We start from the raw sequence: 45,632 nt of genomic DNA, 5'->3' as shown, positions 1-45,632 counted from the left end.
AAGTAGAGCTATAACAGGTGTAAGGATAAACACCTGTTATAGCTCTACTTTTCCTTCTTTAGTGAAGCACGCTTATTTATTTAAAACACGTTTGATGGCTTCATCATGTGCTGTTACTGTACGATGTACATCTTCTTCAGTGTGCACCACCGACATTGAGTAGCGATTAAGTGGTTTTGTATAAATACCTAACTTCAACAATTCATAATCAATCTGTTTTCGTAATTTTGTATTAGATTTACTCATATCACGATAATTTTTTATATCTCCTTCACCAAGGATAATATTAAAAATACTCCCCATGCCAAGTGTTTGCATCGTTAATCCATAAGATTTATAGATTTCCTCTAACTGTTTTCTTAATAATTGAGTTCTTGCAAATAATTTGTCCATTGTACCTTCTCGTTCTAGTACATTAATCGTTGCTAATCCTGCTGCGAGTATAGTTGGGTGACCATTGTATGTTCCACTATGATATAGAGGGTCTTGTTTATCGGTATTTTCTGTACCTGCTGTTAAAATGTCGCGACCATCTCTAGCAGAACTAATCATCATCATCTCTTTCTTCCCACCAATAGCTCCTATAGGGAAACCACCACCAAGAACTTTTCCTAAAGCTGTAATATCTGGTTTGATTCCATAAATTTTTTGTGCACCACCAAGTGATAATCTAAACTCAGTTTTTACTTCGTCGAAGATTAATACAATGTTCAGCTCTTCTGTAATTTTGCGAAGACCTGTCATAAAATCTTGATTAGCAGGGATAAAACCACCTTGAATTGGTTCTAGAATAACACCTGCTAATTCATGTGCATGATCTCTTAGAATCTTCTCTGTTGCTTCTAAATCATTAAAGGGGAGAATCACTGTATTTTTTAGATAGTAATCTGGTAATCCTCTTGATTCACCTACTGCGCTAGGAGCTGATGCTTCTCCAGCTCTATCCATATCGGGATTAACACTTACAAGCACTTGGTCATAGCCGCCATGATAATGCCCTTCAAATTTTGCGATTTTCTGTTTACCTGTGTAGGCAACAGCCGTACGAATAGCTAAAAGTGTTGCTTCTAAGCCTGAGTTTGTATAGCGAACCATTTCAATACCTGGATATAATTCAACTAATTTTTCGGCCATTATTGTTTCCGTTTTGTGTGGTGTACCGAAGATAGTTGTACCAGATTCCATCATTTGCTTTGTTACAGCTTCAAATACTTTATGATGACCATGGCCTAAAATAAGAGCACCATAGCATAATAAGTAATCAATATATTCATTTCCATCTACATCAAAGAGTTTACTTCCTTTTCCTTTTTCCATCATTATTGGATGAGGATTAAAATATTTAATATTTGCTGTTACTCCTCCAGGAATTACTTTACATGCTTTTGTAAATAGAGTTGCTGATGTTTGAGTGCTTTCGGATAACAATCCATTTTCTTGACCTGTCATCAAAATAATCTCCACCTTTTTTAAAATAAATATTTCTTTTTGTATTATATAATGAAATATATATTTCATGAAGAGGGATAGAACATTTTTTTTATAACCTTAATATAAACTTGAAAAGGAGAAAAAGCGGTTTTTTATTAATCAAAAGTATAATTTTTATGCTCAATAAAAATTAGAGAAATTCCTTTTCTTATATATCAACAATGTACATAAAAATAGAAGGCACAAATCTCTTATTGCTCAAATGATTTGTACCTTCTTGACGTTTGTGAAGTACATGATGTTAAAAGGGGAGAGTTATATCGTTACGATGAACCTTCTTTTTTATAACGAGGCAGTCGTAATAATAGGATAGAGTTTTCCGTTAAGCGCAAAGGAAACTCTCCCTGTCTCTTCAGATACAACAAGAACAAGCGCGTCACTTTGCTCTGTTAAGCCTAGTGCAGCACGATGGCGGGTACCTAGTTTTTTTCCCCTTATAACGGTCGCTGTAAGAGGAAGAACATTCGCGGCTGAAACGATTTGGTTAGAGCGGATCAGTACAGCACCATCATGGAGAGGGTTTCCAGGGTAAAAGATAGCTTCTAACAATGCAGGAGTTAAAGTGGCTCCTACATCGGTTCCTTTTTGGATGAAAGAATCAAGGGCATCACGACGTTCTACGACGATTAATGCTCCATGACGTCGGTCGGATAGTCGCTGAACACAAAGAGACAGCTCTGCATATTTGTCTGTAAAAGCTGCTAAATAGCAGTTTAAATAAAAAGAAGCAGCGACAGATTCAATATTAATAAACTTTTCTTTAATACCCTCTAGTTTCCCTAAAAGACAATAGCTTTCATTGTCTAGTACACCTAAACTATGTTGAAGTTCATTCGTAATTTGCTGTATTCCTTCTGCCAATTGCTGTTTCATTGGGGAAAAATCGCAATTAGGAGTGTCCACATTTCAACACCTCAATACCTTCTAGAAAATCACAGATTAGAACAAGGAAATTTTCAACTCTTTATTTATTCGGAATAATCCTCGATATCTTTTTTGTCTAAGTCTGTGTTCAATTAATAATCATTATGTTGCCCTTATATTAATTTTCAATTCTTACATAAGAATCTTTTAAACGTCATTTTCTCATTTGTCTGCTTTAAATAAAGTTGATCTTCCTCACCTAAAATCAATATACCTGTTTAAGTGTCATCTTCAACCCGGTGATCTAACAAGAACAGACTTATAATCGTTTAATGAAGGGGGCCAAAGTATGGAGGATCCTTTCCTTGTTCACATTTCAAACTTTAACTACTGCATTTACTCGATGGTTTAGTTAACGATATTTTCACGTTTGACAGCTGTCATTATAGCGTTCGTGTCCAATATAAAAAGTAAACTAGCATTCCTAAAATTCATATCTAGGTATGAATTGTTTCGATTTTTTCACTATACAATTCTAAGTTAAAATAAATTCAACATCTCTTAACCTAAATATAAAGAAATGTAGCTAGAAAAAAGATATTTGATAGAACATTTAGTTTTCACAAAGATAACGTATTTATTGAGGAAAGAGGAGAGATAACAGATGGATATAGAGAATAAATTTCAAGAGGTTCCAACTACCTGTATTTCTGATGCTATGGAAGGTCTTAATAATTTAGATTCATCGATCAAGCCATTACAAGATAAGTATAAAGTTGTGGGAAGAGCTTTTACCGTTAAAATGCCTGTAGGCGACAACCTTATTTTTTTGCGAGCGATTAGAGAAGCTAAACCAGGAGATGTATTAGTTGTTGATGCAAAAGGGGATACATATCGGGCAATTGCCGGTGACTTTATAGTAGGCATGGCCAAAACATTGGGGATTAAAGGAATTGTTGTCGATGGAGTTATCCGTGATCTTGAAGGAATTAAAAGACTAGACTTTCCGGTTTTTTGTAAAGGAACAACAGTAGCGGCGAGTGGAAAAGCAGGGAATGGTGAATTAAATGTGCCTATTTCTTGTGGAGGGGTTACCATTTCTCCTGGTGATCTTATTATTGGTGATGGGGATGGGGTCGTAGTAGTTCCCCAAGCAATGGAGCAAGAAGTTCTTGATAAAGCATTAGATAAATTAGCGTTAGATATAAAAAGAGAAGAGAAAGTTTCTGGGGATAGGGAAGAAGTAATAAAATATCTAGATCACTTTCTTTCAAAGTAAAAGAAAGGGTTAAAACGAAAGATATTAAAAAAAGGGACGGGCTAGTAAAGAAAGAGAGTTGTATTCAACAACGCCTGAATGCTTGATCTTTAGCTTGTCCCTTTTTATTATTTTTTAAGGGGATTAGAGATGATAGACATCTAATTCCTTTATAAAATCTACAAATGCGCTGACAACGTTTAACTCTGTTGATTCGTTATAATAAAACATCCACGTCTTTTGAGTTATCTTTTTTCCTTCTTTATCTTTTAGATGAATTTTATGAATATCCTCTACGTCACGCAGGAAGAGGGAGGGCATAATGGCATAACCTAATCCGTTTAACACCATCTCCTTGCATGTATCTCCTTGGTCAACAGACATCGCAATGTACGGTGGCTCGGAATAGTGTTCTGTCCACCAATTTTCCACTAACTGTTTGTATAGCTGATCTGTTCGGTAGTCAATCCTCGGTAAATGGGGAAGCTCGTCAAGTTGAATGGGATGTTTAGATGCTATACATAACTCTTCTTCAAATAATAAGTGCTTTTGATCTGGCCAGCTGTATTCTCCGCGAATAAACCCAATATGTGAAGATTGAGTGTAAACTAAATTAAAGATATCCTTGCTGTAACCTGTGTCTACTTGAAACTCGACGTCAGGGTAGTGCTTCTTAAACAACTTTAATAGAATGGGAAGTTTGTATTTGCTAATAAAGTTTGATACACCTAATCTTAACGTCCCTGAAACACTATGATTAAAGTTATCAATATCTTCCTTTATCTCACGAAAGATATGAAGCACTTCTTCAGCGCGTTTTGCAATGTATTCTCCTTGAGGCGTAAACTGAACTCCTTTTATCCCTCTGTCAACAATTTTTACTCCTAACTCTGTTTCAATTTGTTTTAAACGCTTTGTTAACGTTGGTTGAGCAATATACAGAATTTTTCCCGTCTTTGTGATGTTTTTCTCATGAAATAACGTATGTAAAATAAGCCAATCACGATTATCCACGCGATGTCCCTCCTTTGCTTAACGGTCCTTATGGCAGCTATTTTATGGATAGCTTACTAGAACAATAGCACACAAAGCCCCGTTAAAAAAGAAGAAGGCCAAACCTTTGTCATGAAAAAGTTGCATACATAACTATGAAATATTGATATTTTTATGACTTCATTATTTACAATACAATAAACCTATGGAAAATAGAGAAAGACCTAAGGGGTTGAAAAGTATGTATGAGAAAAGAGATGTTTTTAAGACACACTCCACTCTTAAAGTAGGTGAAAAAGTTTATAGCTATTACAAAATAAATTCATTAGAGGAAAAGGGGATAGGAAACGTCTCTCGGTTGCCTTATTCAATAAAAGTACTGCTCGAATCTGTCCTAAGGGAATACGACGGAATGAATATTACGAAAGATCATGTAGAAAGGTTAGCCAATTGGGCTGTTGAACGTGATTCCAACCAAGAAGTTCCTTTTAAACCTTCACGTATTCTTCTGCATGACACAACAGGTCTTCCTGCCATTGTTGATTTAGCTGCAATGAGAGAGACGGTAAAACGGATTGGGGAAGATGTTTCAAAAGTCAATCCATTAATTCCTGTTGATCTTGTAGTCGATCATTCCGTAACAGTGGACTACTTCGGAAGACCTGATGCAATGGAATTAAATGAAAAGATTAATTTTGAACGTAACAAGGAGCGGTTTCGCTTTTTCAAGTGGGCTCAAAACTCTTTTAACAACCTTCTAGTCGTTCCACCCGCAACAGGTATTATGCATCAAATTAATATGGAATATTTATCATCAGTTTCAGTTACAAAAGAAAGGGACGGTGATATTGAAATTTATCCTGATTCTCTTGTTGGAACAGATTCTCATACAACAATGATTAATGGACTAGGAGTAGTAGCTTGGGGAGTAGGGGGAATTGAAGCAGAAGCAGCAATGCTAGGGCAACCTTTATATTTTGTTATTCCTGAAGTTGTTGGGTTTAAACTAACAGGGTCTCTTCCTGAAGGAGCAACAGCAACAGACCTAGCATTAACAGTAACAAATCTGTTGCGGAAAAAGGGTGTTGTTGGTAAGTTTATTGAATTTTTCGGTCCTGGTGTAGGGAAGATGAGCACTGCAGACCGAGCAACAATAGCCAATATGGCACCTGAATATGGGGCAACAATGGGTTTCTTTCCTGTAGATCAAGAAACACTAAACTACTTAAAACTCATTGGGCGTAGTGAGGAACAAATAGAGCTTGTGGAATCGTATTACAAAGTTCAAGGGATGTTTTTAGATGAAAACAGTCCTGAAGCTGTTTATTCAGATGTCGTTGAGCTTGATCTATCTACTGTTGTTTCATGTCTTGCTGGTCCTAAACGTCCGCAAGATCGAGTCGAATTAACTCAGATGAAAAAAGAATACCGTAATGTAATGTGTGAAAAGGTTGAAAAAGGAGGATATGGTTTTAGTAAGAGCGATTTAGCAAAAGAAGTGGTCATAAAGCATGAGAATGGAGAAGAGTCCATTATTAAAAATGGTTCTGTCGTTCTTGCGGCGATTACAAGTTGTACAAATACATCAAATCCAAACGTTCTTATTACAGCGGGATTAGTCGCAAAAAAAGCAATTGAAAAAGGTCTTCGTAAAGCCCCTTATGTAAAAAGTACATTAACACCTGGTTCACGTGTCGTGACAGATTATTTAAGAGAGTCTGGATTGCTAAGCTATTTGGAGGAGCTAGCCTTTCATGTTGCGGGATACGGGTGTGCAACCTGTATCGGAAACTCAGGTCCGCTTTCTGATGAGGTAAGTAGGGCTATTAGTGATCACAATTTGGCTGTGGCAGGCGTTTTATCAGGAAATCGAAATTTTGAAGGCCGTGTACATCCTCAAATTCAGGCTAATTACTTAGGGTCTCCTCCGCTTGTTGTTGCTTATGCTCTAGCAGGGACAGTAGATATTAATATGACTAGTGATCCAATTGGCTATGATCAAAACAAAGAGCCTGTTTACTTAAAAGATATTTGGCCATCTTCTAAAGAAATTCAAGAATGGATGGGAAATGCAGTTCGTCCAGAGTTTTTTCGTAAACGTTATCAAAATGTATATACAGCGAATGAAAGCTGGAATTCAATCCATATTCCAGAAGGAGATCTATACGAATGGGATTCATCTTCTACCTATATTCAAGAACCGCCGTTTTTAAAAGATGTACCTGAAAAACTTAGAAACATTGAAGATATCAAAGGAGCTCGTTCTCTTGCTTTACTTGGTGATTCGGTCACAACTGATCATCTTTCTCCATCAGGAGCCATAAAGACTGATAGCCCAGCAGGAATGTATCTCCAACAGCAAGGCGTCAGTCCAAAAGATTTTAATTCTTATCCTTCGCGACGTGGAAATCATGAAGTTATGATTCGAGGTGCTTTGGCCAACATTCGAATACGCAATAAAATGGTGCCAGGTTATGAAGGAGGGATAACTAAGTACTTACCAACAGGGGAGATTATGTCTATTTACGATGCAGCTATGACATATAGAGAAGATAAAACGCCTCTTGTTGTTATTGCTGGTAAAGAATACGGAACAGGAAGCTCTCGTGACTGGGCAGCAAAAGGAACGTATCTACTAGGGATAAAAGCTGTAATAGCACAAAGCTTTGAAAGAATTCATCGCAGCAACTTAGTTGGAATGGGAGTGCTTCCTCTTCAGTTTGTAGAAGGAGAGGATGCGTCAACACTTGGGATTGTTGGTGATGAGACATTTGAAACAATAGGGCTATGCAACAAGATTCAACCAAGGCAAAAAATAAAAGTTAAAGCTATTCGTCAAGATTATACTTCTTTTGAATTTAATGTGATCGTACGTTTGGATAATGCGGTAGACATTGATTATTATCATAACGGTGGGATTATGCAAACAGTCTTACGTCAAATGATAAATCAAAAGGGGAAATCAGCGCAGACATCTCACTAAAAAATGAGTCAATAATAGTTTAAAAGATAATGTTAGAGTAGCATCTTAGTTAAAAGGACGAAGAGTGAAATGAGAATTCAAGAATAAAGATTCGTCTTGAATTCTTATTCTCACTATTGTTATAAAAAAGACTTTTGAGATTTATAGTGATTTATTTTGTAAGCGTATTCAAATAGGGGGGATAAGATGATTTCTTTATTGGGATTTACAATGATGGCCTGCTTCATCTTTTTAATTGTAACAAGGAAAATGTCAGCTTTACTTGCACTAATCGTTGTTCCATTAGTTTTTGCGCTTATTGGAGGGTTTGCCAAAGATTTAGGACCAATGATATTAGAAGGGTTAAGCGGCGTTGCCCCTACAGGGATTATGCTAATGTTTGCCGTTCTGTATTTTGCGATTATGATTGAAGCCGGTTTGTTTGATCCACTCATTTCTAAGATTTTATCTATTGTGAAAGGAGATCCTTTAAAAGTTGTGTTTGGAACGGCGATTCTTGCAGGTCTTGTTGCCTTAGACGGTGACGGAACCACAACCTACATCATTACAGTTTCTGCATTGTTACCACTATATCATCGTTTAGGAATGAACCCTCTTATTCTAACCTGTGTATCCATGATGTCGTTTGGCGTCATGAATATGCTTCCATGGGGAGGGCCAACGGCTAGAGCTGCAAGTGCATTAAAGCTTGATGTAAACGACGTGTTTCTTCCTCTTGTGCCGGTTATGCTAGGAGGTATTGTATGGGTATTATTCACAGCCTATATTTTTGGTAAAAAAGAACGAAAACGACTAGGCGTCATGAATATAGATTTATCTAGAGACTTATCTCAGCATCAACAAGCGGCAGCGCTAGAGTCGAACTTAAGACGACCTCATCTTACATGGTTTAATGCACTATTAACGATTGGGCTAATTGTAGCATTAGTTTTAGGGATACTGCCTTTACCAGTGTTGTTTGTCATCGCTTTTTCTTTAGCTTTATTAATAAATTACCCTAACCTAGATATTCAGAAGAAAGTACTCGGTTCTCATGCAGACAGCGTTGTAATCGTTGTTGCTTTAATCTTTGCTTCTGGTGTGTTCACTGGAATTCTTTCAGGAACACATATGGTAGATGAGATGGCCAACAGTTTGATTGCCGTTATTCCAGAAGAGTTAGGAAGCTATTTTGCTCTTATTACAGCAATTACGAGTCTTCCGCTCACTTACGTAATGGCAAATGATCCATACTATTTTGGCGTAGTCCCAATTATTGCGCAAACCGCAGAAGCTTATGGGATAGACTCAGTTGAAATTGCACGAGCTTCTATCCTCGGGCAACCAATACACGCCATGAGTCCTTTAATTGCCTCTACTCATTTACTAGTCGGAATGGCAAAAGTTGATTTTGGAGATCATCAAAAATTTATAATAAAGTGGGCTTTAGGAACGTGTACAGTTATGATTATTGTTGCTTTAATAACAGGTGCTATTTCTTTATAAGTGTTCATTAAAATAAAAAGAGCGCGAAAACCTTTTTTGAAGGACTTCGCGCTCTTTTTAGTATCTATCATTTTATAAGTCTCTTGTTTGAAATAAGAGAGTACGGTTAGTTTAAAAAAGAGGATAGAAAATAGGAGAACTCATCAATATCAGACTTTTCTTAAAAAACTATTGAAAAGCGCTTACAAAAGTTTTATAATCTAACTAAACCGTTTTACTAAACCGGTTTTCTAAAGAGGATTGTATAATGTAAGGAGCATATCTATGGAAAAATTAATTATTCCTTTAAACGTATTTCCACAAAATGAGCTTGAAGAAAATGGTCAACATTCATTTATTAAACCGTTACACGAAAAGGGCATGTACGGGGTTGAAATTAGACGAGAATTATTTAGAGACAAAGAGAATGATAGGATTCAGACTAAAAAAAGGCTTGAAGAAACTTCCTTATTTATTGTGTACTCTGCACCAATTCAATTATGGTTAGAAGATGGTTCTTTAAATCAACACGAACTAAGAGTGGTTTTTGAAGAAGGAGAAGAGCTTCGCGCACAGTGGATTAAAGTTTCGCTAGGTTTTTATCAAGAAGGGAAATCAAGCTTAGAGGAATTGCAGCACTTTTTAAATGATTATCGGTCTCTTCAACTGTTTGTTGAAAATGATCAAACTTCTTATGGCGGCAATATTAAGCGGTTACAAACATTCTTTGAAGAAGCTTCTAAATCTAGTGTGAAAGTAGCTATGACATTTGATAGTGGGAACTGGCTATATACTGATCAATCTCTTTCAGAAGCTATTAGAAAACTAGGCTCTTACGTTCAGTACATTCATTTAAAACACGTGTACTCATTAAACGGGAAGTTAGTCACTGTGTCGATTTTAGATGATTTGTACGAAAAGTGGAAAGATATTTTGTTAGCGTTTCCACGAGCAACAGTAAAAGCTCTGGAATTTCCTATTGAGTCCATTCACCATATTGATTCACTAACAAAGCATATTAACTCAGTAACCGAAAGTGAGGAACTCGTATGAAAAAGTTAGATGTGATTACATTCGGAGAAGCAATGGCCATGTTTATGGCAAATGAACAAGGACCATTACATGAGATCAATGCATTTACAAAAGAGTTAGCAGGAGCAGAAACAAATGTTGCGATTGGGTTAGCTCGCTTAGGTGTTCAGTCAGCGTGGGTAAGCAAAGTCGGACGTGATCCGTTTGGAACATTTATTATGAATAGACTTCAAGAAGAGAATGTTAATATTGATGGAGTATTGTATGATGAACATCATTCAACAGGATTCCAAATGAAATCAAAAGTAACAGAAGGAGATCCAGAGGTTTTTTATTTTCGAAAGAACTCGGCTGCGAGCCATTTAAATATAGGCGATTTTCATCACACGTATTTTAACTCAGCAGCTCATTTGCATATGACAGGAATTCCGCTTGCACTTTCTCAAGAAACGCATGAATTTGCTCAATATGCTTTAACCTTTATGAAAAAAGCACAAAAAACGGTTTCTTTTGATCCCAACTTACGCCCATCACTTTGGTCATCTCAGGAGGAAATGATTAAAGTGACAAATGAAACAGCTAAACAAGCAAACTACGTTTTACCTGGTATTCATGAAGGAGAGCTGCTTACAGGATACAAACAGCCCGAAGACATTGCGTCGTATTATTTAGATAGCGGGGTTGAAGTAGTTGTAATTAAACTAGGTGAACAAGGGGCATATTTTAAAACTTCTTACGAAGAAGGAACTGTTGCAGGGTTTGAAGTTCCACACGTTGTTGATACGGTTGGAGCAGGAGATGGCTTTGCATGCGGCTTGCTTAGTGGGTTAGTAAAAGGAAAATCAATTTCGGATTCCATCCGAAGAGGAAATGCAATTGGGGCACTTGCTGTTGGTACAAAAGGAGATAACGATGGATACCCAACAGAGAAAGAGCTACAATCTTATTTACAATCTCATGCACAAGGAGTGAAGTAAAGATGAAAAAACAGCTTGCAAAACAAAGATGGCTACGATTAATTCCAGTCGTATTTATTACGTATAGTTTAGCATACTTAGATAGAGCGAATTATGGGTTTGGAGCTGCTTCTGGATTAGCAGAAGATTTGCATATTACACCAGCGATTTCGTCCTTGCTCGGTTCCTTGTTTTTCCTAGGATACTTCTTCTTCCAAATTCCTGGCGCACACTATGCTGAAAAGAAAAGTGCAAAAAAACTCATTTTCTGGTCACTTATTTTATGGGGAGGACTTGCCACTGCAACAGGTTTAGTTAGTCATATTGGCTTCTTATTTGTAATTCGTTTTGCACTAGGTGTTGTTGAAAGCGCTGTTATGCCAGCGATGCTTGTTTTCTTAAGCCACTGGTTTACAAAAGCTGAACGTTCCCGTGCAAACACGTTTCTGATTTTAGGGAATCCTGCTACTGTTTTGTGGATGTCAATTGTATCTGGTTATCTATTAGAATCCTTTGGTTGGAGATGGATGTTTATTTTAGAAGGCTTTCCTGCTGTTATTTGGGCATTTCTATGGTGGAAGCTAGTAAATGATGAACCAAAAGATGCAAAATGGTTATCATCTGACGAAAAGAGGGATCTAGAAGAAGAGTTAGAAAAAGAACAAAGAGGAATCAAACCTGTTAAAGATTATAAGGAAGCTTTTAAAAATCGAACTGTTATTTTATTAAGTATTCAATATGCACTATGGAGCATTGGAGTATACGGATTTGTAATGTGGTTACCGTCTATTATTAAAGCAGCACCAAATATGGACATAGTGAAAACAGGCTGGCTTTCTGCTATTCCATACGTTTTAGCTGTTGTATTAATGTTAGCAGTTTCATATCTTTCTGATAAGTTTCTAAACAGAAGTGCTTTTGTATGGCCATTCTTATTAGTTGGAGCGCTTGCTTTTTCTGGATCATACCTGATTGGGACAAGTAACTTTTGGCTTTCATTTACATTGCTAGTTATTGCAGGGGGAACAATGTATGCACCATACGGGCCGTTCTTTGCAATTATTCCTGAAATTCTACCTCGAAATGTAGCAGGAGGAGCAATGGCATTAATCAATAGTATGGGAGCACTCGGTTCTTTTCTTGGCTCTTACATTGTTGGATATTTGAATGGATTAACAGGTGGATTCGGTGCTTCTTATGTATTTATGGCTGGTTCTTTATTCCTTGCAGCCATCCTGACGATTGTTGCAACAAAAAAGTCAGGCAAGAAAGAAGCTGTAAAACACGTTGAAAAAATGGCTTAAATCATTCAATCAGAGGGGAATCCCTCTGATTGTTCTTTTAATGAGAAAGAAAAGTTGGAAATCCTCGTGAATTTCCGGTGCTGAAAGCTTTTCTTTTTCTGTTCGTTTTGTTTAAACTATTAATAGACAACACCAACTATAGTATAGAAATAGAAAAAGGACGGATGATATGCAGAAAGTAACGATGCTTGACGTTGCAAAAGCAGCAAATGTATCCAAGAGTACAGTATCTCAATATATTAATAAAAGATATCAATATATGGGAGAAGAGACGAAAAAAAGAATTCAACAAGCAATTGAGACATTAGGTTATCAGCCAAACTATTTAGCGCGAAGTTTAAAGCAAAAACGTACATCCATGATTGGTATTATTATCGCAAATATTATGCATCATCTTTCGACTGAAGTGATTCGTGCGATTGAAGACTACTGTCATAAGTATGATATTCATGCCATCATTTGCAATGCAGATGATAACCCGGAAAAAGAGAAGAAATATATTGAAATGTTAAAAGCTAAACAAGTGGATGGACTTGTTTTATTTCCAACAGGAGAAAACACCGAGCTCTATGAACAAATGGTAAGAGAAGAATACCCCATTGTTGTGATAGACCGAAAAGTAGAGGAACTCACAGGGAAAGTTCCATCTATTTTTGTTAATAACCGTGAAGCAACTTGCGAAGCTATTTCTCATTTATTAGATCTTGGTCATGAGAAAATAGCGATTATAACAGAACCTCTTACAATTTCTCCGCGTATCGAACGTGTAGAAGGGTATAAACAAGCTTTACGAGAACGAGATGTTGCTGTAGATGAAAAATTTATTATTAACTGTGAAAAAACGCTCATGCAAGAGAAGTTAGACGAGCTTTTTTCTTATTCTGAACCTCCAACAGCTTTGCTTGCTGGAAATGACTTAGTTTTTATTGAAGTGCAAAAATATATTAAACGTAAGAAGTTATCGATTCCAAACGATTTATCATTAATTGTGTATGATAATATTCCGCATGCAGAGGTATCTACACCTTCTGTTACAACTGTTTCACATCCAGCCTTTGAAATGGGAGAAAAAGCAGCAAGCTTACTCATTCGTCAAATTCAAAAAGAGCCAACACCAATTGAACAAAATGAGTATCAATGCACGCTAATCATCCGGGAAACAATGGGTCCAAAGCCTCATTAAACAAAAAAGTGAGTTATAAAGGCTCACTTTTTTGTTTTAAGGATTGAGAAGCGCTTACATTTGTTTTATACTATTACTAAACCGGTTTATCAAACAGGAGATAAGGGGAGTTTAATATGAAAATACAGCTAGCTTTAGATCGCTTAACAATTCAAGAAGCAATAAATATTGCTAAAAAGGCAGAAGCATTCATTGATTGGATTGAAGTAGGAACTTCTCTTATTAAAGAATTTGGGATGGAAAGTATTTATGAAATCAAAAACGCTTTTCCACACAAGTCCGTTGTCGCTGATATTAAAACAATTGATAATGCAAAATATGAATTTGAGATATGTTATCAAGCAGGAGCGGACATTGCGACCGTAATGGGTGTTTCACCTCAAGCAACACTCCATACGTGCTATGACGTTACACAAAAGTGGGACAAAATGATGATGATTGATTTGTTGAATACAGCACAGGAAACGCAGCAAAAACTAGCAATCTATAACAAAGCCATTTTTTGTCATCATTTAAGTAAAGATGAACAAGAAATAGAAGGAAAGTCATCTCGCTCTTATACAAACTTGCGAGCGCCTTTTTTTGAAGGGGCCAAAGTCGCTGTTGCAGGAGGCGTGAATCTAGAAACAATGTCATCTCTCTCCTTATTAACGCCAGATGTTGTCATTATTGGATCCTCTATTACAAAAGCAAAAGATATTGAAAAAGCAGCGGCAGCATTTAAAAATAAAATAGAAGATAAAGGGGTAGTAAAATGAGAAAATTAAACAATGTTCTAAAAGAGATAGAAAAAGTTATTAATAAAATCGACCAACAACATCTTGATGATATTGCTTTTTCCCTTCATAAGTCAAAACGTATTTTCGTCATTGGTGAAGGGCGTTCAGGGCTAATGGCAAAATCCTTTGCAATGAGACTTATGCACTTAGGAGCAACCGTTTTTGTTGTAGGCGAGACAATCACACCGTCTATTACTAAAAATGATGTATTAATAGCCGTGTCTGGTTCAGGCAAGACACAGCAAGTTGTCACTGTCGCACAAAAATCAAAACAATTAGGTTGCTCTGTTATTGCAGTTACAACAAATCCTGCTTCATCTTTAAGTGAACATGCAACAGAGGTTGTTCATATTCCTGCGGCAACTAAATACCGAAATGAAAATGAAGCACCATCCATTCAACCATTAGGCTCACTTTTTGATCAATGTGCCCATGTTGTGTTTGATACGATTTGTTTAGAATATGGACAGTTGAATCAAGTTAGCCATAGTGATGCATTTCAGCAACATAGTAATTTGGAATAGAAGAATACAATGAAAATGAAAACCTCTAGAGTTATGACTCTAGAGGTTTTTTCTTTTTATTTAATAGAATATTTAAAGCACCAGCTGCCTTAGGCCATCCTGAATAAAAAGCGATATGTGTAACTAAAGCAATAATTTCTTTTTCATTTATCCCATGTTTTTCAGCTAATTGAAGATGAAATGGTAGCTGTTCTGTATTACCCATGCTAATGAGAGCGGCAAGTGTCACTAAACTTCTTTCTTTTGATGTTAATGTCGAATCTTGCCATACTTCTTCAAATAATATTTTTTCTCCGTAAGCTACAAAAATAGGGGCTAGTTCTTTCATCTCTTTTGACGTTTTGGCTTCAATAGGGTGATTCATTTTTCTTTTTCCTCCTTAATAGAAATCATCTGTGCTTTTCCTTGACCAAACGACCAATTTTCACGATGTGTTTCATTTAGTATGATAAAAATATTTTCAATAGGAATATTTAAATGTTCATTAAAAGCATCAGCAATAACTTGGTATAAGCTTGTTTTCTGCTCGCCAGTTCTTCCTGGAGCACAAGTAATTGAAACAAGTATCATTCTATCTGTTCTCTTTGCCTCATGTTCTAAAAGATAATTAAAATGATAATAAAATTGCCCTAACTTATAAGGAGAAAAGAGCTGAAAATAATCTTCTGCTGGAATGTTAAAATAGGTCATTAAAGATTTGTGGATTTCCTCACTCACTTTCTGCAGTTCTTTTTCTTCCCACTGTGACTTTGGATGATAAACATGCACAAATGGCATATGAACACTTCCTTTCGGTATGAATTTATTTTACTGCGCTCTTTTCTATTTGTATAATTGAAAATATATTAAATAATTATCAAAAAAATCGATGAAGAGGAGAGTAAATGGAAATAAAAGAATTACATACGTTTAAAAAAATTGTAGAAGAAGGAACATTTTCACGTGCCGCTCAAAAATTGAACTATGCACAATCTACTGTAACAACCCATATCAAAAAATTGGAGAATGAACTTGGTTTTTTATTATTTGAGCGAGGATGGGATGCACGGTTAACAAATGAAGGGATTTTATTTGCAGAAGAAGTAGAAAGCTTGTTAGCTCATTGGGACTATTCTATTTCTCAAGCACAGCGGATTAGTAATGAAGAAAAAGGAACAATAAAAATTGGCATTGTAGAATCGCTCTCTACAAAGCTAGTATCGTTAATATTAGCCTATTTAAACAAAGAGAAACCATATATTCACTGTCATTTTGTAGTAGGAAACACCGCTCTTTTATCACAGCTATTAAATCAAAATAAAATTGATTTTGCGGTCTGTGGCTATAATCAAACCATGTCTAACGTAACATTTAATCCTCTATGGAAAGAAGAAGTTCAGTTCATTGTTAACTCTTCTGAACATCCGATTTTGAAAAGGGAGAATGTTAGGATTTCAGATATTGTCGATTATCCTGTCCTAATGGGAGAAAACAGCTGTTATTACACTCAATCTGTTCGTGCCTTCTTGGCAGAGAACAATCTAGCATTCAAACGAGTCTATAATTGCAGTGCCCTTCATCTCATTCCCGACATGCTGTTCGAAGATGCAATAGGAATTATTCCTAAAGGAACGGCTCTAAAACAAGATCATGTCGTTTTTAATATCAACGAATTTCAACTAAAATTGCTTATAGGGACCCTTATCTCAACCAAGACAAATGAATACTTGAGCGAGACAAAACAAGAAGTTATAAAGTTGATTGAATCAGCATTTATTTAGCTTTTTGGAAAAAAGCTTATGATAGAAAAAAAGGGAGTAGGGATTGAACTACTCTAAACTTATAAGAAGCCTAAAGAAGCAATACTTCTTTAGGCCTCTTATATAGCACATAATCAATGGTACAGGACAATTAGATATGAAAAATTGGAAGAAATGTATAGAAGTGAAGAGGGGGTAACTTTTCTTTCATCACAAAAACGAGGTCAGCTTGAGAAGGAATGGAGAACGCTCTCTCAAACAGAAGAAGTATTAAGAATATAGGAAAACAATCGCATACATAGTATTGTAGATTACTATTATGATCATTATATTCTTAAATACATGCCTCTCTTTACATAAAGAACAACAGAACAGAGATTTCCTTCCCTCGGCACGAGTGATTGGTGAGCTTGTTGGTCATATTCCTGATTATCACAGTGATGATTATTATGAATAGCGACTGCGTCATTTGATTACAAATGAAATTTTAGAAATAAAAGGAATGCCAAAAGCAATACGGCTTTATAGTGTAAGGCTTCCATAAAGCTTTAAATTGAGAAAAGATTTTCACATCGAAACTGAAGCAACAAAGGTTTGCTCTTTACTAATAGTAATAAGGATACCAATGATGTACTTGCATCGGCTGATGGTAACTTGGGATAGATGGATAGGTGAAGCGGGCATGTTTGCTTTTCTTTTTAGATTTCTTTGAGATGCACTCATTAGTCGGTCCGATTACAATTGTTTCGTCTTTCAAAGGAGCCAACGTTTCTTTTAATTTTTCAGCATCCAAACAATACGTATGAGCAAGAACTTCTATCGGTGTTTTTGTAAGAATATCTGATCCAAAAATATACTCTGGATACGGAGCATCAAAAATAGCTAGTAAGTGAGTATTGTTTTCGGAAGCAACTTCCCAATGCCACCACCCTTGAGGAATATTGGCAACTTGCCCAGGACGGATTGAAATGTTAATTACTTTATTGTTAAACGGATTAATTAAAGAAACAACAGCAGCCCCTGAAATACAATAAACGAGTTCAGCCGCATTTTGATGGTAATGTGGCTCTACAACTCGATCTTCACTTAAATAAATATCAAGTAACGAAACGTTTCCAAGCGTATTTAAAACATCCCGACCTAATCGATTAATAAAATTTTTAGAATCTCTAGTATTTAATCTATTCTTGTTTACATCAGAGAAATATTGAACATTAGCATTTGTATAATCCATATAAGACGTTGACACGTGCTCCCATCTCCACTTCGCTGAATATTTAATCTAACGTATAGTATGAGAGACGTTTCATTTTGTGACAAATACCCAATGAAAAGAGTTCTTCTCCCTAGCAAAATTAATGTTAATTGTAATAAACTTTGATAACCGCTTTTTCTACCTTCTTTCATTTCTTTAAATATTTTCCCTTTATTTACAGATAATATAAATATAAACGAATGGAGGGGTAAGATGGATAAAGATTCATTGACTGAAGAGGAAATAGAAGAGCATCAACAAAATAAACAGTTAACTTCAGCTGAATTGGCTGATTTGTTTAGTAATTATATGGGATCTTCATTATTTAGTTGTATGTTTGAGCACTTTCTTCAAGTCGTACAAGGTGATGAAGTTAAAGACTTTGTTGAATCTGCGTTATAACTCGCTCGTAAACATGTAAAGGAAATTCAAGACATTTTTGAAACAGAAAATATTCCTATCCCTGTTGGATTCGGAGAATAGGATATTAGAAAAGATGCTCCTCGTCTTTTCAGTGATATGTTCATGGCTTTTTACATTGTTCAGATGGCAAGTGCTTCTGTAGTGATTTATGGAAATGCCTACTCATGTACAACAAGACATTATGAAATATTTTCGAAACTGTACTAATGATTCAGTCGAAACCTATGAAAGAGGAGTACATTTATTGCTCTCAAAAGGGATGGATCCTAGTTTTCCAACTATCCCTTATGCTAAAAAGTTGATTTTGTAGAGAAAAAAAGCTTTATCTCCGTTATTACAGGTAGAGATCGACCACTTACAGCTAATGAAATTAAGCATTTGCAATACAATATTAATACCAATGTTCTAGGTAAATCATTAATGTTAGGTTTCAGTCAGGTTGCATCCTCAAGTAAAATTAGAAAGTATTTTCAAAAAGGAGCTGAACTAGCAGGCAATCAAATAAAGAATTTTTCTAACCATTTAATAAGTCAAGATTTGCCTGCTCCTAAGCTAATGGATGCTCATATAACAGATTCCACTATTTCTCCTTTTTCAGATAAACTTATGATGTATCATGCGTCATTGGTAGGAAATATAGCTATACAAAACTTTGGTACTGCACTCTCTCAAATGTTAAGGCATGACTTAGCAGCTGAGTTTATAAAGCTAATTCCGTTAGTTGGAAAATTTAACAATGATGGCTTAAATATAATGATTGAACATGGTTGGTTTGAGGAACCGTATACAGATCCTGACAGAAAAGGACTTTCAAAATCTTCAGGAGAAAATCAAAGCTAAAATATTTAGTTGAAATAACTTTTTTATTTATTATTTTGATAAAAGAAAGTAGGATGCTAAAAATGTGAATAAGGATATGTTTGAAAGATTATTATGGTCTATTGCTTTTCCCGGTTTTGGACAACTTTTAAATTGCAAATATGTTAAAGGGATTTTGTTTATCTTGTTAGAGCTTTTTGTTAATATTCAATCCAACTTTAACACTGCAATCATTTCAAGCTTTGTTGGAAATATTCAACGTTCTATTGAAGTAATTGATTTCCAGTGGCTTATGTTTTACCCATGTTTATATTTTTTTTCGATGTGGGATGCTGTAAAAGACGCGGATGAAGAGAGAGAAAATTCTACCCTTTTATTTTTGCCATTTGTTTTTTCTGCGTATTTTGTTACTGTAGGTTTGATGTTTTCTACTAAAATTAAAATTTTCGGGTTACTGTTAGGGCCTATTTTTTTACCGATGTTATTTGTAATCCCTGGGGTGTTTACAGGATTACTTGTAAAGAAAATCTTAACATTGTTTATAAAGAGAGAATGCTGATTTTTTTCGCACTTAAATTTTTTAAGTGTGAAAGGAATTACGGTGTTCTTTTCTTATGCTCTTAACAAAAAGGTCGTTCTGCTGAACTGTCATGTTAGCGGAATAAGGGCAGGTAATCTTCTCTCTTGGATTTTAATTTACTATCCACTTTGAATGATTATATGTACCTGAAGATCCATTTTGTAAGCCCTCAGTTTACGAGTTTTCATAAATGATTTGATTTCTAAAATTACCAAACCCATTTTCATTATGAAAATGGGTTTGAATACGTTATCCTGTTGTATACTTCATTTAAATAGAATAGATGTCGATCACATGAAATCGAAATTTCGTTATGATGTACTTTAATATATTGAACTTTATAATCCCTATAACCTTGAGGCAACATCGAAATGTTCGCTAGATGTTTAAAAGATGGTCTTGCGACTGAATTTGTCAGATAGGCTGATTGATTATCTCCCCCTGGCTTTCTCTTTTGATTCAGAGCGTCAATGATTTGTTCAGCAGTTCCAATTCCTACCCCATGACCAAAATAAGTGTCATCTTCGAGAACAACGGCATTTTCACCTCTCCACCAAGAGGCTTCTGGATCAAAATCCGGATTATTAAAATAGACAATATCCCCAGGTAAGAAATTCCTCGTCTTAATAGAGTGTATTCCAAGATCAGGATCAAAATGCCAGCTGTATAAATAGAGAGGGCGGAACAATCGATTAAATAAATGTTCACCAATACTGTTTAGAACGGCATGGTAATAGATAATCACTTTTGCCGTAGCACATTCAAAAGCGTATAGTGAACTGTTCTTGTAAATGTCTTGAATTGCATCAGATGGCATTACACCGCGCTTCAGTTGAAATCCGCCAGAACGCGTTAAATGCCAGTACTGAGGATTACAACGAGAGTTTTCAAAGATTTCAAACTCTGCATGACCTTGATTCATGGCTCTTGCACTTGCTATGATATTTTTTCGCAACTTGAGTTCAAACAATAATTCATCAATGGATTGATACGAATAAATGATTTGGTCTTCATTCATTCGTTGAACGATCACACTTTCAATACTACCAGACGGCCACATGTCAGTTTGTTGAAAAGGCATCCCAGATATTTGTATCATATTATCCCTCATTCTAAGCTTAAGTATTATTTGTATTAGTACCTAGCGTATTCGAACTTCGTTTTAATGTGTACTTAAACAAATAAAACAATCTGTCCTTTTTAAAGGGGGGCTTGTCATAATTCATTCGATTATGACGCTGTAGCAAGTATTTTGAATTACACATTAAGGGAAAGTGGAGTAAGTGAAGCTTGATGAAGGGGAGGAGTTTTGAAAAAGAGAGATTTATTATTAGCAGATCTAACCTCACTTTTTTGTTAACTTATGTAATTTAGAGGTTTTTATGGGTAATGACATTGGTATGTATCAGCCAGTGTTATACCCACAAAAAGCCTTCTACTCAAAAGAGCAGAAGGCTTTTCTATTTATTCTTCTTCATCACGTGACGCACTAGCTAGTGATAAGGCAGAAACATTTTTCTCGGTGGACGACTCGTACCACTCACTCATATACTTTCCCATTCTTATTGTTCCCATATCCCTCCTAAGTGAGTCTTTTACTTTCGAAATTTCATCAAGTATCCCTTCGCAATGTTTTATAACAATCTTATCTATATCATCAAAAATACCAGTATGTATATTCACTGCATGATTAAGTTCTATAGAAGTTTGGTTTAAGAGATTCTCTGTAGTTTTTATAGTAGTATCAGTAAGCCACAAACCTTCATTTTCAAAGCTATCTCTGAATTTTAAAAGTTCTTCCATTGGACCAAATTCATTAATCCTAGCCGATTCTTTAAACTCATTTGCTTTCTCTATAAATAACACATAATAATTCTCAAGTCCTTTTAGAGATTTGAATAATCTTGAGTAAGCTTCTACTCTAAATGGATGGCTTGTATTAAAAAATTCTTCTTTACGAAGAGCTTCAGCATCTTTTCGAGACTTTCTGAGAGAAAACAAAAATAAAAGTAAAGTAACTATATTTTTATATAAATATTAACACTTTATGATAAAATTGGATAATCTATTTGGTGAAAATATAAAATAAAACAACCCTCTCAAATAAGAAGATTGTTTTATAAGACCTTTGTGTTATGATTAGTCAGCATGTATTCAATGGTGGAGGTCTTGAAGATATTATGGATAATGTAGAAGATAAATATGCAAATCTCGATTTAAATAAAATTTATGAGTACGCTGATCTACCTGATAAAATTTAACTATACTATAATTTAAAGAGGTTACTATGTATAAAATAATACAAGGTACCTCTTTTTTAATACATATTATATTTATAAAATAGATTAAATTTAGTTAGCACAATATGTATATAGTGCATTCCTTATCAGATATATAAATCAATCGTTCTAATTACCGATATCAATGATTAAAGAATGATCTTTAGCGCTGACAGCTGCATAAAAAATGGTATTGATTTGGTGAAATCCTTCGTTCATCAACTCTTCCTGAAGCCATTTTGCATCCTTCTGAATTAATCTTAAATTTTTATGCTAGATTTTTCCTTCGACGATTACGGCAATCGGCAGTCCTTGATAGTCCGTTTCAATATTTAAGGGTCTGGGTGTCAAATTGACAACAGATTGGTTCGGCAATATACTGAGATCTCCATTCGGTTCGAGAATCACATAATCGAGATCCTTTATGTTCGGATATCCTGCACTCCGAATGGCTGACAATAGCTCCACGAGAGAAAAGCGAGTTTTTCGCAATTCTTTTTTGGAGATTTTCCCATGTTTGATCAAAATGCTCGGCTGACCGATAAATAACCGGTTTAACCAGCGAAAAAGACTGAATTTAAAAAACAATATATATACTATGATAATGGTGATGATTCCAGCAATGGTCTGTCCAATTCCGTTGGCTTTAATGGGACTAACGGACAATGTGACGAGAAACACAATGGCTGCAAGATCAGGTGGAGTCAATTGAGCTAACACAGTCTTTCCCATACATCGCATTGCCAAAATCACCAGACCAAAAAGCAGAATTAACTTCCCAATAAAAATGAACATTTTCACCCTCATTTTTATATACTGATTCATGAAAAATACAAAAGTTATTATTTCACGTAATTTTGTAAACATACTAACTTTATAAAAATTATACTGCTGTTGGTTTGAAATAAAGTTTGATCAAAATGTATCACTAATAATACATTGGATGTAAAAAATACACTAAATGGCTATCTTTTTAGAAACAGGGACTAAAATTCAAACGCATATTTTCATTTACACAGGTAACATTACTAGTTGTACGATTCAAACACATCCATTAGGAGGTTTTCAGCATGGGCTTTTTTGATTTATTTAACGAAGAAGAAACTCAAAAGGAAACTCGAAAAAAGGTACGTGAAGTAGATCGCACTGCCGATACAGAATTTGCAGCAGAAGACGCACATCTTGATCTTCGTGAGGAAGAATTGGACATCGATAAACATCGGGTGGAGACGGGTGATGTGACGCTTCATAAGGACATTGTTGAGGAAGAACAATCAGTGAATGTCCCTGTTTCACATGATCAAGTAGTCATTGAACAAAGAGCCGTTGATCACGAACCAACAGATGAACCAATTACAGAAGAAGAAACGGTTCACATTCCAGTAACTGCTGAAAAAATTGATGTAGAAAAGCATACGGTCGTCACTGGTGAAGTCTCCGCTCATAAACGTTCGGTTCAAGAAACAGAACAAGTACGCGACGTACTTCGTAAAGAAGTTGCAGATGTTGAATCGCATGGTAATACAGATATTATCAAAGAGGACTAATTGTTCCCACCTACTTAACTTCTAGTTAAGTAGGTCTCTTTCCATCCTCTTTACAAATAAAAAGAACTTCAGGAGGTTCTATGGGAAAGTATATTACTATTGGTGCGATAATCGGTAGCATAATCGGTTGGGTAACAGGTTTTACGATCATAACAGGACTTGTTTTAGGAGCAATCGTTGGCAGCATTATTTATACAATAAATGCAAGAAGGAACATCGACGGACCATCTAAAAAAACAAATGAAAATAAAGAACAAACACTTCAATTACGAGAAGAGCAGCTGTACATAAAAAAAGAACGAGTACAAACGGGTGAGGTAAAGATTCATAAAGAAGTCGTCGAAGAACAGAAAACATACACCGTTCCGATTAAGCGTGAAGAAATGGTAATAGAAGCAGGAAATGAGGAGGAGATTCGAATTCCTCTGAAAGAAGAAGAAGTTGAAATAAACAAACACCCTGTGCAAGTAAATGAAGTATCGGTTACAAAACGTCAAATAGAAGAAACGAAACAAGTGAAGGAAAAGCTGAAAAAAGAAACAGCACATATTGACGTTGCAGGTGGTGCGGATGTCATAAAAAAGCCGTCATCTGAAACGAAGGACTAAACCATTTCCCACCATATTCGGGTGATGGTAGGTAAAGAGACTACCCGACTCCTACTCTTTCTACGTAACCTTCGAAATCACCTTCGTCTCACAAGCAATCAACCCGCGATGCTTTGATAACACACCATTGTAGCCAACTGCGTCACAATCGAATGAACATTCTCATGTTCGAGAGCCTCATCAGCTACATAAAGCACCTTTACACGTAACAAAACCCCTTGGGTGTCAAGAGGGTTCAACTTGTCACATTGTTCAATTATCTGGCCCGATTGTTGAACAAGAAGTAAAAGGGTGATACATAACTAATATGTATCACCCTTTATTTTTTATGACTTTTTATGTATTTAGGTCTTGATAAATCTTGTAGCGGCCGCTGTAACAATTGCGGTAATGCTCGTTTTATTACGAAGGTAGGGAATGGTCAATACTTACGTAAATGTGCAAATGAAGACTGTGGATTGACTAAAAATCTTTAAAGAAAAAGCCTTTTTGTACATACAAAAGGGCTTCTTAATGTAATTAATCTTCCTCGAAATAAGAAAAATCAACCTCTAGGCGGAAAAGACCATTCATTCTTCTGAATCCTCAAATATGTCAACACCGAGTTCCTGAAGAACCATTATTGCATCTTCTACTGGCAGTTTAGGAAGCTTAAACTCATAATCAATCACTTCTCGAATATTGTTACTGTCGGTTAATTTGTGCTTCTCAACGTTCCCGTTATTATCCCGTATATTTAATACATTATTAACCAAAGACAGCGATCGCTTTTGGTCTAATTGCCAAATTTGACAGCGTAAACTGGACGTAAATAAGTCATTGGGGTGAAAATACTTTTTTATTGCTATTTGAAAATCATCAAATCGGTACGTTTTCTTTGTATCGAAAGACCAAATCAATTCAGTGAGTAAATTACCATCCACATACCTGTAATACGTGTACGTTCCCGGTTCTTCTTCCGGACGTATCCTTACTTCAATCCCACCATATTGTGAAACATTACCATAATCCGTTTCCAATCGAATCGGTTCAAAAAATGGTGCGCTGTTTCCACAGTCGACATACATTTCTTCTTTTTCATTCGGAAGTCGAACGAGCAGCGCAACATGACCTCCGCCTAAAAGAGCGTAACGACTGTGGAAACCAAGCTGGTTCAACAACTGATGAAGACTGCTGTTGATCATATAACACGTTCCGCCCATATGATGTTGAACGAGCTGCTTTACAAACTCTTCCTCATCTTGTACGAGCTTACCTTTCTTGTGATATTCTTTGAAATGCAATAACGTACTAATATTCTCAAAGGGAATACGATTTAGATGTGCGATGCAAATTTCTTTTAAATACTCATATGAAGGTTCTTGAATTGGAACTTGAATATAGTGCAAGTAATTAATTGCCCAATGAGGTAATCGTTTCTGTTCAATCATTTATTAACACTCTCCTTTTTCAATCGTTTGATTCATTGAAAATTTATCTATTAATTTGAGAGAATCCTATAAAAATATTCTTTTTGTAATATTGTAAGAAGGTCTCTTGTTTTTAATTCCCCATCCCCTTTACAAATCAATCCAAACCAATTAGATAAATTTAATTTCTTAATATAAGTATAATAATTACCACCGTTATATGCTTAACACTAAAATTACAACTAAGATATACAAAAAATAATGCATTACTTATATAATAAGGAGTAATGATGAATACCATATACAAATTTAGTTTACATAATAGTTCTTAGGGGAAGTTAGAAAAGTTCAGACTCTTTGTATGACAGGGGATCTGGACTTTTCTTTTTTCCATTTTATTCAGGATTTTATACGTTATTGTTACTAAAGCGTTTTTCTGATTAGGAGTTCAGAAACATTTGCATAAATAGCGAATTGTTTATATAGAAGTTAAGTTATAAAGTAGACTACATTTTATCAAGCAGAAGTTGTACAATGACGACCACTTCACTTGCTTACGTTTGTATTCAACTTTTACCGATGTTACTAAAGGCTATGCTGCAAGGTCTTGCCCAATACTAAAAGCGACCACATGCCCACGTAAACAACCACAAATTTTATATAACTCTACAGATATTTATAGAAGCTAAAGAATATAGAAATTTCTCTTTTACCTACTATGATAAAGGTTTATAGAAATTCTATAGAAATGTATAGAACTCTATGAAAATAGGCTATGAATCTTATGTATTCTTCTTATGTTGCAGTGAATAGAAAAGTTTGCTTAATCAATAATATATAAAAGAGGGCATGAAAAGAGGCTAGTCCAAGAGATTACTAAAACTGAACTTTTGGATTAGCCTTTTTTTATCATTGGGAGATGTTTTAAAGTAGAATCAATTTAGTAATATCTTTTTTTACAGTCACATTCTTCGTAATCCTTTTGGTCATCATATTTACTACTATATTCATCATATTTATCATCATACTCATTATCTGGTTTTTCCCAGTAACATTTTAGCCTTGTATATCTATCATGTTTGTAATGCTTGTCAAGCTTACGATCATATTTACCATAATACTCATCATACTCAGGGTGTTCCTCTAACTCTTCATAGTAACATTTCATTTTTTTATCTTTATCATGTTTGTCATGTTTATCATCATAATAGTCTTTTCTATCATACTCGTATTCATATTCATACATAGATATCTTCACCTCCTCGACTCTATATGTAATATCATATGAAATTGTTAAAGCGAAGATTGGATGAGTACTATGCGTCAAAAACCTGTTTTAGCCTAGAGATATAAATAAATTCTCTAAGAAGAATATAAATAAGTAAAGTTTTCTGAATAGATGGTACTGAAAAAACAAAAAGTTATCTTGTTATATTCAAAAGAAGTTAGGTATCCAAAAGAAGCCCAACCTTTTTTGTACTTATGGTCTATCTAAACTTGAATTTTTATCATTACCTAATTTCAAAAGAAGTATATAAATTAAGGGACATTCCATATTATATGTGACTAATATTGTCAAATGTACCACTTAGTTTAAGTGTATTTCTTCACAATTTTTGAACATACAGTTAGTTTTTCTCTAATAGGGATCTTTTTTTGGATACGGGAGCATTTTTGCCTAATATTACAGAAAAGACAACAATCACTGCTATTACAAGAGTGAAAAATGTGATGGATTCATCTAGAAATACGGTTGCAAATAGGATCATTAAAAATGGTTGTAAATATTGAATCTGACTAACTCTTGCTATTCCGCCCATAGCCATGCCGCTATACCAAGCAACATATGCTAGAAATTGACTGACCACTGCAAGGTAAATAAAACTAACCCACGCATGTATTGGGGCATGAATCATTTCAGTTGTCAGGTTTAGCCCAACTGGAATAATGAAAAATGGAGCACCGATCATAATTGCCCAAGCAATAACTTGCCAGCTACCTAATTCTTTTGCTAAATTCCCACCTTCTGCGTAACTAAGCCCAAGTATAAGCACTGATGCTAGTAAAGCTAAATCAGCAAATTGTAATCCACCAAATCCAAGATGAAGAGCATATATAATAACAGCTAAAGAGCCAATTATACTTGAAATCCAAAATTTGAGTGAAGGAATTTCACCTCCTCTAAACATAGCAAACCCAGCAGTTGCTAATGGTAACAGGGCCAATTCCACAGCACCATGAGAAACAGGCAAGGATTCCATTGCCCAAGAAGTGAGGAGAGGAAATCCTAAAACTGCACCAAAAGCAACAATAAATAGACTTTTGAATTGTTGAAGAGAAGGTAGTTTTTCTTTTCGAATAATCAATACTATAGCTACTAAAATCGCAGCAACGACTGTTCTTCCTAAACCGACGACTGTAGTCCCAAAATACTCTACTGCAATACTTGTAGAAGGGAGTGTTAAGCTAAAACAAATGACACCTGCTAACCCTAACAATAATCCAAATTTCTCTCTGGTTTCTTTCTGCATCATATTCTACCCCTATCTTTTAATTTTGTATCATATCTGTCTCATTTTCTGCTTTTCTAAAAAACAGGTCTGATATAATTAAAATAATAATGGGGTACATATCATAAAATAAATCGTTTTTTTACCTATCTGTACTGGTACAATTAAAAGGGGAATGAATATATGAGCTCAAAATATATTAAGATAATGGAAGGGATTAAGCGTCGCCTAGAGAATGGATCGCTTATTGCAGGTAGTAAGCTGCCTTCTGTTCGTCAGCTATCTCAGAATTTTTTATGTAGCAAAAATACGGTCATTAAAGCATATGCTGAGCTAGAAAAAGAGCATTTAATTTATTCTGTTCCTAAAAGCGGCTACTATGTTGTGAATGAATTTCAAAATGCAATAAATGAACATGAGACAATTGACTTTTTATCTGCGGGTCCAGATAAAAACGTGATGCCTTATCTTGAATTCCAGCATTGTATAAATCAAGCCATTGAACAATATAAAGAAGAGCTTTTCACCTACTCTGATCAGCAAGGTTCTTACTCATTGCGCGTGCAGATAGCGAAATATTTGCAGGATTTACAGGTGTTCACTCAACCGGAAAGATTAGTCGTTGTATCTGGTTCGCAGCAAGCCCTTAATTTACTAGTTTCTATGCCATTTCCAAATGGAAAAAACAACATTCTTATTGAACAACCTACTTATTTTGGATTTATTGAATCTGTCACTCTGTACCAAGCGACTACCTTTGGAATTAAGTTATCAATGGAAGGGATAGATCTTGATCGTTTGGAATACATTTTTCGAAATAATGATATAAAATTTTTCTATATTATCCCGAGATTCCACAATCCTCTTGGACATTGTTATACGAATAGTGAAAAGAAAAAAATTGTTGAGTTAGCTGAAAAATACGATGTATATATAGTAGAAGATGATTTTTTAGGAGACCTTGATCCAAATGCCAAATCAGATCCTTTATTTTCATTTAATCCTTCTGGGAGAGTGATTTATATTAAAAGTTTTTCAAAAATTTTTCTTCCGGGATTAAGGATTGCTACTGTTATTTTGCCTCCGTTAATGAACAACCAGTTTTTACGATATAAATTTAGTTCAGATTTTAATAGTCCAGCACTTTCTCAAGGGGCTCTTGAACTTTATTTAAAAAGCGGTATGTTTAATAGTCATCTAAAAAAAGTAAAAGAGATATATCGTACGAAGATGAGGATCTTGCAAGAAGCATGTGAATTATTGCTACCGGCTAATACTCATTTTTCTAAACCCTCTTCAGGATTCTATCTATCCATCAGTTTGCCTGAAAAGGTGACAGCAAAACAGATAGTTCATATGCTAAACGAACAGCATGTATATGTTGATGATGCCTTTAGATTTTTTTTACCAGAATATAAAAAGGAAAATCTTATCCGATTAAGTATCTCTCAAGTGAACGAGAGTAAAATTAAACTAGGGGTAGAGCGATTAGCTCACTGTATTGCTTTAATTGACAGCAGAAAAAAACATATTCCTCCAAATAACTTTTTACACTTGTAGTATGGATAAGTCTACAGTTTTACGAGAAAGAGAAAAATTAGCAAAAGGGGAATAGAGATATATTGGACAGGCATTATAAGCATTAGCATTATCTTTTCTTTTTCGTCTATATTCGTTTTAGCAATGTAGTGGGGGTGAGGGCAGAAGAATTCCAATATAAGAGGAAATTAATGTATAACAAACAGACGAAAACAAGGAGAGTTATTAAAATCCCTCCTTGTTTTTATATAGGAAAATGGGTTATAAAGCAAAAATATTATCTAAATAAATGTTGTTCTAAAAGAAATATAAAAAATATAGAAATAAATATCACCTAGAACTAAAGAGTTTGACCATTATCAATCGTAAATACTTGCCCTGTAACAGACCCTTGTGTAAGTTGAAAAAGAACAGCATCTGCAATATCTTCTGGTGATGAAATACGTTCAAGGGGGAGATTTCCAGCAAGCTCATACATCTTATCTTTATTGCCAGACCACCATCTTGTTTCTATAGCACCTGGAGATATGCAGTTTACTCGAATATGAGGGGAAAGAGCAATTGCAAGGGATCTTGTCATGTTATGAATAGCTGCTTTTGTTGCTGCATAGGGGATAGAAGAACCAATTCCAGTTGTTCCAGCTACGCTTCCTAAATTCACTATAGCGCCTGATCCTTGTTTCTTCATAAAGGGAACAACGGCTTTTATACAATGAAACATTCCTTTTACATTTACATCGTACAAGGAATCCCATATTTCATCTGTGGCAGATTCTAAATCATTCATAGCAATTTGAGCAGTAATGCTAGCATTATTCACTAATCCATCTATTCTCCCAAATTCCTTTATAGTTTGTGAAATCATTTCACGAACTTCCTTTTCTATTGCAACATCTGCTTTAAAAGAAAGAGCGATCCCTCCATACTCTGTAATTTTCTCAGTTACTTCCCTTGCTTCTTTTTTTGATTTACGATAATTGATAACAACTTTTGCGCCTTTTTCTGCTAATTTCAATGAAATTGCTCTTCCGACACCAGTGCCTCCGCCAGTGATAATATATACTTTGTTTTCAAAATCGCTCATGTTTTATCCTTCCTTTCTCTTTATCGTAATTTATTATAACTTTATTATGTAAAGAAGATATAATAGTTAATAATAAGACTAGTATCATTTTAAATGATATCAAAGGAGTGAGTTTACCTTTGGAAAGCCAAGATTTAAAAATCTTTAAATACGTAGCAGAGCAGAAATCAATATCAAAAGCTGCAGCAATGTTAGGCTATGTTCAACCAAATGTTAGTGGAAGGATAAAACATTTAGAAGAAGAACTAGATACTAAATTATTAAATCGAACAAACAGAGGAGTTACATTAACAGATGAAGGAGTTCTTTTATTAGAGTATACTGAAAAAATTCTCTTTTTAATGGATGAAGTAAAAATAAAAATGAATGAGGATAAAGGGGAGGGCTCTTTAACAATTGGAGCTTCTCAAACCATTTCTGCCTTTAAAATTCCTCATTTTCTCTCTGATTTCTTAAAACAGAATAAAAATATAAAAGTAAAAGTTAAAACAGATACAAAACAAATACTGCAAGAGCAACTTTTATATGGAGAAATTGATGGACTTTTTTTCAGTGGAGATAACGATGAAGATCGATTTGAAGAAGTTTATTGCGATCGTGAAAAAGTTGTTCTACTGTCTTGTGAAGGACATGATAAAAGGGAATCATCCCCAACATTACTCGTAAATAGTGACCCAAATTGTATATATAGAAAAAAAATATTGGAGTTCTCTCAAAACTATAATTTCACTAAACCAGTTTTAATGGAATTTGATTCATTAGAATCGATCTTGCAAGGGATTTCTAATGGACTCGGAATGAGCATTATTCCAGCAGATATAGCACATTCTCGTCTGAGTAGGGAGATCGTACAGTTTGAGGAGCTTTCAGAAGATGTTCAAATTCAATTTGTGGTGAAAAAAGGAAAGCAAAGATCTCAAAGTGTGAAAAAGTTTATTCGGTTCTTACAGAAGTTATAAGATACAAATGAAGAATTTTATTTTGCTTCATGTTTTTTTACATAAAAAGTAGAAGAAAGATTGTGTATAAAAAAGAAGTGTTGTAACAAGACTAAAAAGAACGTTTCACTAGGAGGTTCTTTTATGGATCGTGAGCAGCACTTGGAGAAAATCTATAGTAAAGGGCAAGAGATGTCTTCTTTATTCTCTTCTTATTGGGAAAGGTATACAAATTTTGGAAATTGGCAATTTTGGTTAGTTCTTGCTTCTTTAATTATTCCGCTTATCTTATTGTACTTTACGGTTGATCGAAAACGGATTTTTGAAGTGTTTTTCTTCGGTTATACAGTACATATAATATGGACATATACGGAGCTTGCATTAACAAATAGCGGTTATGTTATTAGAGGTTATTATTTAACTCCTTTGTTACCTCAGTCTATAAATATTACTGCGTCTGTTCTCCCTATAGGATTCTTACTTCTCTATCAGTATTGTACAAATCACAAGAAAAGCTTGCTTCTCTATACATTGGTGTTAAGCGCTATATTCGCATTTATTCTTGCTCCTATTGAAGGAACACTTAATATAATTGAATTAAAAAAAGGAATTACTCCTTTTCACTTTTATGTTATAGATCTCGTTATCGTATTTCTTGCATATTGGTTCACGAAATTCATATTGAAGTTAAGACAGCGTGTTTAAATAAGATGACAAAGTAATCATTTTAATAGTTGGCAAAAATAAACCAAGGATGAGTTCGTATACATTCTTGGTTTATTTGATACGTTTATTTATTCTCTTCATTATTCCTCTGTCTGTTCCCTTTGTTATTCTAAATAAATTTGGAAACTTTCGAAAGCTCATTAATAAAGTAGCGGCAATATAGCCTATATATATGCTTAATGACATTAGCTTGTTAGTAGGAAAATAAACACCTGCTGTTGTGATAACGAAAACTCTTGGAATTTGACCGACTAGTGAGGCAAGAAAAAAAACAGTCCATCGTACACTACTCAAACCACATAAACTACTTGTAAGTAATGAAGGAAGAAGAGGGAGTATCCCTCCGAAAAACAGGATGGATGTAAAAGTATTTTTAGCAAAATAGTCTTCATATTTGCGTGTTGTAGGAGAATTCTTTACTTTTTTGCTTATCAAATCTCGAAAGCTGTATCTTGTAAGAAAGAAAACAGCCAAGATACCTATCATAACGCCTATTAACGAAATTAAAGTTCCTTTCAGAAGACCGAAGATGGCCCCCATAATACCAACAGCTAAAAAGAAAGGAATAATGGGAAAGTGAGAAACAATAGCTATAAATAAAATACTGAGGATTATAGACATCACTGTGCCTTCTTTTATTATGTCTAACAAAGTATCCTTTTCTAACAACATTACTGTAATAGAAAACATCAATCCGAAGAACCCTAATAATTTTTTATACATCTGTTTCACACCTAACAATACTTGTTATCTTCAAGTTAAATAAATGAAGATTTTCTTATGGGTTTAAATTTAAGACCAGAAACAATGACACTTGGACACTGCTCTAAAGAATTGTTTAGAGCGTAGATTAGGCATTCAACGCAGCAACGTACTAATCAACGTAACCAACAGTGATTAGCAGGAGCAGCATTTAGTAGGTTCTGGGATAAAATCTTCCGTCATAAAGTTAACCTCTAGTTTATTGTTCTCCTTTTGATTAGGTGTATGCATTGCGTAACTTTTCCTAAAAAAGATAAATTTTAAATCAATGAGGTAGATCGAACTCACAAAGAAGTTATTTAAACAACGTCAGGAAAGAGCATTCTTATGGGAAATAACTCATATAGGATAAAGAGAATATATTGGAGAATAATTTTAAAAAATGTAAAATTTTAATTTTTCGAAAAAAAACTGTTGTTTTATTTATGTAATAGTTGTAGTATAAACGTTGTAATTATTATATAAATTTCCTTTACTGGCTTTTAAATGAAGGAAATTTATAGTTAGGTTTATATATAGGTAAGTTAATTGACGAATGATCCACTACTGGCAGGGGAAGGGTAGTTTGTTTAGCTGTTTTTTATCGCGTTCTAAATAACTGATCAAGTTGATTGATTTAGAACACCAGAAAAATGAATGGACCATATTATTAGACATGGGGGTTAGTTATTATGAAGAAGAAATTGCTAGCTGTTATTCCAACTTTCATGCTTGTCACAACACCTTTAACAATGGGAGTATTGCCTAATCATGCAGTAGTTAAAGCTGATTCTCAAAAAATTGCAACAAAAGCTGAAACACGACCGACTTTGCGTCTTGGTTCTCACTCTAATTATGTACGAATCCTGCAACAAAGTCTTACAGATGTGAAGTATAATACAGGGATTGATGGGATTTTTGGCCCGAAAACTCAAAGTATAGTAAAACAGTTTCAAGCGGATCATAATCTATCTTCAGATGGAATTGTAGGACCTGCAACATGGGCTGCTTTAGATCAGAATAAGGTGGAAAGACAGCAGTTTACCGTCGATGATGCCATCGCATTAGGGCAGAAGGAATTAGGGAGCAATATTATATTTGGAGGCACTGGTAGACTACTAAAAGACTCTAAAAAGCAGTCTTATTACAGATTTAAAGCAGCCAATAAGGACTGGATAGATGAAGGTGGAACAGGTACAATTGGATGGTATCATATTTATAAAGATGGGCGTGTAGTTGAAGATTTACCCTAGTATTGCCTCTTTTGTACGCAAGAAATAATCGTTAGACATATGATGTTTATCAAAATAAATATGTAATAAAAACAGAAGCTACTTGTAAAAGAATAGAGAATGATCAAGAAAAGAGTAGAAAGAAAACATGCACAAGAGGCCTTAATGATAAAGGCCTCTTTTACATTTAGTTAACACTTAGTGACGGGAAATTGTACTAGCATCTTTTTTTAATGAACTTTTCTTATATTTTGGGTTATCCATAAGGTTTAATAAATGATAAAATTTACTAGGATTCATACGAAAAGCAAAGTATGAAAAACATACATATAAAAAGAGAAGAAAGGTGTAAAACCCATGATTCAGTCACCTGTTATTGAATTTAAATCTGTTAGTAAACATTTTATCCAGAATGGGGAAACGAAGCCTGTGCTTCACGGCATTTCTGGTGCCATTCAGCGAAATTCCGTTGTCGTTTTTGTTGGTCCATCTGGATCAGGAAAAAGTACGCTTCTTTCTCTTTGTAATCTTCTCATTTCTCCTAATGAAGGAGAAATTGTCGTAGAAGGGAAGGAGGTGCGGGAGTGGAACATAAGTAAGTTGCGACAGCATGTAGGCATTGCATTTCAAAATGCGCCTGTTTTAGATGGTACTGTCGAGGATAATCTTTTGCTTACATATAAACTTCATAAGAAACAGACATACAGCATTGAACAATTGATAGCTTTTACAGGTCTCCCTAAAACTCTTTTACAACAAGAGGCTAGAAGTCTATCAGGAGGGCAGAAGCAAAAATTGTCGTTAGCACGAACGCTTGCTAATAATAGTTCAGTCCTTCTTTTAGATGAAATCACAGCTGCTCTTGATCCTCTTTCAACACATGAAGTAGAGGATCTTGTGTTGCGTTTGAATAAAGAAGAAAACAAAACGATTGTTTGGGTTACTCATGACCTTGAGCAAGCAAGAAGAGTAGGAGATTTAGTTTGGTTGATTGAAGATGGACGTGTAGTTGAAAGAGCTTCTGTTCAAGATTTTTTCACCGCTCCTACACATGAACGAACAAAGCAATTTTTAATGGGAGAAGCAGCATGGACTTTATAGTACTTTTATTTACGATTGTTTTTGTATTTATTGCTCTATTTCTATCAAAATCCTTTAAAATCGGCATTGAAAAAGACATTATGATCGCGGCAATTCGAGCAAGCATTCAGCTACTTTTTATTGGGTATCTCCTAACATTCATTTTCAACCTAAATAATCCTTTTTTTACGATCATTATGATTTTGTGCATGATATTAGTAGCGGCTCAAAATGTAGTGAAAAAAAAGGAGAAGAAGCAAGGCGTGTTTTGGAAAGTTCTGCTTACACTTATTGTTGTAGAAGGCATAACACAAGGTTTGCTTCTTTTATTAGGCATTATTCCTCCAACACCAAAGTACATGATTCCAATCAGTGGAATGATTATCGGAAACTCTATGGTTCTCGCTAGCTTATTTCTAAACCGTCTAGCTTCAGAAGTAGAAATTCGGAAAGAAGAAGTTTTGCTTATTTTATCGCTTGGCGGATCAACAAGACAAGCAATTTCTCACATTTTAAAAGCAAGTATGAAAGCAAGTATGATTCCGACTTTGGAAAGCCAAAAAACCATTGGCCTTGTTCAACTACCAGGCATGATGACAGGACAAATTCTCGCTGGAGCTGATCCTGTCCAAGCTGTCCGTTTTCAGTTGTTAATCGTATTTACGATGCTGGCTTCTGCTACGCTGACATGCGTTATGCTTAGTTTTCTTATTTATCCAAGCTTATTTACTTCATATCAGCAATTAAAAGAGAAATAAAACTTTATATATTGCTATAGAAAAAACAGCCTTTTCAAAGAGGCTGTTTTTTCTATAATTAAGGAGTTTTCCTAGATTCTCTCCAACTCACAAAGGTCTAGTATACAAGAACATTATTTTATATTATTAAAAAAGCATCTTTTAAAACGATTATATCGTATGTTAAGATAAAAATAAAAAGGAGAAAAACTGAACTGATGACTATTGAAAAAGCTATCACTCATATAAATGAGAATTGGACAGATATTTATCATCATTTACACTATGTTCATCAAGAGAATATCTCCCATCAAGCAATACGTATTCTCCAACGCATCGAAAAGAAATCTGAAACAACGATAGGGGATTTAGCCACATACTTGCAAGTCTCCCACAATACCGCTTCTGAACATATTAAAAGACTTATTGCAAAAGAACTTGTTTCTAAACAAAGAAGCCCAAAAGACGAAAGAAAAGTGCTTGTCGTGTTAACAGAGAAAGGAACCGATATTCTATATAGACATACTCGATTAGATACGGAGAAATTGAAGAAACTATTAGAAAGTATGGAAGAGGCTGAAGTTAAAGCTATTGAAAAAGCTTTTTCTCTGCTTAGTGAGGAAGCTAAAAAATGTTTTTAATTCTTAAAGTATTAGTCTCAGCACTCATTATCGGAATTGTTTCAGGAGTTGCTCAAATTTCGCCTAAGTATGGTGGAATTGTAGCGGCTTTGCCATTAGTAAGTTTATTAAGTTTATTTTGGCTTTCTATTCAGGGAGAAACCACAACAGAACTCAGTAAATTTGCTTTAGGAGTCATCTGGGGTTTTCCAGCAACAGCCGTTCTTCTCATTATCGTAGCTATTTTACTCAAATCTTCCTTCCCTTTGATAGTATCGGTAATGTTAGGTGTTGGAGGATGGAGCCTCTTCTTACTTCTACAAGAGATTATTATAAAGAAGATTTTTTAATTGATGTAAATAGATAAATTGGGTTAATCGTCTTCTCTTTTTGAGAATGATACAAGTGAATGAGCAAGGAGAGTATTTTATATGAACTGGAAACCAAATCGAACAGATAAAAAACCGATTTATAAACAAATTGCATCTTATATTGAAGAAGGCATTTCTTCAGGCACATTCCCAGCAGATAGTCTATTACCCTCAGAACGCACTCTAGCTGCTGAGCTTGAAGTAAACCGAAGTACAGTTGTTGCTGCGTATGAGGAATTGCAGTCGCTTGGGATAGTAGAGAGAAAAAAAGGAAGTGGGACACGAGTTAGTACAGATATATGGGGATTATCGCATAAGCGCATCCCAAATTGGGGGAGATATGTAGAAGACGGTTCTTTCCTACCGAATCTGCCTTTAGTTCAGCATATTCGAACTGAGACACAAAAAGAGAACCATATTAACTTAGCGAGTGGGGAACTTTCTTCTCGTTTATTTCCTCATAGAGAATTTCAGCATATTATTGCTCAACAACCGCCTTTTTTAAATCTAGGGTATGATCATCCTCAAGGAAATGAGCAATTAAGAGAAACTATTTCTTCACATGTGAAAAAGTATAAAAAAATATATACAGATCCATCTTCTATTTTGATTACATCAGGAGCTCAGCAGGCATTACATCTTATTGTTCAATGTTTGCTTAAACCTGGAGATGCAGTAGCAATTGAGGATCCATCTTACTGTTTTTCCTTACCTATTTTTCAATCTGCTGGGATTAGAACTTTCCGTTTACAAGTCGATCAACATGGAGTAGATCCAGATGAGATTATTGCGTTACATAAGAAGCATCGCATTCGAATGATTTTCTTAAATCCTGACTATCAAAATCCTACAGGAGTCGTTCTTTCTTTAGAACGTCGGAAAAAGATGTTGGAGCTTTCTTCTGAATTCGGCATTCCGATTATTGAAGATGATCCGTATAGTTTAACGTCCTATAACGGAAAAGTGAATTCCACCTTAAAATCAATGGATGAAAATGGAACTGTTTTGTATATTAGTTCTTTATCAAAAATTGCGGCCTCAGGGTTACGGATTGGTTGGGTAATCGGTCCTCCACAAGTAATTCAAAGACTAGCAGATGCTAAGCAACAAGTAGATTTTGGACATAGTGTTTTTCCACAATGGATTGCAAATGAATTTTTAGATTCATACTATTTTCACGATCATATTGTAATGCTTCGAGGAGAATTGAAGAATCGAAGAGATGAAATCGTCTCAAGTCTTAACAATCAGTTAGGTAATCAAGTTCAATTTCTTGTTCCTGAAGGTGGGATCCATTTATGGTGTAGATTCAACTTTCCCATTAAAGAAGATTTATTGCTTAAAGCAGCTATGAAAAGAAGAATAGCTTTTGTGCCAGGACGTATTTTAGGGTCAGAAGAAAACTGTGTACGTTTTACTTTCGGACGCGGAGATTTAGGCTCAATCAAGGAAGGCATTACAAGATTTGCGGAGGCGCTAAAAAGTATTCAATCTAGTGGATAATTATAGTTGTTCATTATATAGTAAAAAGGATTTATGATTTCTCATAAATCCTTTTTGCTATGATTAAGCTACACTAGTTTTAAAAGTGGATGGGTAAAATATATATTAATTGGATGGTCCATTTTGGTTGATTTCTTTTATGATAAAAAAGGAAGATGACTTTCATTATTTAAGTATATAACGGAGATGGTAACAGTGACATGGTTTTTTGTGGTTTCATTAGTCATTCTAAGTTTAGTCAAAATTACGGTGGCATCACCACCTACATTTTTGGCAGAATGGTTTGTTCATAAATTTCAACTTCATCCAAAACTAGAAGAGAAAGATATAACTATAAAAAAAGGAGAACGTCTATTAGAAGGAGAAGAAAAAGGTCAAATGCTTCATGGATTCAATGAAGGAACGTTTTTAAATCGTTATGATATTTCACCGAGAAGAAGTGGAACCCCGCTTGTTTTTGAAGAAAGAAAAGGAAAGAAAACTTTAATATTCTTTGTTTATCCATATAGTGACCATGTTGATGTGTTTAAACAGAATCGTAAAAGCACAGTTGCATATCGTTTGTTTGCGGAGCAACTTCACGAGAAAGTAGAGAATTAATTTGTTTACTAACTTAAAAACCATTCAGACCTTATTCTGAATGGTTTTTGCTATGATTACTTTTCCATAGCCTTATTGGTTCTCTAAGAAATTTCTTTCATAGTTAGTGAAGTAGAAGCATTTCCTCCTAATTCTTTTGTTTTGATTCAAGTAATTTATAAAGACCTTTTTCGACAATTGTGCCAATTTTAAAGGTCTTCAAAGAGAAAACGAGAATTTCTTTTAATAGTAAGCTTTTTGAAAAAATTCAGCGTTAAGTTAAGAAACAAAGTATAACTGAACTTGAATTTATGAGTGTCAAGTCACTATAGGGAGGAAAGATTATGACCATTTCTTATTTTCGGACAGCCCAAACCTTGATTACAGGAGGGGACTCTATCTCTAAAATAGGGGAAGAAGCTAAAAAGTTAGGATCAAAAAAAGCCGTGATTATAACAGATAAGGTTATTCGCCAGACTGGCCTCCTATCTAGAGTTATTTCCCCTTTAGAAGAGATTAATTTAGCAGTAGACATTATGGACGAAGTAATGCCTGAGCCTCCATTTGAAAACTTGGAACAAATGATGATTCAACTCCAAGGAAAAGAGTATGACCTTCTTATTGGGGTAGGGGGAGGGAGCGTGCTCGATGCCACCAAAGTTCTTTCTATTATGTTAACTAATCAAGAGAATGTACGAGACTTGGTAGGAATTGAAAAGGTCCAAAATGCAGGAATTCCTACCATTCTAGTGCCTACTACTGCTGGAACAGGTTCTGAAGTTACATACAACGCTATTTTCACAGATGTACAGGATAAGGTGAAAAAAGGGATTGTTAGTCCTTACCTTCTTCCTAAAGTAGCAATTGTAGATCCAGCATTAACGTTAACGGTTCCTCCATCAGTAACTGCAGCAACAGGGATGGATGCTCTTGTTCATGCTGTTGAATCTTATACAGCTATTCGCGCTGGAGAACTAACGGACGGAATTGCTTTACAAGCGATTAAACTAATTTCTCGTTCTTTACGTAAAGCTGTGTACAATGGAAAAGACGTAAAAGCGCGTGAAGACATGGCAATGGGCAGTTTGCTTGCAGGTATTTCACTAGGGAATGCGGGCGTTGGTGCAGTTCATGCACTTGCTTATCCACTTGGCGGGAAATTTAAAGTTCCTCATGGAGTCGCAAATTCTCTTCTCCTTCCTTTTGTAATGAAATATAATGTGGTGGCAGATTTAGAAAAATTTGCAGAAGTTGCTAAAGCATTAGGGGAAAATATAGAAGGTCTTTCGTTGAGGGAAGCAGCGAATTGTACGGTTTATGCATTAACTCAATTAGCTCAAGATATAGGAATTCCTTCTAGTTTAAAAGATGTAGGGGTTACAGCGGAAGATATTCCAAACCTCGCAGAAGAAGCAAGTAAAATTGATCGTTTGCTCAACAATAATCCAAGATGGTTAACGGTTAAAGAAATTGAGAAGATTTATGAAGAAGCATATAGAGCAAATACAAAGTAAATGATTTTGTGGATTAAAAAGAAAGAATAAGAATAAAAAACTGCAACCCCGATTGTTAGATTGTGTCTAACAATCGGGCTGCAGTTCATCCTCAGTAGTTTTTTCTATTATGAATTGACAATTAATAAAATCTAGCTTATGATTTATTCAACATAATTGATAACCATTATCGTTACACAAAATAATGGTTATCAATTAGATGGACCTACGTATACCAAGAATAGAAATGGTGAAGTGAAATGAGAACCATAACATTTAAGAGTTATACCCAGTATAAAGAATTTATGAAACGAAAATTTGTTCATAAAGCGAAAAGAAAAGGGATAGAAGGAGAAGAGCTAAACAACCACCTTAAAAACTATGAACACCACATACAAGAGGTTTGGATAGAAAATGAAGGTGACAAGGCTATTGAGGAACAGGGTTCTGTTACTATCTCTTTTCACCGAAAAAGAGGGAAACATAAACATGGAAGAAAGAAACATTTTCTAAAAGAAGAGAAGGGGCACCTTAACCACTCTATTCATGTGAGATTAGATGAAAATACGTATGATGCTTTACTGAACTTTTGTTCAAAACATAAGATGGATATATCGCAAGCTATTCGCTTTTTTATAAAGAATAACACGGGTAAAACCTCTTAATTTTAAACTTTGATTGTTCATTTTAGCTTTAAAAAATGTTACAGAGAAATGGTTATTACATAATATGAGGAGAGAACAATATGACTACATCAATAAGGGAAGTTATTAAACAGAGACGAACAATTAGAAATTTTAATAATGAGGTTATCTCTTTAGATACCATAGTTGACATGCTAAGAGACGCAACATGAGCTCCAAATCATAAGTTACGTGAACCTTGGCGTTTTGTATTGTTTCATGGAGATGGCAAAGAAAAACTTAGGGATATTTTACTTCAATCATCCGATAATATTCCTTCTAAAAAAATAGAAAAATTCACTCAAGCTCAGGCTAATATTGTGGTAATCATGCCTGAAAATACAGACCCTTTAAAACAAGAAGAAGACCTTAGTGCTGTATCTGCTTTAATTCAAAATTTCCTTCTGTTAGCTTGGGAAAACAAAATCGGTGTTCTATGGAAAACTGGAAAATTAATTCACAGTTCATCTTTCCAACAATCCGTAGGAGTAGGAGAAAACGAAAAGATTGTCGGTATATTAATGGTTGGTAAATTCGATAACGTTCCAGAGGCTCAGCCACGTGAAGATATTGTAGAAAAGATAACGATTATTGATTAGTAGTAGGAGTACTATACTGTATTTTAACGGTTACCTTTCATAGGGTTAAGTAATATGAAGAAAGAGGGAACCTTCTAAAAAACATACCAACTATCTATTTTTCATTTTTAAATAGAATGAAAAAGAGACAACTACCTTTCCTTGAAATGTGGAAAGGTAGTTGTTTTTTTATGAAAGGAATTCAAGATGTTATTATCAATGGATATATTCAATTTAAATTATCCTGTATAAATTCATACCAAAATGATCCTGTAGAAGATAGATTAAATTTGATCACTAGGTATTCATTTTCTGTAAGAAGCCAAAGGACCTTCGAAATAAATGATTTGTGAGATTCGGATATGGGTAGAACGATCTTCCAAATTAATTTGAATATGATCTACAGCAACTCCAGCATTTATTCCTTCAATTCTACCTCCTGTTGTCATCACCGCAATTTTTTGACCTTGATGTCTACTTAGATGTTGCACAAATACAGGATCTAATCCTGTTACATATTGGTTAGGTTGCGGAACTCCTGCAATCGGATAAATAGGAGAATGAGAAGCAGGCATATGATTAACATATCCTGGTTGATCAACAAGATTTTGATGATATTTATTTGCCTTTTTATTCAAAGTTAAAAACGCCCCCTCTAAATAGTGACAATTTATATTATTTTTATGCCTAGAAAAGAGAATATAGTAGAGAAAAAACGATCTATCTATAATAAAATGAGCACCTTACTTTGAAAGAAACTTTATTAGATTTTCTCTCTAATAGCTTTTTGCAAAGAAAACAGAGAAAAAGAAGGTTCTTTTCCATAGTTTTAAAATATTTGAGGGAAATCTCTTGCCTTAAAGTGTACTTTAAGGATTATGCTAGTTTTGTAGCTTTACAGCATAACAAATTATTGAGAAAGGATTGTGTTATTCCTTATGTGTAATCAACATACAAACACAACGCCAACACGCGTATTAAGTGTTGCAAATGCAAAAGCACCATTTGAAACAACAACAATAGAAAGAAGAGCATTACGTCCAGACGATGTGTTAATTGATATTAAATTCAGTGGAATTTGTCACTCTGATATTCATAGTGCTTTTGATGAATGGGGAGGAGGCATGTTCCCAATGGTACCTGGACATGAAATTGCGGGAGTTGTCGAAGCTGTCGGTTCAAACGTAACAAAATATGCAGTAGGAGACCGCGTTGGAGTTGGTTGTTTTGTAGATTCATGCGGAGAGTGTGAATACTGCTTAGCTGGGGATGAGCAATATTGTAAAAAAGGCGTTGTGCAAACGTACAATTCATTAGACTATGATGGTAAACAAACATACGGCGGTTATAGCCGAAAAATCGTTGTAAAAGAAGGATTCGTTGTTCGTATTCCAGACGCTTTAGAAATGGACGTGGCAAGCCCGCTACTATGTGCAGGTATTACAACATACTCTCCTCTAAAGCATTGGAATGTAGGTCCTGGTAAAAAAGTAGCGATCGTTGGTATGGGTGGACTTGGTCATGTAGCCATCCAATTTGCCCATGCAATGGGAGCAGAAGTAACGGTATTAAGCCGCTCTATAAACAAAGAAAGTGAAGCGTTAAGCTTTGGAGCCGACCATTATTTCGCAACAAGCAATGAAGAGACGTTTAAAGAATTAGCAGGTCGTTTTGACGTGATTTTAAATACTGTATCAGCTAACCTTAACGTTGATGCTTATTTATCTCTTCTTCGCATTGATGGTACGCTTGTGAACGTAGGGGCTCCAGCTGAACCTGATCAATATAGCGTGTTCTCTTTAATTATGGGGCGTCGCAGTATTGCCGGTTCTCTTGTTGGTGGCATTAAGGAAACGCAAGAGATGCTTGATTTTGCAGCAGAGCATAAGATTGCTCCTCAAATTGAAGTCATCAATGCAAGTCAAGTTGACGAAGCATATGAGCGCGTTTTAAAAAGTGATGTTCGCTACCGCTTTGTCATTGATGTGGCAACATTATAGTATCTCAAAATATAATCATAAAAAATGCCGTAGACTAGATGCCTACGGCGTTTTTTATGATTTATTTTTAGCGTCCTCTTCTAACTCATCATAATAGTGAAGCTTATGATCAATTTTAGCAAAAGCTCGATCTAACTCCCTTTGTTTTTCAAACATTTTCTCTTTGTGCTCTTCGAGAATTCTTTTGCGTTGTGGAATCGTCCAATCACCTTCTGTTGTTAGTTCTACAATCTCACGCAGCTTAGAAAGAGCAATATCCGTTTTTCGTAAACAAATAATTAGTTCTAACCAAGATAAATCACTTTCCTCAAAAACCCGATTTCCATTTTCATCTCGTTTTAAAAAAGGGAGAAGTCCTTCTTGTTCATAATAGCGTAGTGTATGTGTTGGTAATCCGAATTTTTCGGATGCTTCTTTTATATAAAGTCCCATTGTATCCTCCATAATTTCTTTTATTCCTTTTCATTATAGACCTTAAAGTGAACTTTAAGGCAACAGTTCATAAGAACAAAGTAATCTAGACGGCGTTTCTGTCTGTGAAATTAGATAAATAGGGCATAATAGTCGAGAAAAAGTTGAAAATTTAGTATGGTATAGTTATCAATATTAAAGTAAAAGAGGTAGTAGGATGAAAACAGAACAACAGTATTTTGAAGAAGGAAAAACACTTCAAACATATATGGACGAAATGAGTACATTAAAAGAAGAAAGCTTTTCTGTGTATAACGCGTTTCAGCTTCCTGAAGATGGGGTTGCAGAACAGTTAAAAACACAAAATCTTCATTTCTTGATTATTACAGAAGATTGGTGTGGAGACGCAATGATGATTAATCCTGTGATTCGAAAGATAGCGGAAGCGGCGGATGTAGAAGTTCGTGTTGCTTTACGTGATAAAGATACGGATTTAATTGACCGCCATCTCACAAATGGAGGACGTGCCATTCCAATGGTGCTCATTCTTAACAATGAAGGGGAGCTAATTGGAAAATGGGGTCCGCGCGCGCCAAAAGTGCAAGAACTCGTCAACGAAGTGCGCTCAGCTCTTCCACCAAAAGAAGATCCTTCTTTCTCAGAAAAGCAGAAAGAAGTGATAAAATCTTTACAAAAGCGCTATATGAATGAGTCTGTTTTATGGTCATATGTTTATGAAAGTTTTAAAGAAACAGTATTGAATATAGGAAAGTAAAGATAATAAAAACCACCTTTTGAGAGATTACCCTCAAAAGGTGGTTTTCTTGTTCATCTATTTCAGAATGTTTACTTTGATTGCCCAAGAAACAGTAGTTTATTTTTTGCATAACTCGTTCTCTTAGTTCTGGTGAAGCATTATAAATTTAAAGTTAAACTCTATAGAGGGAGTAGCGGAATAAAGGTTGTCCAACTAATAAGAGTGAAAAACAGCTTCCGTACATTTCATTTAAAAAGCCTTTATCTGTTAAGATACTCCTCTTCAATTCTTAGTAGGATAACGAGCCACTGAGCTGCTTTTTCAGTAATAGGAGAAGAATAGCCAAAGCGCCTTAGACAGTATTTATATCGCTTCCTAGTTTGGTTGAGAAACAATTGAAACTGCTCAAATTCGCTCATAAGGATCCTCCCTATATATCATAATAATTAATATATGAAAAGAGAAAAAGAAAGTGTAGGGGATATAAAGTATTTCCTATCATTTTTTGTAGAGAGAGCATTCAGTCTCAAAAGGAGGTTGAATAAAAAAGAGCCTTTGTA

General features: G+C 35.0%; 47 protein-coding genes and 1 pseudogene. 31 read left to right on the top strand and 17 right to left on the bottom strand.

From position 1 onward, the window contains the following. Window positions 1-72 precede the first annotated feature (72 nt). Window positions 73-1,449, bottom strand: a complete 1,377-nt coding sequence (locus MOC86_RS23720; protein ID WP_268586392.1) for an aspartate aminotransferase family protein — start codon at window positions 1,447-1,449, stop codon at window positions 73-75. Between the two features lie 324 nt (window positions 1,450-1,773). Next, complete coding sequence (gene cdaS / locus MOC86_RS23715; protein WP_268586390.1) at window positions 1,774-2,394, bottom strand: sporulation-specific diadenylate cyclase CdaS; 621 nt, start codon at window positions 2,392-2,394, stop codon at window positions 1,774-1,776. 625 nt (window positions 2,395-3,019) lie between these two features. On the opposite strand from cdaS, the gene MOC86_RS23710 reads away from it, so the two are divergent. Beyond that, complete coding sequence (locus tag MOC86_RS23710) at window positions 3,020-3,634, top strand: RraA family protein (RefSeq protein WP_268586389.1); 615 nt, start codon at window positions 3,020-3,022, stop codon at window positions 3,632-3,634. Window positions 3,635-3,757: 123 nt separating this feature from the next. Here MOC86_RS23710 and MOC86_RS23705 read toward each other — a convergent pair whose 3' ends face one another. Continuing rightward, complete coding sequence (locus MOC86_RS23705; RefSeq protein ID WP_268586388.1) at window positions 3,758-4,627, bottom strand: LysR family transcriptional regulator; 870 nt, start codon at window positions 4,625-4,627, stop codon at window positions 3,758-3,760. A 220-nt stretch (window positions 4,628-4,847) separates the two neighbouring features. Between MOC86_RS23705 and acnA the strand changes: the two genes are divergently transcribed. The 8 genes from acnA (at window position 4,848) to hxlB (ending at window position 14,831) form a co-directional block, all read left to right on the top strand. Beyond that, a complete protein-coding gene (acnA, locus tag MOC86_RS23700) occupies window positions 4,848-7,589 on the top strand; it encodes an aconitate hydratase AcnA (protein ID WP_268586387.1) in 2,742 nt (913 codons plus the stop codon). 186 nt (window positions 7,590-7,775) lie between these two features. Further along, window positions 7,776-9,074, top strand: coding sequence for a CitMHS family transporter (locus tag MOC86_RS23695; RefSeq protein ID WP_268586386.1), 1,299 nt, complete (start codon window positions 7,776-7,778; stop codon window positions 9,072-9,074). 264 nt (window positions 9,075-9,338) lie between these two features. Then, the gene (locus MOC86_RS23690) at window positions 9,339-10,106 is read left to right on the top strand and encodes a sugar phosphate isomerase/epimerase family protein (RefSeq protein WP_268586385.1); all 768 of its coding nucleotides are present in this window, start codon (window positions 9,339-9,341) and stop codon (window positions 10,104-10,106) included. Continuing rightward, window positions 10,103-11,062 (top strand): sugar kinase, encoded by a 960-nt coding sequence (locus MOC86_RS23685; RefSeq protein ID WP_268586384.1) that lies wholly within the window; start codon window positions 10,103-10,105, stop codon window positions 11,060-11,062. Before MOC86_RS23690 ends, MOC86_RS23685 begins: the two co-directional genes overlap by 4 nt. Window positions 11,063-11,064: 2 nt before the next feature. After that, window positions 11,065-12,345, top strand: coding sequence for an MFS transporter (locus MOC86_RS23680; protein WP_268586383.1), 1,281 nt, complete (start codon window positions 11,065-11,067; stop codon window positions 12,343-12,345). Window positions 12,346-12,514: 169 nt separating this feature from the next. Further along, on the top strand, window positions 12,515-13,528 hold the full coding sequence (locus MOC86_RS23675; RefSeq protein WP_268586382.1) for a LacI family DNA-binding transcriptional regulator: 1,014 nt from the start codon (window positions 12,515-12,517) through the stop codon (window positions 13,526-13,528). 116 nt (window positions 13,529-13,644) lie between these two features. Beyond that, window positions 13,645-14,286: a 3-hexulose-6-phosphate synthase gene (hxlA, locus tag MOC86_RS23670; protein ID WP_268586381.1), complete on the top strand. Its 642-nt coding sequence runs from the start codon at window positions 13,645-13,647 to the stop codon at window positions 14,284-14,286. Then, window positions 14,283-14,831, top strand: a complete 549-nt coding sequence (hxlB, locus tag MOC86_RS23665; RefSeq protein WP_268586380.1) for a 6-phospho-3-hexuloisomerase — start codon at window positions 14,283-14,285, stop codon at window positions 14,829-14,831. Before hxlA ends, hxlB begins: the two co-directional genes overlap by 4 nt. A gap of 31 nt (window positions 14,832-14,862) precedes the next feature. Here the strand turns inward: hxlB and MOC86_RS23660 are convergent, their stop codons facing one another. After that, window positions 14,863-15,195, bottom strand: a complete 333-nt coding sequence (locus tag MOC86_RS23660; RefSeq protein WP_268586379.1) for a carboxymuconolactone decarboxylase family protein — start codon at window positions 15,193-15,195, stop codon at window positions 14,863-14,865. Beyond that, the gene (locus MOC86_RS23655; protein ID WP_268586378.1) at window positions 15,192-15,608 is read right to left on the bottom strand and encodes a tautomerase family protein; all 417 of its coding nucleotides are present in this window, start codon (window positions 15,606-15,608) and stop codon (window positions 15,192-15,194) included. The genes MOC86_RS23660 and MOC86_RS23655 overlap by 4 nt, the downstream gene beginning before the upstream one ends. A 107-nt stretch (window positions 15,609-15,715) precedes the next feature. Here MOC86_RS23655 and MOC86_RS23650 point away from each other — a divergent pair, with 107 nt between their 5' ends. After that, a complete protein-coding gene (locus MOC86_RS23650) occupies window positions 15,716-16,591 on the top strand; it encodes a LysR family transcriptional regulator (RefSeq protein ID WP_268586377.1) in 876 nt (291 codons plus the stop codon). Between the two features lie 583 nt (window positions 16,592-17,174). Here the strand turns inward: MOC86_RS23650 and MOC86_RS23645 are convergent. Beyond that, on the bottom strand, window positions 17,175-17,819 hold the full coding sequence (locus tag MOC86_RS23645; RefSeq protein WP_268586376.1) for a cupin domain-containing protein: 645 nt from the start codon (window positions 17,817-17,819) through the stop codon (window positions 17,175-17,177). 219 nt (window positions 17,820-18,038) lie between these two features. Between MOC86_RS23645 and MOC86_RS23640 the strand changes: the two genes are divergently transcribed. From MOC86_RS23640 to MOC86_RS23630, 3 genes are all read left to right on the top strand, one after another. Then, a complete protein-coding gene (locus MOC86_RS23640; protein WP_268586375.1) occupies window positions 18,039-18,227 on the top strand; it encodes a DUF3231 family protein in 189 nt (62 codons plus the stop codon). Between the two features lie 345 nt (window positions 18,228-18,572). Next, window positions 18,573-19,088, top strand: a complete 516-nt coding sequence (locus MOC86_RS23635) for a DUF3231 family protein (protein WP_326847759.1) — start codon at window positions 18,573-18,575, stop codon at window positions 19,086-19,088. Window positions 19,089-19,152: 64 nt separating this feature from the next. Next, entirely contained in the window at window positions 19,153-19,626 is a 474-nt protein-coding gene (locus MOC86_RS23630; protein ID WP_268586374.1) for a hypothetical protein, read from the top strand. Between the two features lie 247 nt (window positions 19,627-19,873). Here the strand turns inward: MOC86_RS23630 and MOC86_RS23625 are convergent, their stop codons facing one another. Both MOC86_RS23625 and MOC86_RS23620 read right to left on the bottom strand, forming a co-directional pair. Beyond that, window positions 19,874-20,746, bottom strand: a complete 873-nt coding sequence (locus MOC86_RS23625) for a protein-glutamine gamma-glutamyltransferase (protein ID WP_268586373.1) — start codon at window positions 20,744-20,746, stop codon at window positions 19,874-19,876. 365 nt (window positions 20,747-21,111) lie between these two features. Then, window positions 21,112-21,513: a hypothetical protein gene (locus tag MOC86_RS23620; protein WP_268586372.1), complete on the bottom strand. Its 402-nt coding sequence runs from the start codon at window positions 21,511-21,513 to the stop codon at window positions 21,112-21,114. A gap of 269 nt (window positions 21,514-21,782) precedes the next feature. Here MOC86_RS23620 and MOC86_RS23615 point away from each other — a divergent pair, with 269 nt between their 5' ends. Then, window positions 21,783-21,908 carry a hypothetical protein gene (locus tag MOC86_RS23615; RefSeq protein ID WP_268586371.1) on the top strand — a complete coding sequence of 42 codons (126 nt, stop codon included), beginning with the start codon at window positions 21,783-21,785 and terminating at the stop codon, window positions 21,906-21,908. Window positions 21,909-22,199: 291 nt separating this feature from the next. Here MOC86_RS23615 and MOC86_RS23610 read toward each other — a convergent pair whose 3' ends face one another. After that, window positions 22,200-22,721 (bottom strand): DUF421 domain-containing protein, encoded by a 522-nt coding sequence (locus MOC86_RS23610; protein WP_268586370.1) that lies wholly within the window; start codon window positions 22,719-22,721, stop codon window positions 22,200-22,202. Window positions 22,722-22,996: 275 nt separating this feature from the next. Between MOC86_RS23610 and MOC86_RS23605 the strand changes: the two genes are divergently transcribed. Both MOC86_RS23605 and MOC86_RS23600 read left to right on the top strand, forming a co-directional pair. Further along, entirely contained in the window at window positions 22,997-23,473 is a 477-nt protein-coding gene (locus tag MOC86_RS23605; protein WP_268586369.1) for a YsnF/AvaK domain-containing protein, read from the top strand. Between the two features lie 80 nt (window positions 23,474-23,553). Next, the gene (locus tag MOC86_RS23600; RefSeq protein ID WP_268586368.1) at window positions 23,554-24,081 is read left to right on the top strand and encodes a YsnF/AvaK domain-containing protein; all 528 of its coding nucleotides are present in this window, start codon (window positions 23,554-23,556) and stop codon (window positions 24,079-24,081) included. 569 nt (window positions 24,082-24,650) lie between these two features. Here the strand turns inward: MOC86_RS23600 and MOC86_RS23595 are convergent. The 3 genes from MOC86_RS23595 to MOC86_RS23585 form a co-directional block, all read right to left on the bottom strand. Further along, window positions 24,651-25,511, bottom strand: a complete 861-nt coding sequence (locus MOC86_RS23595) for an arylamine N-acetyltransferase (protein ID WP_268586367.1) — start codon at window positions 25,509-25,511, stop codon at window positions 24,651-24,653. 919 nt (window positions 25,512-26,430) lie between these two features. Further along, a complete protein-coding gene (locus tag MOC86_RS23590) occupies window positions 26,431-26,736 on the bottom strand; it encodes a hypothetical protein (RefSeq protein ID WP_268586366.1) in 306 nt (101 codons plus the stop codon). A 382-nt stretch (window positions 26,737-27,118) separates the two neighbouring features. Beyond that, window positions 27,119-28,021, bottom strand: coding sequence for a DMT family transporter (locus tag MOC86_RS23585; RefSeq protein WP_268586365.1), 903 nt, complete (start codon window positions 28,019-28,021; stop codon window positions 27,119-27,121). Window positions 28,022-28,183: 162 nt separating this feature from the next. On the opposite strand from MOC86_RS23585, the gene MOC86_RS23580 reads away from it, so the two are divergent. Further along, window positions 28,184-29,560, top strand: coding sequence for a PLP-dependent aminotransferase family protein (locus MOC86_RS23580; RefSeq protein ID WP_268586364.1), 1,377 nt, complete (start codon window positions 28,184-28,186; stop codon window positions 29,558-29,560). Between the two features lie 319 nt (window positions 29,561-29,879). Here the strand turns inward: MOC86_RS23580 and MOC86_RS23575 are convergent, their stop codons facing one another. Then, on the bottom strand, window positions 29,880-30,623 hold the full coding sequence (locus MOC86_RS23575) for an SDR family NAD(P)-dependent oxidoreductase (RefSeq protein ID WP_268586363.1): 744 nt from the start codon (window positions 30,621-30,623) through the stop codon (window positions 29,880-29,882). Window positions 30,624-30,742: 119 nt separating this feature from the next. On the opposite strand from MOC86_RS23575, the gene MOC86_RS23570 reads away from it, so the two are divergent. After that, window positions 30,743-31,582: a LysR family transcriptional regulator gene (locus MOC86_RS23570; protein WP_268586362.1), complete on the top strand. Its 840-nt coding sequence runs from the start codon at window positions 30,743-30,745 to the stop codon at window positions 31,580-31,582. 123 nt (window positions 31,583-31,705) lie between these two features. Continuing rightward, window positions 31,706-32,266, top strand: a complete 561-nt coding sequence (locus MOC86_RS23565; protein ID WP_268586361.1) for a hypothetical protein — start codon at window positions 31,706-31,708, stop codon at window positions 32,264-32,266. Between the two features lie 72 nt (window positions 32,267-32,338). Here MOC86_RS23565 and MOC86_RS23560 read toward each other — a convergent pair whose 3' ends face one another. Next, window positions 32,339-33,010 (bottom strand): TVP38/TMEM64 family protein, encoded by a 672-nt coding sequence (locus tag MOC86_RS23560; protein WP_268586360.1) that lies wholly within the window; start codon window positions 33,008-33,010, stop codon window positions 32,339-32,341. Window positions 33,011-33,720: 710 nt separating this feature from the next. On the opposite strand from MOC86_RS23560, the gene MOC86_RS23555 reads away from it, so the two are divergent. The 10 genes and pseudogenes from MOC86_RS23555 to MOC86_RS23510 form a co-directional block, all read left to right on the top strand. Beyond that, window positions 33,721-34,281 (top strand): peptidoglycan-binding domain-containing protein, encoded by a 561-nt coding sequence (locus tag MOC86_RS23555; protein ID WP_268586359.1) that lies wholly within the window; start codon window positions 33,721-33,723, stop codon window positions 34,279-34,281. 336 nt (window positions 34,282-34,617) lie between these two features. After that, window positions 34,618-35,361 (top strand): phosphate ABC transporter ATP-binding protein, encoded by a 744-nt coding sequence (locus MOC86_RS23550; protein ID WP_268586358.1) that lies wholly within the window; start codon window positions 34,618-34,620, stop codon window positions 35,359-35,361. Continuing rightward, window positions 35,349-36,098, top strand: a complete 750-nt coding sequence (locus MOC86_RS23545) for an ABC transporter permease (RefSeq protein ID WP_268586357.1) — start codon at window positions 35,349-35,351, stop codon at window positions 36,096-36,098. Before MOC86_RS23550 ends, MOC86_RS23545 begins: the two co-directional genes overlap by 13 nt. Window positions 36,099-36,295: 197 nt before the next feature. Beyond that, window positions 36,296-36,718, top strand: a complete 423-nt coding sequence (locus MOC86_RS23540) for a MarR family winged helix-turn-helix transcriptional regulator (protein ID WP_268586356.1) — start codon at window positions 36,296-36,298, stop codon at window positions 36,716-36,718. Next, window positions 36,709-37,047: a DUF3147 family protein gene (locus MOC86_RS23535; RefSeq protein WP_268586355.1), complete on the top strand. Its 339-nt coding sequence runs from the start codon at window positions 36,709-36,711 to the stop codon at window positions 37,045-37,047. The genes MOC86_RS23540 and MOC86_RS23535 overlap by 10 nt, the downstream gene beginning before the upstream one ends. A gap of 81 nt (window positions 37,048-37,128) precedes the next feature. Next, the gene (locus tag MOC86_RS23530) at window positions 37,129-38,571 is read left to right on the top strand and encodes a PLP-dependent aminotransferase family protein (protein WP_268586354.1); all 1,443 of its coding nucleotides are present in this window, start codon (window positions 37,129-37,131) and stop codon (window positions 38,569-38,571) included. A gap of 195 nt (window positions 38,572-38,766) precedes the next feature. Further along, window positions 38,767-39,171, top strand: a complete 405-nt coding sequence (locus tag MOC86_RS23525) for a YfmQ family protein (protein ID WP_268586353.1) — start codon at window positions 38,767-38,769, stop codon at window positions 39,169-39,171. 323 nt (window positions 39,172-39,494) lie between these two features. Then, entirely contained in the window at window positions 39,495-40,664 is a 1,170-nt protein-coding gene (locus tag MOC86_RS23520; RefSeq protein ID WP_268586352.1) for an iron-containing alcohol dehydrogenase, read from the top strand. Window positions 40,665-40,903: 239 nt separating this feature from the next. Then, window positions 40,904-41,308, top strand: a complete 405-nt coding sequence (locus MOC86_RS23515; protein WP_268586351.1) for a hypothetical protein — start codon at window positions 40,904-40,906, stop codon at window positions 41,306-41,308. Between the two features lie 203 nt (window positions 41,309-41,511). Next, a pseudogene (locus tag MOC86_RS23510) lies at window positions 41,512-41,925 on the top strand (nitroreductase family protein); the annotation flags it as partial. Window positions 41,926-42,209: 284 nt separating this feature from the next. Here MOC86_RS23510 and MOC86_RS23505 read toward each other — a convergent pair. Then, window positions 42,210-42,542: a DUF2642 domain-containing protein gene (locus tag MOC86_RS23505; RefSeq protein WP_019394194.1), complete on the bottom strand. Its 333-nt coding sequence runs from the start codon at window positions 42,540-42,542 to the stop codon at window positions 42,210-42,212. A 300-nt stretch (window positions 42,543-42,842) separates the two neighbouring features. Between MOC86_RS23505 and MOC86_RS23500 the strand changes: the two genes are divergently transcribed. Further along, window positions 42,843-43,904, top strand: coding sequence for an NAD(P)-dependent alcohol dehydrogenase (locus MOC86_RS23500; protein ID WP_268586350.1), 1,062 nt, complete (start codon window positions 42,843-42,845; stop codon window positions 43,902-43,904). 54 nt (window positions 43,905-43,958) lie between these two features. On the opposite strand, the gene MOC86_RS23495 is transcribed toward MOC86_RS23500, so the two are convergent. Continuing rightward, window positions 43,959-44,336 carry a MerR family transcriptional regulator gene (locus tag MOC86_RS23495; protein WP_268586349.1) on the bottom strand — a complete coding sequence of 126 codons (378 nt, stop codon included), beginning with the start codon at window positions 44,334-44,336 and terminating at the stop codon, window positions 43,959-43,961. 196 nt (window positions 44,337-44,532) lie between these two features. Between MOC86_RS23495 and MOC86_RS23490 the strand changes: the two genes are divergently transcribed. After that, window positions 44,533-45,090, top strand: a complete 558-nt coding sequence (locus MOC86_RS23490) for a thioredoxin family protein (protein WP_268586348.1) — start codon at window positions 44,533-44,535, stop codon at window positions 45,088-45,090. Between the two features lie 242 nt (window positions 45,091-45,332). Here MOC86_RS23490 and MOC86_RS23485 read toward each other — a convergent pair whose 3' ends face one another. After that, entirely contained in the window at window positions 45,333-45,491 is a 159-nt protein-coding gene (locus MOC86_RS23485; protein ID WP_268586347.1) for a hypothetical protein, read from the bottom strand. Window positions 45,492-45,632 lie beyond the last annotated feature (141 nt).

Source organism: Priestia endophytica (assembly GCF_026790145.1).
Lineage (GTDB): Bacteria > Bacillota > Bacilli > Bacillales > Bacillaceae_H > Bacillus_I > Bacillus_I endophytica_A.
Note: the sequence above shows the minus strand (reverse complement) of the source record. Positions and strands in the feature narration are given on the sequence as shown.

What these genes read in the sequence shown, in the direction of transcription:
- acnA (WP_268586387.1), top strand. Translation starts at nt 4,848, where the DNA reads ATGTATGAGAAAAGAGATGTTTTTAAGACACACTCCACTCTTAAAGTA.
- MOC86_RS23580 (WP_268586364.1), top strand. Translation starts at nt 28,184, where the DNA reads ATGAGCTCAAAATATATTAAGATAATGGAAGGGATTAAGCGTCGCCTA.
- MOC86_RS23495 (WP_268586349.1), bottom strand. Translation starts at nt 44,336, where the DNA reads ATGGGACTTTATATAAAAGAAGCATCCGAAAAATTCGGATTACCAACA.
- MOC86_RS23550 (WP_268586358.1), top strand. Translation starts at nt 34,618, where the DNA reads ATGATTCAGTCACCTGTTATTGAATTTAAATCTGTTAGTAAACATTTT.
- MOC86_RS23710 (WP_268586389.1), top strand. Translation starts at nt 3,020, where the DNA reads ATGGATATAGAGAATAAATTTCAAGAGGTTCCAACTACCTGTATTTCT.
- MOC86_RS23610 (WP_268586370.1), bottom strand. Translation starts at nt 22,721, where the DNA reads ATGTTCATTTTTATTGGGAAGTTAATTCTGCTTTTTGGTCTGGTGATT.
- MOC86_RS23500 (WP_268586350.1), top strand. Translation starts at nt 42,843, where the DNA reads ATGTGTAATCAACATACAAACACAACGCCAACACGCGTATTAAGTGTT.
- MOC86_RS23600 (WP_268586368.1), top strand. Translation starts at nt 23,554, where the DNA reads ATGGGAAAGTATATTACTATTGGTGCGATAATCGGTAGCATAATCGGT.
- MOC86_RS23640 (WP_268586375.1), top strand. Translation starts at nt 18,039, where the DNA reads ATGGATAAAGATTCATTGACTGAAGAGGAAATAGAAGAGCATCAACAA.
- MOC86_RS23590 (WP_268586366.1), bottom strand. Translation starts at nt 26,736, where the DNA reads ATGTATGAATATGAATACGAGTATGATAGAAAAGACTATTATGATGAT.
- MOC86_RS23530 (WP_268586354.1), top strand. Translation starts at nt 37,129, where the DNA reads ATGAACTGGAAACCAAATCGAACAGATAAAAAACCGATTTATAAACAA.
- hxlB (WP_268586380.1), top strand. Translation starts at nt 14,283, where the DNA reads ATGAGAAAATTAAACAATGTTCTAAAAGAGATAGAAAAAGTTATTAAT.
- MOC86_RS23540 (WP_268586356.1), top strand. Translation starts at nt 36,296, where the DNA reads ATGACTATTGAAAAAGCTATCACTCATATAAATGAGAATTGGACAGAT.
- MOC86_RS23520 (WP_268586352.1), top strand. Translation starts at nt 39,495, where the DNA reads ATGACCATTTCTTATTTTCGGACAGCCCAAACCTTGATTACAGGAGGG.
- MOC86_RS23595 (WP_268586367.1), bottom strand. Translation starts at nt 25,511, where the DNA reads ATGATTGAACAGAAACGATTACCTCATTGGGCAATTAATTACTTGCAC.
- MOC86_RS23625 (WP_268586373.1), bottom strand. Translation starts at nt 20,746, where the DNA reads ATGATACAAATATCTGGGATGCCTTTTCAACAAACTGACATGTGGCCG.
- MOC86_RS23535 (WP_268586355.1), top strand. Translation starts at nt 36,709, where the DNA reads ATGTTTTTAATTCTTAAAGTATTAGTCTCAGCACTCATTATCGGAATT.
- MOC86_RS23695 (WP_268586386.1), top strand. Translation starts at nt 7,776, where the DNA reads ATGATTTCTTTATTGGGATTTACAATGATGGCCTGCTTCATCTTTTTA.
- MOC86_RS23650 (WP_268586377.1), top strand. Translation starts at nt 15,716, where the DNA reads ATGGAAATAAAAGAATTACATACGTTTAAAAAAATTGTAGAAGAAGGA.
- MOC86_RS23565 (WP_268586361.1), top strand. Translation starts at nt 31,706, where the DNA reads ATGGATCGTGAGCAGCACTTGGAGAAAATCTATAGTAAAGGGCAAGAG.
- MOC86_RS23615 (WP_268586371.1), top strand. Translation starts at nt 21,783, where the DNA reads ATGATTAGTCAGCATGTATTCAATGGTGGAGGTCTTGAAGATATTATG.
- MOC86_RS23515 (WP_268586351.1), top strand. Translation starts at nt 40,904, where the DNA reads ATGAGAACCATAACATTTAAGAGTTATACCCAGTATAAAGAATTTATG.
- MOC86_RS23680 (WP_268586383.1), top strand. Translation starts at nt 11,065, where the DNA reads ATGAAAAAACAGCTTGCAAAACAAAGATGGCTACGATTAATTCCAGTC.
- hxlA (WP_268586381.1), top strand. Translation starts at nt 13,645, where the DNA reads ATGAAAATACAGCTAGCTTTAGATCGCTTAACAATTCAAGAAGCAATA.
- MOC86_RS23675 (WP_268586382.1), top strand. Translation starts at nt 12,515, where the DNA reads ATGCAGAAAGTAACGATGCTTGACGTTGCAAAAGCAGCAAATGTATCC.
- MOC86_RS23485 (WP_268586347.1), bottom strand. Translation starts at nt 45,491, where the DNA reads ATGAGCGAATTTGAGCAGTTTCAATTGTTTCTCAACCAAACTAGGAAG.
- MOC86_RS23555 (WP_268586359.1), top strand. Translation starts at nt 33,721, where the DNA reads ATGAAGAAGAAATTGCTAGCTGTTATTCCAACTTTCATGCTTGTCACA.
- MOC86_RS23720 (WP_268586392.1), bottom strand. Translation starts at nt 1,449, where the DNA reads ATGACAGGTCAAGAAAATGGATTGTTATCCGAAAGCACTCAAACATCA.
- MOC86_RS23545 (WP_268586357.1), top strand. Translation starts at nt 35,349, where the DNA reads ATGGACTTTATAGTACTTTTATTTACGATTGTTTTTGTATTTATTGCT.
- MOC86_RS23575 (WP_268586363.1), bottom strand. Translation starts at nt 30,623, where the DNA reads ATGAGCGATTTTGAAAACAAAGTATATATTATCACTGGCGGAGGCACT.
- MOC86_RS23560 (WP_268586360.1), bottom strand. Translation starts at nt 33,010, where the DNA reads ATGTATAAAAAATTATTAGGGTTCTTCGGATTGATGTTTTCTATTACA.
- MOC86_RS23655 (WP_268586378.1), bottom strand. Translation starts at nt 15,608, where the DNA reads ATGCCATTTGTGCATGTTTATCATCCAAAGTCACAGTGGGAAGAAAAA.
- MOC86_RS23585 (WP_268586365.1), bottom strand. Translation starts at nt 28,021, where the DNA reads ATGCAGAAAGAAACCAGAGAGAAATTTGGATTATTGTTAGGGTTAGCA.
- MOC86_RS23490 (WP_268586348.1), top strand. Translation starts at nt 44,533, where the DNA reads ATGAAAACAGAACAACAGTATTTTGAAGAAGGAAAAACACTTCAAACA.
- MOC86_RS23690 (WP_268586385.1), top strand. Translation starts at nt 9,339, where the DNA reads ATGGAAAAATTAATTATTCCTTTAAACGTATTTCCACAAAATGAGCTT.
- MOC86_RS23660 (WP_268586379.1), bottom strand. Translation starts at nt 15,195, where the DNA reads ATGAATCACCCTATTGAAGCCAAAACGTCAAAAGAGATGAAAGAACTA.
- MOC86_RS23605 (WP_268586369.1), top strand. Translation starts at nt 22,997, where the DNA reads ATGGGCTTTTTTGATTTATTTAACGAAGAAGAAACTCAAAAGGAAACT.
- MOC86_RS23685 (WP_268586384.1), top strand. Translation starts at nt 10,103, where the DNA reads ATGAAAAAGTTAGATGTGATTACATTCGGAGAAGCAATGGCCATGTTT.